53 protein-coding genes and 3 pseudogenes (1 of these 56 running past the window's edge) are annotated in these 57,671 nt (G+C 39.6%); 24 read left to right on the top strand and 32 right to left on the bottom strand.

Annotated elements, in window-relative coordinates; all coding sequences use genetic code 11:
* From wecB to B0184_RS02505, 6 genes are all read right to left on the bottom strand, one after another.
* Positions 1–312, bottom strand: partial view of a non-hydrolyzing UDP-N-acetylglucosamine 2-epimerase gene (gene wecB / locus B0184_RS02530; protein ID WP_005709483.1) — the 5' end (the start) only. Its footprint begins 789 nt before the window's first position; 312 of the gene's 1,101 nt are visible here — the first part of the coding sequence; it begins with the start codon at positions 310–312; its stop codon lies beyond the left edge, outside the window.
* Between the two features lie 16 nt (positions 313–328).
* Positions 329–1,444: a glycosyltransferase gene (locus tag B0184_RS02525; RefSeq protein ID WP_005709440.1), complete on the bottom strand. Its 1,116-nt coding sequence runs from the start codon at positions 1,442–1,444 to the stop codon at positions 329–331.
* A 7-nt stretch (positions 1,445–1,451) separates the two neighbouring features.
* Positions 1,452–2,624 carry a beta 1-4 rhamnosyltransferase Cps2T gene (gene cps2T, locus B0184_RS02520; RefSeq protein ID WP_039851544.1) on the bottom strand — a complete coding sequence of 391 codons (1,173 nt, stop codon included), beginning with the start codon at positions 2,622–2,624 and terminating at the stop codon, positions 1,452–1,454.
* 73 nt (positions 2,625–2,697) lie between these two features.
* Positions 2,698–3,636 (bottom strand): glycosyltransferase family 32 protein, encoded by a 939-nt coding sequence (locus B0184_RS02515; protein WP_005709418.1) that lies wholly within the window; start codon positions 3,634–3,636, stop codon positions 2,698–2,700.
* Entirely contained in the window at positions 3,630–4,922 is a 1,293-nt protein-coding gene (locus tag B0184_RS02510; protein ID WP_005709471.1) for an oligosaccharide flippase family protein, read from the bottom strand. Before B0184_RS02510 ends, B0184_RS02515 begins: the two co-directional genes overlap by 7 nt.
* A 3-nt stretch (positions 4,923–4,925) precedes the next feature.
* Positions 4,926–6,053 carry an LPS O-antigen chain length determinant protein WzzB gene (locus tag B0184_RS02505; protein ID WP_005709450.1) on the bottom strand — a complete coding sequence of 376 codons (1,128 nt, stop codon included), beginning with the start codon at positions 6,051–6,053 and terminating at the stop codon, positions 4,926–4,928.
* A 165-nt stretch (positions 6,054–6,218) separates the two neighbouring features.
* On the opposite strand from B0184_RS02505, the gene erpA reads away from it, so the two are divergent.
* Positions 6,219–6,560: an iron-sulfur cluster insertion protein ErpA gene (erpA, locus tag B0184_RS02500; RefSeq protein WP_039851542.1), complete on the top strand. Its 342-nt coding sequence runs from the start codon at positions 6,219–6,221 to the stop codon at positions 6,558–6,560.
* Positions 6,561–6,625: 65 nt separating this feature from the next.
* Here the strand turns inward: erpA and prfC are convergent, their stop codons facing one another.
* The 5 genes from prfC to tatA form a co-directional block, all read right to left on the bottom strand.
* Entirely contained in the window at positions 6,626–8,206 is a 1,581-nt protein-coding gene (prfC, locus tag B0184_RS02495; protein ID WP_005709409.1) for a peptide chain release factor 3, read from the bottom strand.
* A gap of 156 nt (positions 8,207–8,362) precedes the next feature.
* Entirely contained in the window at positions 8,363–9,382 is a 1,020-nt protein-coding gene (hemB, locus tag B0184_RS02490; protein ID WP_005709536.1) for a porphobilinogen synthase, read from the bottom strand.
* A 156-nt stretch (positions 9,383–9,538) separates the two neighbouring features.
* A complete protein-coding gene (gene tatC / locus B0184_RS02485) occupies positions 9,539–10,291 on the bottom strand; it encodes a twin-arginine translocase subunit TatC (protein WP_005709479.1) in 753 nt (250 codons plus the stop codon).
* On the bottom strand, positions 10,278–10,895 hold the full coding sequence (gene tatB, locus B0184_RS02480) for a Sec-independent protein translocase protein TatB (protein WP_005709377.1): 618 nt from the start codon (positions 10,893–10,895) through the stop codon (positions 10,278–10,280). Before tatB ends, tatC begins: the two co-directional genes overlap by 14 nt.
* A 3-nt stretch (positions 10,896–10,898) precedes the next feature.
* Positions 10,899–11,123 (bottom strand): Sec-independent protein translocase subunit TatA, encoded by a 225-nt coding sequence (tatA, locus tag B0184_RS02475; RefSeq protein ID WP_005709473.1) that lies wholly within the window; start codon positions 11,121–11,123, stop codon positions 10,899–10,901.
* Between the two features lie 351 nt (positions 11,124–11,474).
* Here tatA and corA point away from each other — a divergent pair, with 351 nt between their 5' ends.
* Positions 11,475–12,428 carry a magnesium/cobalt transporter CorA gene (gene corA, locus B0184_RS02470; RefSeq protein WP_005709429.1) on the top strand — a complete coding sequence of 318 codons (954 nt, stop codon included), beginning with the start codon at positions 11,475–11,477 and terminating at the stop codon, positions 12,426–12,428.
* Positions 12,429–12,499: 71 nt separating this feature from the next.
* On the opposite strand, the gene rlmB is transcribed toward corA, so the two are convergent.
* The 5 genes from rlmB to ribF all read right to left on the bottom strand — a co-directional run bounded on the left by rlmB (position 12,500) and on the right by ribF (position 19,560).
* The gene (gene rlmB, locus B0184_RS02465; RefSeq protein ID WP_005709541.1) at positions 12,500–13,240 is read right to left on the bottom strand and encodes a 23S rRNA (guanosine(2251)-2'-O)-methyltransferase RlmB; all 741 of its coding nucleotides are present in this window, start codon (positions 13,238–13,240) and stop codon (positions 12,500–12,502) included.
* 87 nt (positions 13,241–13,327) lie between these two features.
* A complete protein-coding gene (pssA, locus tag B0184_RS02460; protein WP_005709480.1) occupies positions 13,328–14,686 on the bottom strand; it encodes a CDP-diacylglycerol--serine O-phosphatidyltransferase in 1,359 nt (452 codons plus the stop codon).
* 104 nt (positions 14,687–14,790) lie between these two features.
* Positions 14,791–15,444 carry a YidX family protein gene (locus B0184_RS02455; protein WP_005709385.1) on the bottom strand — a complete coding sequence of 218 codons (654 nt, stop codon included), beginning with the start codon at positions 15,442–15,444 and terminating at the stop codon, positions 14,791–14,793.
* Positions 15,445–15,683: 239 nt separating this feature from the next.
* A complete protein-coding gene (ileS, locus tag B0184_RS02450) occupies positions 15,684–18,500 on the bottom strand; it encodes an isoleucine--tRNA ligase (protein ID WP_005709508.1) in 2,817 nt (938 codons plus the stop codon).
* 94 nt (positions 18,501–18,594) lie between these two features.
* A complete protein-coding gene (gene ribF, locus B0184_RS02445; protein WP_005709378.1) occupies positions 18,595–19,560 on the bottom strand; it encodes a bifunctional riboflavin kinase/FAD synthetase in 966 nt (321 codons plus the stop codon).
* Between the two features lie 245 nt (positions 19,561–19,805).
* Between ribF and nadR the strand changes: the two genes are divergently transcribed.
* From nadR to B0184_RS02425, 4 genes are all read left to right on the top strand, one after another.
* Entirely contained in the window at positions 19,806–21,092 is a 1,287-nt protein-coding gene (nadR, locus tag B0184_RS02440; protein ID WP_005709537.1) for a multifunctional transcriptional regulator/nicotinamide-nucleotide adenylyltransferase/ribosylnicotinamide kinase NadR, read from the top strand.
* The gene (locus tag B0184_RS02435) at positions 21,089–21,781 is read left to right on the top strand and encodes a metallophosphoesterase family protein (protein WP_005709503.1); all 693 of its coding nucleotides are present in this window, start codon (positions 21,089–21,091) and stop codon (positions 21,779–21,781) included. Before nadR ends, B0184_RS02435 begins: the two co-directional genes overlap by 4 nt.
* Before the next feature lie 127 nt (positions 21,782–21,908).
* Positions 21,909–22,646: a two-component system response regulator ArcA gene (arcA, locus tag B0184_RS02430; RefSeq protein WP_005709522.1), complete on the top strand. Its 738-nt coding sequence runs from the start codon at positions 21,909–21,911 to the stop codon at positions 22,644–22,646.
* 86 nt (positions 22,647–22,732) lie between these two features.
* A complete protein-coding gene (locus tag B0184_RS02425) occupies positions 22,733–23,251 on the top strand; it encodes a porin family protein (RefSeq protein ID WP_005709412.1) in 519 nt (172 codons plus the stop codon).
* A gap of 69 nt (positions 23,252–23,320) precedes the next feature.
* On the opposite strand, the gene B0184_RS02420 is transcribed toward B0184_RS02425, so the two are convergent.
* Positions 23,321–23,599: a hypothetical protein gene (locus B0184_RS02420; protein WP_005709517.1), complete on the bottom strand. Its 279-nt coding sequence runs from the start codon at positions 23,597–23,599 to the stop codon at positions 23,321–23,323.
* Between the two features lie 110 nt (positions 23,600–23,709).
* Between B0184_RS02420 and B0184_RS02415 the strand changes: the two genes are divergently transcribed.
* From B0184_RS02415 to B0184_RS02385, 8 genes and pseudogenes are all read left to right on the top strand, one after another.
* On the top strand, positions 23,710–24,255 hold the full coding sequence (locus tag B0184_RS02415; protein WP_005709446.1) for a sigma-70 family RNA polymerase sigma factor: 546 nt from the start codon (positions 23,710–23,712) through the stop codon (positions 24,253–24,255).
* 9 nt (positions 24,256–24,264) lie between these two features.
* Positions 24,265–24,453: an anti-sigma factor family protein gene (locus tag B0184_RS02410; RefSeq protein ID WP_005709532.1), complete on the top strand. Its 189-nt coding sequence runs from the start codon at positions 24,265–24,267 to the stop codon at positions 24,451–24,453.
* A 36-nt stretch (positions 24,454–24,489) separates the two neighbouring features.
* Positions 24,490–24,612 (top strand): annotated as a pseudogene (locus B0184_RS10835) (DUF2846 domain-containing protein); the annotation flags it as partial.
* Positions 24,613–24,805: 193 nt separating this feature from the next.
* The gene (gene msrAB, locus B0184_RS02405) at positions 24,806–25,864 is read left to right on the top strand and encodes a bifunctional peptide-methionine (S)-S-oxide reductase MsrA/peptide-methionine (R)-S-oxide reductase MsrB (RefSeq protein WP_005709443.1); all 1,059 of its coding nucleotides are present in this window, start codon (positions 24,806–24,808) and stop codon (positions 25,862–25,864) included.
* Positions 25,865–25,875: 11 nt separating this feature from the next.
* Positions 25,876–26,517, top strand: coding sequence for a cytochrome c biogenesis protein CcdA (locus B0184_RS02400; RefSeq protein ID WP_005628783.1), 642 nt, complete (start codon positions 25,876–25,878; stop codon positions 26,515–26,517).
* 41 nt (positions 26,518–26,558) lie between these two features.
* Positions 26,559–27,029: a redoxin family protein gene (locus B0184_RS02395; protein WP_005709430.1), complete on the top strand. Its 471-nt coding sequence runs from the start codon at positions 26,559–26,561 to the stop codon at positions 27,027–27,029.
* 223 nt (positions 27,030–27,252) lie between these two features.
* A complete protein-coding gene (locus B0184_RS02390) occupies positions 27,253–27,684 on the top strand; it encodes a PAS domain-containing protein (protein WP_005709513.1) in 432 nt (143 codons plus the stop codon).
* Between the two features lie 67 nt (positions 27,685–27,751).
* The gene (locus B0184_RS02385; protein ID WP_005709488.1) at positions 27,752–29,305 is read left to right on the top strand and encodes a diflavin oxidoreductase; all 1,554 of its coding nucleotides are present in this window, start codon (positions 27,752–27,754) and stop codon (positions 29,303–29,305) included.
* A gap of 67 nt (positions 29,306–29,372) precedes the next feature.
* Here B0184_RS02385 and B0184_RS02380 read toward each other — a convergent pair whose 3' ends face one another.
* The 4 genes from B0184_RS02380 to dnaA form a co-directional block, all read right to left on the bottom strand.
* Positions 29,373–29,810: a methyltransferase family protein gene (locus B0184_RS02380; RefSeq protein WP_005709396.1), complete on the bottom strand. Its 438-nt coding sequence runs from the start codon at positions 29,808–29,810 to the stop codon at positions 29,373–29,375.
* Entirely contained in the window at positions 29,807–30,889 is a 1,083-nt protein-coding gene (gene recF, locus B0184_RS02375) for a DNA replication/repair protein RecF (protein WP_005709554.1), read from the bottom strand. The genes B0184_RS02380 and recF overlap by 4 nt, the downstream gene beginning before the upstream one ends.
* Before the next feature lie 137 nt (positions 30,890–31,026).
* A complete protein-coding gene (gene dnaN, locus B0184_RS02370) occupies positions 31,027–32,130 on the bottom strand; it encodes a DNA polymerase III subunit beta (protein ID WP_005709460.1) in 1,104 nt (367 codons plus the stop codon).
* A 21-nt stretch (positions 32,131–32,151) separates the two neighbouring features.
* A complete protein-coding gene (gene dnaA, locus B0184_RS02365; protein ID WP_005709388.1) occupies positions 32,152–33,483 on the bottom strand; it encodes a chromosomal replication initiator protein DnaA in 1,332 nt (443 codons plus the stop codon).
* A gap of 166 nt (positions 33,484–33,649) precedes the next feature.
* On the opposite strand from dnaA, the gene prfA reads away from it, so the two are divergent.
* Positions 33,650–34,732 (top strand): peptide chain release factor 1, encoded by a 1,083-nt coding sequence (prfA, locus tag B0184_RS02360; RefSeq protein ID WP_005709468.1) that lies wholly within the window; start codon positions 33,650–33,652, stop codon positions 34,730–34,732.
* Between the two features lie 47 nt (positions 34,733–34,779).
* A complete protein-coding gene (locus B0184_RS02355) occupies positions 34,780–35,322 on the top strand; it encodes a hypothetical protein (RefSeq protein WP_005709435.1) in 543 nt (180 codons plus the stop codon).
* Positions 35,323–35,405: 83 nt separating this feature from the next.
* Here B0184_RS02355 and B0184_RS02350 read toward each other — a convergent pair whose 3' ends face one another.
* The 3 genes from B0184_RS02350 to asd all read right to left on the bottom strand — a co-directional run bounded on the left by B0184_RS02350 (position 35,406) and on the right by asd (position 39,223).
* Positions 35,406–37,040, bottom strand: coding sequence for an ABC transporter substrate-binding protein (locus B0184_RS02350; RefSeq protein WP_005709560.1), 1,635 nt, complete (start codon positions 37,038–37,040; stop codon positions 35,406–35,408).
* Between the two features lie 170 nt (positions 37,041–37,210).
* The gene (locus B0184_RS02345) at positions 37,211–38,020 is read right to left on the bottom strand and encodes a Cof-type HAD-IIB family hydrolase (RefSeq protein WP_005709419.1); all 810 of its coding nucleotides are present in this window, start codon (positions 38,018–38,020) and stop codon (positions 37,211–37,213) included.
* A gap of 87 nt (positions 38,021–38,107) precedes the next feature.
* A complete protein-coding gene (gene asd, locus B0184_RS02340) occupies positions 38,108–39,223 on the bottom strand; it encodes an aspartate-semialdehyde dehydrogenase (RefSeq protein WP_005709420.1) in 1,116 nt (371 codons plus the stop codon).
* Between the two features lie 184 nt (positions 39,224–39,407).
* Between asd and sodC the strand changes: the two genes are divergently transcribed.
* Positions 39,408–39,950 (top strand): superoxide dismutase family protein, encoded by a 543-nt coding sequence (sodC, locus tag B0184_RS02335; RefSeq protein WP_005709394.1) that lies wholly within the window; start codon positions 39,408–39,410, stop codon positions 39,948–39,950.
* Positions 39,951–40,001: 51 nt separating this feature from the next.
* On the opposite strand, the gene hslO is transcribed toward sodC, so the two are convergent.
* Together hslO and hslR are read right to left on the bottom strand one after the other, a co-directional pair.
* A complete protein-coding gene (gene hslO, locus B0184_RS02330) occupies positions 40,002–40,892 on the bottom strand; it encodes an Hsp33 family molecular chaperone HslO (RefSeq protein WP_039851567.1) in 891 nt (296 codons plus the stop codon).
* A 74-nt stretch (positions 40,893–40,966) separates the two neighbouring features.
* Positions 40,967–41,377 (bottom strand): ribosome-associated heat shock protein Hsp15, encoded by a 411-nt coding sequence (gene hslR, locus B0184_RS02325; RefSeq protein ID WP_005709416.1) that lies wholly within the window; start codon positions 41,375–41,377, stop codon positions 40,967–40,969.
* A 110-nt stretch (positions 41,378–41,487) separates the two neighbouring features.
* On the opposite strand from hslR, the gene B0184_RS02320 reads away from it, so the two are divergent.
* From B0184_RS02320 to B0184_RS02305, 4 genes and pseudogenes are all read left to right on the top strand, one after another.
* Complete coding sequence (locus B0184_RS02320; RefSeq protein WP_078177603.1) at positions 41,488–42,675, top strand: Slam-dependent surface lipoprotein; 1,188 nt, start codon at positions 41,488–41,490, stop codon at positions 42,673–42,675.
* Between the two features lie 27 nt (positions 42,676–42,702).
* Positions 42,703–43,066, top strand: a pseudogene (locus B0184_RS02315) (IS1595 family transposase); the annotation flags it as partial.
* A 289-nt stretch (positions 43,067–43,355) separates the two neighbouring features.
* A complete protein-coding gene (locus tag B0184_RS02310; RefSeq protein ID WP_005708044.1) occupies positions 43,356–45,431 on the top strand; it encodes a TonB-dependent receptor domain-containing protein in 2,076 nt (691 codons plus the stop codon).
* A gap of 51 nt (positions 45,432–45,482) precedes the next feature.
* Positions 45,483–46,343: an alpha/beta hydrolase gene (locus B0184_RS02305; protein ID WP_005708050.1), complete on the top strand. Its 861-nt coding sequence runs from the start codon at positions 45,483–45,485 to the stop codon at positions 46,341–46,343.
* Between the two features lie 73 nt (positions 46,344–46,416).
* Here the strand turns inward: B0184_RS02305 and B0184_RS02300 are convergent, their stop codons facing one another.
* Entirely contained in the window at positions 46,417–47,325 is a 909-nt protein-coding gene (locus tag B0184_RS02300) for a 1,4-dihydroxy-2-naphthoate polyprenyltransferase (protein WP_005708048.1), read from the bottom strand.
* A 60-nt stretch (positions 47,326–47,385) separates the two neighbouring features.
* On the opposite strand from B0184_RS02300, the gene tsaA reads away from it, so the two are divergent.
* Positions 47,386–48,123 carry a tRNA (N6-threonylcarbamoyladenosine(37)-N6)-methyltransferase TrmO gene (gene tsaA, locus B0184_RS02295; protein ID WP_005708040.1) on the top strand — a complete coding sequence of 246 codons (738 nt, stop codon included), beginning with the start codon at positions 47,386–47,388 and terminating at the stop codon, positions 48,121–48,123.
* 48 nt (positions 48,124–48,171) lie between these two features.
* On the top strand, positions 48,172–48,879 hold the full coding sequence (locus B0184_RS02290; protein WP_005708049.1) for an SIMPL domain-containing protein: 708 nt from the start codon (positions 48,172–48,174) through the stop codon (positions 48,877–48,879).
* A gap of 49 nt (positions 48,880–48,928) precedes the next feature.
* Here the strand turns inward: B0184_RS02290 and B0184_RS02285 are convergent, their stop codons facing one another.
* From B0184_RS02285 to B0184_RS02270, 4 genes are all read right to left on the bottom strand, one after another.
* Positions 48,929–49,786, bottom strand: a complete 858-nt coding sequence (locus B0184_RS02285; protein ID WP_005708035.1) for a phosphoribosylaminoimidazolesuccinocarboxamide synthase — start codon at positions 49,784–49,786, stop codon at positions 48,929–48,931.
* A gap of 144 nt (positions 49,787–49,930) precedes the next feature.
* The gene (locus tag B0184_RS02280; protein ID WP_005708042.1) at positions 49,931–50,194 is read right to left on the bottom strand and encodes a GrxA family glutaredoxin; all 264 of its coding nucleotides are present in this window, start codon (positions 50,192–50,194) and stop codon (positions 49,931–49,933) included.
* A 40-nt stretch (positions 50,195–50,234) separates the two neighbouring features.
* A complete protein-coding gene (locus B0184_RS02275; protein ID WP_005708047.1) occupies positions 50,235–51,905 on the bottom strand; it encodes an ABC transporter ATP-binding protein/permease in 1,671 nt (556 codons plus the stop codon).
* 245 nt (positions 51,906–52,150) lie between these two features.
* Entirely contained in the window at positions 52,151–54,889 is a 2,739-nt protein-coding gene (locus tag B0184_RS02270; protein ID WP_005708046.1) for a M16 family metallopeptidase, read from the bottom strand.
* 277 nt (positions 54,890–55,166) lie between these two features.
* Between B0184_RS02270 and B0184_RS02265 the strand changes: the two are divergent.
* Positions 55,167–55,397 (top strand): annotated as a pseudogene (locus B0184_RS02265) (IS3 family transposase); the annotation flags it as partial.
* A 62-nt stretch (positions 55,398–55,459) separates the two neighbouring features.
* Here the strand turns inward: B0184_RS02265 and B0184_RS02260 are convergent.
* The coding region (locus B0184_RS02260) for a YadA family autotransporter adhesin (RefSeq protein WP_208609336.1) at positions 55,460–57,671 on the bottom strand (2,212 nt) is incomplete at its 5' end.

Below are 57,671 nucleotides of genomic sequence, written 5' to 3'. Positions count from 1 at the left end.
AGATGCAGCAAAAGTTGTTGTAGTATCACCATGAACAAGAATAATATCAGGTTTTTCTTGCTCTAAAATAGGTCTTAATTTATCTAAAATGCCAGTAGTAATGCTAAACAAGGTTTGGTTATCTTTCATAATAGATAGATCGTAATCAGGAACAATACCGAAAACGTCTAACACTTGTTCTAACATTTCTCTATGCTGTCCTGTGACACATACTTTAGTTTGTATATTCGGGTGTTTCTTTAATTCAATAGCTAAAGGACACATCTTTATTGCTTCTGGTCTAGTTCCAAATACTAGCATTACTTTCTTCATTTTATTTTTCCTAGTTTTATAGAATTTGTTGATATGCTTCTAATGTTTTTTCTGCAGCTTTCTTCCAAGTATATTCAGCAAAAATTTTATTCTGTAACTTATTATTTTTTTCTTTATTAAAAGCATTATCAACGGCTTCTTTTATACTACTTAAATCATCAGGTAAACAATAAAAAGCTTCATCTTCAAAATATTCTGTTGTAGTACCAATACTGCTTACAGCCAAATTACACCCCATGACAGCAGCTTCAATACTTACTAGCCCTGGTGTATCTAACCAGCTAGGTAATGCACTAACACGACAAACTTTAAATAAATCATATAATCTTTCATTATCTAATTTTTCAATGTAAGTATAGCGGTCATTTTTGTCTAAATACTTACGAATCTCTTCAAAATAAGATTTAAAGTTGTCTGAAACTTGCCCAACAAGAACTACTTTATAATCTGTATCTTCAAGTGCTTTAATGAGAGCTAATTGATTCTTCCTTGTTTCAATTCTCCCAACACATATGACTGCATCTCTGAATTTTTCAAAATCAGGATTGTTGGGTAAAGATAAATATTTTCTAGCTACTTCATCATCAATCGCATTGGGTACAACAATAAAATTATCTTTGTTTAATCCAAAAGTGTCGTTTAACTTAGCCATTTCTAAATAGGCATTCGGTAGAAAAATATTTGTATTATCAATGACAAATCGCTGCATTTTTGTATAGCCCGTAGTTAACAAAGCTTTACTTGCAGAATTCCATTTTGTATTGCCTTTTAGTAATCTAAGTAGTACTTTTAGGCGTTCAATATTATCTATTGATAAAAGTTTAGAAATTATCTTTCTAAGACCTTTCTGACCTCTTTTCTCAAAATCAGTCATAGGCCAAAAAATAGTAGATAAAGCAATTTTTTTATTTTGTCTTATTGCATTTTTAGCTTGAATAAAAGTTTCATGAATTCGTGTTATATTTGTTAGATGAACCAAATCGTAATCAGTAAGATCTGGCTCAAGTTCTAAACTAATATCCACATGAATACCTAATTTCTCAAGATTTTCTTTGGTCTTAAGAATTTGAACTGTATCTCCACCTGGCATAGTAAAGAAATTATCTCGACTTTGAATTAAAACTTTAATCATTTAACAATCAACCTTTAGTAAATAAATTTTCATATTCAGATACAATAAATTCCCAAGAATAATTCCCTAACACTCTTTCTTTAGCATTTTTTTCTAATAAAGATAGCTGATTATCTTCGAGCTTTTCAGAACTGTTAATAAGTTGGTTTAAGTTATCCTTATCCCAATATAAAGCACCATCTTCAGCTACTTCTCGGTTAAAACCTACATTTAATAATAAATTTAACTTAGTTGAAGATAATGCTTCAAGTAAAGATGGGTTTGTACCACCAACCTCATGCCCATGAAAATAGGCAAATGCATTTTCTCGAATATATTTTAATAATTCTTGATCGTAAACAGTACCAACAAATTTCACTCTGGAGTCTTGCTCAAAAGAAGTCTCTTTTTTTAGTTGTTCATAAAACTTATTATGTTCAACGTTAGTAATAAGTACGAAATCCTTCTGAGTATCTGATTTCATGAATTCTCTAATCATTGATTCATAGTTATTCTCAGGAACAAATCTACCCACAACAAGGTAATAATTATTTTCAGAAATATCTTTATTTTTAAACCATTCTCTAACATTTTCAGATAAGCTTGTTAGTTTTGAGTGCTCTGGGTCTGTACCGTATGCTATAAATGTTGTTTTAGGGTTATATTTTGAATACTCTGATTTAATATAAGATTCAATATTTTTGCTATCACAAACCAATAAATCTGCATGTTTTACCATTAAAGATTCAGAATATTTCCAATATTTTCTCACGGGATAGCTCCACTTAGCTCTTAACCATTCATGTCCATCTGGATTTACTAATAACTTACCACCAAGTTTACTAATTTGTTTTTTAAAATAGTGAATAAAAGGTCCTATTCTACAAGCTAATACATAGAAAATAGGATTTTTATCTCTCTTTTTTTTAGATAAATTTATAGCATATTTTAATGCAACGATATCATAATAAATTGCTTTAGCAGGACCAAGGCTAGGTACATTAATATTAAAACAAGTTGCGCCATTATATTCAAAAGTGCTTTCATTAAAATTAGACTTTCCAGAGTTTTCTGATGTACAAGCTATATAATACTTAATATCTTGATTTACTTGGTTAGAAACTAATTTATCCACAAAGGTTTCAAACCCACCATAATTTGCAGGAATCCCTTTAGAACCTATAATATACACTGATTGCATAAAACCGCCTAAATTCATAATTTTATTATGAGATATACTATAATAATGTAAACTTTAGTTTACTTTGATAAGGTTATTTATTATTTTCTTTTTTAATAAAAAGTTCACCTAAGATAGATTTTTTATTATAAAACTTATATTTTAATAAGGCTTCTGTAGGGAATCTTACTAAACCAGTAAACTTAATTAACTTTGGAGTTGGAGTGTTTTTAAATCTATATAATAAAACACATAAAGAAATAAAATATCGATTCCAATCTAATTTATAATTAAAGTAATGTCCATTAGATCCTGAGTTAAGATACAGAATATCATATTTTTTTCTTGATAATACTACCATTGCTGATACATAACATATCAAATAGCTTACATTTGGAATGTTTTGTATGATATCTTTATTATTTATATAATCATTATAATATGTAGTAGGAGAATCACTAAAAATTGCTTTTTTAAATTCTTCTAACCAATCAATAATGAATGGATGTTCCGCTGGTGCTATAATAAACCAGCTATCAATAACAGGAAAATCATTTCTTATTGTGCATTCATCTGAATAGCATAGAAAAATATCAGCCCCCTCTTCATTCATTTTACTAAAAATCCAATCTAAATTTTGAGTAAAAAATACACTTGCATCAATCCAAATACCGCCATATTTTTTTAATAAAGAAAATCTAATAAAGTCAGAAATGCCTGCTGGTTTTAAATCTTTATGAAATACAGGTAAATCAATATACTCTTGAATATTATTTTTATTGAGAATATTCATCTGATATCCTTCAAAATGAGTTTTCATAGACTCAATACATAAATTAACTAAGTGATTTTCTTTATTTGAATCCCAATAGACCCAAATTATACGAGGAATATCATCTACTTTTTTTGTTGCCAATCCTTTATTTATATGCATCCATTTTTCATCAATGCAATTTTTTTTCGATACAAAATTTAACAATAATACAATTTGTTTTACAGTCCTAAAGCATCGTTTAATAATTATTTTTAACATTTGATATTTATTCTCCAGATGTTAATATTAAAGAAGTTTTTAATTATAAACATGTGTAGTCTTATTATCTCCCCTTTTCTAAAGAAATAATTTAATATCGTCGTAGTTAGACACTCAATCAATATAGTAGATAAAATACCACCTTTTAATCCTAAAATACTAATGAATGTATAACTAATAGGAATCGCGATAATTAATAATACTATCATTTTCTTAAATAAATAGTCATACCCTTTTAATCGTAGAATGTATTTTTCAGATAGCCCAGAATAAGTCGCAAATAAAATAGTTACAGCGTATAAAGGAAGATAGTCAGCTACAAGTTTATATTCAGAGCCATAAAGTAACTCAATAATTCTATCCTTAAAGAAATATAAAAATCCTAGAAATAAAAGAAATAAGATCGTTACGACAACAGCAGCTTTAGTTAAAATAATATTTACTTCATAATCATTTTTTTCAGAGAAAACTCTAACCGATAATGATGCTACAATGGCTGATACGACTACAGATAACCCATTTCCTATTGTAGTAATAACCGAGTAAATACCTAAAGCAGACATCCCCACTAAGGCTGATAAAAAAAGCTGAGATAATCTTGTAAAAATAGCAACTGACAATGTATAAGGCAGTAACTTTGCACCATTAAAAAACAAATATCTATTATAAATAGATGTAAATCTAGTAAAAGTTGATTTTTTCTCTATAAAATAAAACATATACCATCTAATTAAGAATGGTATTAACGTTAGCAAAATAATAGGAAGTGTTAGCCACAATATATTTAATTCAGCTATAGCAATCAAAAATCTAACAGATAATCCAACAACTAATCCAATTACATTAGTAATAGTATTAATATAAGACTGAAGTTTAGCATTAAAATAGATGCTATATAGATCGTGGACTGCGATATAAGTTGCTATCGCACTTGCAAGAGAAAAATAAAATGTTAGTAAATCCGAAAAAAAATATAAGTAGATAATAATTGGAATTGCAGAAATAAAAAACGCACCATCTCTAATGTATCTGGTTTTATCAATTAATGACCAGGCGGATAAAACTTTGCTGCTTGCTCGTTGAAAAATAATATCTCGACATCCAAAATAAGCAAATATCTGAACTATTGCGAATAAGCTGACACCTAAATTTAACTTTCCAAAATTCTCTGATCCAATATATTTGGCAACCATAGAATTAACGAAAATTAAACCAAATATAGAAACAGCTTTCTCTGCAACAATCCAAATGGAGTTAGATATAACTTTTTTATCAAATGCACTCATACTTTATTTATATCTAACGCTAATTGTCCACTTAAAGATGACAATTATAGATGAAAGCAATACGCCAACAACAAACCCAATCACTAAAATCAACGCTTTCTTAGGCTTATCTTTTGCAACTGGATAATCCGGCGAACTTAAATAATGATACGCTTTTACCTCTTGAACAGATTCTAACTGCGGTGCTAATTTTGTTAATTTAGCAAGCTGTCTTTCTGTGCTGTAATAGTTTGTTGGGTAAACAACCGGACTGTTTTTGGCAATATCTAATTGAGCTTGTAAATATTTTTCACCCAGCATAAAGAGATATGTGCCATCTGCCAGCTTAGAATCCGAGATATTTAAACGCCCTTCACCTAACATATATTCCGGCACTGAAATTGCGTTGTTACTACCTTTCGAGAAATCAGTGATCCCTGCTTTTTTCGCAATATTTAATGCATTAGTTAAGTTTTCTACTTGAACCGTTTTAGTTTCGGTTAAACTTTCTTCCATTTGCTCTTTAGCAAATTTTAAAGCATCTAAACGCAAGTTGAAGCCGAGTTTAAATTCTTGGTTAGTTTGGTTTAATAAATATTGGTTTATAAACTCAACGTATTGCCCTAATACAAGTTGTGCATCTTTTGGCGTTTCTGCGGAGAAAGTAACTTTTAAACCAATTTTATCTAACTCTGTTAAGTCTTTTTTCTTTGGATCAACTTCATGAACAATTAAATATTTAGCTACAGCATTCTCAATATAAGCATGTTTTTGCTCTTCTGTCATATTCTTTGTATAGTTTTTTAGCCATTCAGACTGTTCTAAAAACTTACGTTTTAAATCGTTAGAAAGAAGGAAGTGCTTAAATTGACCATATAATGAATCTGATAACGCTCCAGCAGAAAATTCACTGTCGCCAATAATGCGAGCATATTCTGCGCGTATAGGTAATAAATGATCTAAATCAGTTGAACGTGGAGCCACAATAATTGCAGTAGAAGTCCATTGTTCTTTTGCAGTGAATGCATAGATACTAGCAATAGCTGTGAATACAAATGCAGAAAGGACAATCCAAAGCTTTTTCGCCCACAATACACGGAAAAGTTCAATTAAATCAATCTCATCTTGTTTTTGAGAAGAAACATTAGTCATACATTAACCTTAATGAAGAAATAACCTAACAATAATTTTTTAAATTATACCAGATTCTGTTCTATTTCTGAAAAACTTTACTAAAACTTACACTCTAGTATGATCTTGCCCAAAATGCCAGATTGGTAGATAATAAACTACTATTTGTTTTGTTATAGGTTTGATATGAGCGATATCCAAATTCCTCTCATCTTTACAGACGCTGCGGCGAGAAAGGTGAAGAGTTTAATTGAAGGGGAAGATAATCCAAATCTCCGTTTACGTGTGTATATCACAGGTGGGGGCTGCAGCGGGTTCCAATATGGTTTTACCTTTGACGATCAAGTTAATGAAGGTGATTTGACCATTGAAAACCAAAATGTCGGCTTAGTGGTGGATCCAATGAGTTTGCAATATTTGATTGGTGGTACGGTGGATTACACCGAAGGGCTAGATGGCTCGCGTTTTGTGGTGCAAAATCCAAATGCGAGTTCAACCTGTGGTTGTGGTTCTTCTTTCAGCATTTAATTTGCATTTTATTCGTAAAAATTGACCGCTTGTATGAGCTAATCTCACAAGCGGTCTTTTTTGTATTAATGCTCTCGAGTCTTGAAGAACTCCACATCAGGATAACGCTCTTGCGCCAAGTTCAAATTCACCATCGTTGGTGCGATATACGTTAAGTTATCGCCTCCATCCAAGGCTAAGTTTTGCTCGTTTTTACGTTTGAACTCTTCAAATTTTTTCGCATCCGAACATTCCACCCAGCGGGCGGTTGCCACGTTCACGTTTTCGTAGATCGCTTCTACGTTGTATTCCGTTTTTAAACGCGAAACCACCACGTCAAACTGAAGTACACCCACCGCACCCACGATTAAATCATTGTTCATCAACGGACGGAACACTTGCACCGCACCTTCTTCCGAAAGTTGAACCAAGCCTTTTAACAATTGTTTTTGCTTGAGCGGATCTTTCAAACGAATGCGACGGAACAATTCAGGCGCGAAGTTTGGGATGCCCGTAAATTTCAAGGTTTCACCTTGAGTGAAGGTATCGCCGATTTGGATCGTACCGTGGTTATGCAAGCCGATAATATCGCCCGCATAGGCTTCCTCAGCGTGAGAGCGGTCGCCCGCCATAAAGGTTAAGGCATCAGAAATCACCACATCTTTACCGATACGAACGTGTTTGAGCTTCATGCCTTTCTCATATTTGCCTGAAACCACACGCATAAATGCCACACGGTCGCGGTGTTTCGGGTCCATATTCGCTTGGATTTTAAACACAAAGCCGCTGAATTTTTCTTCCGAACTTTCCACCGTGCGAGTGTCTGCTTGGCGCGGTTGTGGTTTTGGTGCCCATTCAGTTAAGCCATCAAGGAAATGATCCACACCGAAGTTACCCAATGCGGTTCCGAAGAATACAGGGGTCAATTCGCCATTGATAAAGGCTTCGTGGTCGAATTCGTTACTTGCACCTTGCACCAGTTCCAATTCATCGCGCAGTTGTTGAGCTAAATCATCGCCCACTGCAGCGTCTAATTCTGGGTTATTCAAACCTTTAACGATACGCACTTCTTGAATAGTTGATCCTTGCCCTGATTGGTACAAATAGGTTTCATCCTTCTCGATGTGATACACGCCCTTGAACAATTTTCCGCAGCCGATTGGCCAAGTAATTGGCGCGCAGCGGATTTTTAATACTCTTTCCACTTCGTCCAACAACTCCATTGGATCACGAATATCGCGGTCGAGTTTGTTCATAAAGGTGATGATTGGCGTGTTGCGCAAGCGGGTGACTTCCATCAATTTAATGGTACGTTCCTCAACCCCTTTTGCTGAGTCGATTACCATCAAGCAACTATCCACCGCGGTTAAAGTGCGGTAAGTATCTTCCGAGAAGTCTTCGTGCCCTGGTGTGTCAAGAAGATTGACTAAACAGTCGTTATAAGGGAATTGCATCACAGAGGTGGTGATCGAAATACCACGTTGTTTTTCCATTTCCATCCAGTCGGATTTAGCGTGAGCAGCTGAGCCTTTGCCCTTCACCGAACCTGCGGTTTGAATTGCGTTTCCGTATAAAAGCACTTTTTCGGTAATGGTGGTTTTACCCGCATCGGGGTGAGAAATAATCGCAAAGGTTCTGCGTTTATTTACTTCTTGAGGATAAGTCATAATCTTCTCTTATTCGTTCAAATTGTGTTAAAAAATGGGCATATTATCCTTGAAAATGGGGCGTTTTGCAAAAAATGCGGATATAGTAAATTTTCGGAAGAAAATGACCGCTTGCGATCTCTTCAAGCGGTCATTTTGCCAAGATTCTTACTAAGGCTATTTGCGGCTATCGTGATACAACCACTCCGCTACCTGTTTGGCGAAGTAGGTTAAAATGCCATCTGCGCCTGCACGTTTAAAGCAGAGTAAGCCTTCCATAATGCATTCGCGTTCTTTCAACCACCCGTTTTGAATTGCAGCCATATGCATCGCATATTCGCCTGAAACTTGGTAGGCAAAAGTTGGTACACCGAAAGTTTCTTTCACACGCCACACCATATCCAAATATGGCATTCCAGGTTTGACCATCACCATATCTGCCCCTTCTTGGATGTCCATTGCCACTTCATGTAAGCCTTCGTTGGCATTGGCAGGATCAACTTGATAGGTGTATTTATTACCGCCTTTAAGGTTGCCAGAAGAACCGACTGCATCGCGGAAAGGTCCGTAGTAGTTTGAGGCATATTTTGCGGAATACGCCATAATTTGGGTATTGATAAAGCCGTTCGCCTCTAATGCTTCACGAATTGCCCCAATGCGGCCGTCCATCATATCGCTTGGTGCAACAACATCCGCTCCTGCAGCTGCGTGAGAGAGAGCTTGCTTAACTAACACTTCGGTCGTAATGTCGTTAAGCACATAACCTGTTTCATCAATAATGCCATCTTGCCCATGCGTGGTGAATGGATCGAGAGCCACATCGGTCATCACGCCTAATTCTGGATACGCTGCTTTTAATGCACGCACCGCACGCTGTGCCAAGCCTTCAGAGTTATAGGCTTCTTCTGCCATTAGCGATTTTTTCGTTTCACCTACCACAGGGAAAAGGGCGATCATAGGCACACCATATTTCACGAGTAAGCCTGCTTCAATTAAAAGTTGGTCGATGGTTAAACGTTCTACACCTGGCATTGAGGGAACTGTTTCGCGATGATTTTCGCCTTCAATGACGAAAACAGGGTAAATTAAATCGTTCGCGGTAAGTTGGCTTTCTGCTACTAAACGGCGGCTGAAATCGTGTTTACGTAAGCGACGCATACGGCTTTGCGGGAATGAGGTGTTGAGGTATTGAGTCATTTTTTGTCCTTAAATATTATTGTTACGTAGGGTATGTGGATTTTCGAAATCCACGCATGTATAACAAGCGGTAAATTTTCATGCGTGAATTGTAAAACAATTCACACACTCTACGAATATACAACATAAAAATTAACCCGCTTTCGCGGGCTAAAATTAAGCGTTTTCTTCACTCGTGGTTTCTTCTTCTCTTGGTTTGTAGAACTTGGCACAAATCACGCCAACTTCAAACAACAAGCACATTGGCACAGCCAAGAGTGTTTGCGAGAAAATATCGGGTGGTGTAAGTAACATCCCGATGATGAAGGCTGCCACGATGATGTATGGGCGTTTTTCACGCAAGTCTTCTGGGGTGGTGATGCCTGCCCAGCAGAGCAAAATAATCGCCACAGGGACTTCAAAGCAGATACCAAATGCTAAGAAAATCGTGAGAACGAAGTCTAAGTAGCTACTGATGTCGGTTGCCATCTGCACCCCTTCAGGTGTGGTGCTGGTTAAGAAACCGAACACGATTGGGAACACCACATAGTAAGCAAATGCTACGCCACAGTAGAACAGCAAGGTGCTTGAGACTAACAGCGGATAGATTAAGCGTTTTTCGTGCTTATAAAGTGCAGGGGCAACGAATGCCCAAATCTGATACAAAATATAAGGCACAGAAAGAAAAATCGCGGTAACAATCGTAAGCTTAATCGGGGTAAAAAATGGCGTTGCAACGTTGGTTGCGATCATTGTTGCCCCAGCTGGCAAATTGCTCGTGAGCGGTGTTGCCAACAGGGTATAGATGTCATTTGCCCAATACACTAACGCACAGAAAACAACTAATACGAAAATAACGCTACGTAATAAACGGTTGCGAAGTTCAACAAGGTGAGCGATAAGCGGTTGAGATTGATCAGCTTGTTGCATTTCCCTTCTCCTTGTTCGCTACATGCTCAGTCGCTTGTGGTGCAACATCGTCATCATCTGGTGGATAATAAATCGAGAGCTTCTCAGCAAGTAGGGCTTCGTCTAACTCTGCCTGTTCTGCGTCTTCCGCCGTCGTCACCGTTTTTTCTTCGGTGGTAAGCGGTGAATTTTCTTCAGCGTTTTGCTCTTTTGCATTCTGTTGATCATTTTCGACCGCTTGTTCTGCCTCTTTAGGCTTGCTCTCGGCTTCAATTTTGGCTTGAATTTCCGCCACTTGTTCATCGGTTAATTTAGTGATTTCACCTTTGGTGGTATTCAAGTCTTGCTGCATTTGTTGAGCAGATTGTTTAAGTTCTTCAACGGTTTTGCTTAATTCTGGTGAAAGCGAACTTAAATTTAATTCCTCTGCTTTTTTAATGCTGTCTTTGAGTTCTTGTAGCTTAAGTTCTTGAGCCAGTTCGTTTTGTACGTTTGCTGCTAAGCCACGAATGGTACGAACCCACCCCATAACGGTGCGGATTGCAATGGGCAAACGTTGGGGGCCTAGCACCACTAAGCCCACAATTAAAACGAGTACTAACTCTGAAAAACCAATATCAAACACGGGTTATGCCTGCTCTTTATCTTTTGCTTTTTGTTCTGTGCTTTCTTGCGTTTTTGCTTCGACTTTATCGAACGCAGCATCTTGCGGTTTTTCCTCTGCCATTGCTTTTTTAAAGCCTTTAACAGATTCACCTAAATCTTGACCGAGTGTACGTAATTTTTTTGTACCGAAAAGTAATACGATAATTGCGACCACGATCAGTAATTGCCAAATGCTAATTCCACCCATATTAAAATCCTCTTTTGTAAATAAAGTGTTGAAATGGTGAGTGCTCATTATACGCTGAAATCACAAAAAAGAAATCTCCCCCAAAATGAATAAACGTGAAGTATGACGTTCCTCAAATTTTGCTGAATAAAACGCCACAAAACTTGACTCTTTCAGACAAGAACGGTAGTATTCGCACCGCTATTTTTACTTGAGGATTACATTTTGGACAGTCATAGTCGATACTTTTCAGATTTTTCTTGATTACCCACTTTGTCCAACCTCAGGTTGCCGACATGGTCGGTAACTTTTGTCTAGTATCTTTCCCCTTGTTCATTTTGTTCATCACCTCCTAACTCGGAGAAATGAAAAATGATTCGTGCTTTTGCATTAGACCATGCTCGCCTTGTGAGCATTGACGAAACCTCCCGCGATCAACTCAATGACGCCATTTGGATCGATTTAATCGACCCCAGCGATGATGAACGTAGCGTATTAAAACTCGGCTTAGACCAAACCCTTGCGGAAGAGCACGAGTTAGAAGACTTAGAAGCTTCCGCTCGCTTTTTTGAAGATGAAGATGGTTTACACCTTCACTCCTTCTTTTACTGCTTAGATGACGACGATTACGCTGATATTTCAACAGTCGCATTTACCATTCGCGATGGACGTTTGTTCACGCTTCGCGAACGCGATTTGCCTGCATTCCGCTTATATCGTATGCGTTCGCGCCGAATGAAATTGCTTGATAGTAACGCTTATGAATTGCTGCTTGACCTGTTCGAAACCAAAATCGAACAGCTGGCGGATGTTATCGAAACAGTTTACGCTGATTTAGAAAATATGAGCCACGTGATTTTGGATGGCAAACAAGAGGGCGATAGCCTCAATGAAGCCCTTTCAGATCTTACGGAGTTGGAAGATGTGAGCTCAAAAGTACGTTTATGTTTGATGGATACGCAACGTGCGTTGAGTTTCTTACTACGCAAAACACGTTTGCCAAACAACCAGCTCGAACAAGCACGCGATATTATGCGAGATATTGAATCTTTGCAGCCGCACAATGAATCGCTGTTCCAAAAAGTGAACTTCTTAATGCAGGCGGCAATGGGTTTCATCAACATCGAACAGAACCGCATTATGAAATTCTTCTCGGTAGTTTCTGTGATGTTCCTCCCAGCAACACTCGTGGCATCCACCTACGGAATGAACTTTGAGTTTATGCCAGAGTTGCATTTCCAATATGGCTACCCAATGGCGATTTGTTTGATGATTGTTGCCGCTGCTTCGCCGTATTTATATTTCAAACGGAAAGGGTGGTTGTAGGAATCAAAATGCTTAAAGCTTTTGTTTAAGGCTTTAAGCATTTTTTATATATTCTTAATCTTATCAGTCGATTACAAGGCCGATTTTTGTCGTACAATCTCAAACAAGCACACGCCTGTGGCAACAGAAACGTTTAGTGAGGAGACCGATCCTGCCATTGGAATGCTGATGAGTTGGTCGCAATGTTCACGGGTGAGGCGACGCATTCCATCGCCCTCTGCCCCCATTACAAGCGCAATTGCGCCTGTGAGTTTGGCTTCATAAATACCCGAAGTAGCTTCGCCTGCGGTGCCGACAATCCAGATGTTGTGGTTTTCTTGCAGTTCACGCATGGTGCGAGCAAGGTTGGTGACACGAATCAGCGGCACAGTTTCGGCAGCACCACAAGCCACTTTTCTAGCGGTTGAGGTCAGTTGGGCTGATTTGTCTTTTGGCACAATTACGGCATCAACGCCTGCCGCATCTGCCGTTCGTAAACAAGCTCCGAGGTTATGCGGGTCGGTCACACCATCTAAAATGAGTAAAAATGGTGCAGATTTGTTGGCTAAAATCGCATCTAAATCGTGTTCATTGAGCTCTTTTTGTGGCACCACACGTGCAATAATGCCTTGATGCACTTCCCCTTGCGCTTTGTTATCTAAAGTTTGGCGGTTGACTTGTTGAACTGCCACGCCTAAGCGTTTTAATTCGCCTAATAATGGATTAAGACGTTTGTCTTCACGCCCTTTTAGCATCAATACTTCAATTAAGCGTTCTGGTGCATTATCTAAAAAAGCTTTGACGGCGTGAATGCCGTAGATTTGTTCACTCATAGTGATTCCTTGATATGGATTTCAGGTATGTTAAGAAGGCGTAGGGCGTGTTATACACGCCCTGCTTTCTAGTATTTTTATTTGTTCTTACAACAACATTTTCACCACTTTATCGAGCTTCACGCGGCCGAATTTTTTTAGCAATTTGCGTACCGCTTCTGGGTAGTCTTTGAGTTGTTCTAAATCGCTATAGTGGGTTAACACTTTGGTATGTTGACGAATATGGGTTAGTTCAGTTTGTGCTTTTTCACTTAATTCCGCTTTAGGATCATGAATCAATACCGCATTTTCCGCATCTAGCGCCCAAGCTCGTGGGTTGAGATTGTTACCAGTGAGTAAGATATAGCAGTTATCGATCCAAACGCCTTTTAGATGGTAGCTATTTTCATTATCTTTCCAAAGGCGAATGGTCAGTTGTTTGTTTTGAATAAAATGGTCAAAACGTCTAGCAAAAGCACGTAAATTTTTCTCATAGAGATAAGGTAGCGCTGATGCCATTGTGAATTTTTCTTCTGGTTTAGTATAGAAGTCATTGGCAGTTTTGTCGCCTACGATAATTTCTACTGATTTGCCGCCTTCCAACAACCATTTAATACGCTGTTGGAGCGAGCGCGGGAAGTTAAAGTAAGGTGTGCAAATCGTCAGTTTTTCTTGCACTTGGTAAAAGAGTGCTTCAATCACTTTGTTCAATTGATTACGTTTCCGTAAACCGATAATCGGTGAAAGACTTAAATTTTCATCTTGTGCTTTGCCGACAAACTGATATTGCTGTTGGCTTAAATATTTGCGAAACGCTTTAATTTGCGGGCGAAGTCCAAAGGTTTTCGGGCGATTGACATCATCCAATCGGCAAACTGCAGGTTGGCTAATAATATGTTTTTCTAGCAATTCAACCATGCTGTCAGTTAATGTTGTATTTTCAATCATGTGGTAACGATCGTAGCGATAACGCTCAAACTGTTGCAAATAAACGTTATTGATACTTGCACCGCTATAAACTAGCGTGTTGTCAAAGATAAAACCTTTGAGATGTAACACGCCGAAAACTTCACGTTTGTTAATTGGTACCCCCCAAAATTCAATCGCCTTTTCAAGGTTATGTTCGGCTTTTTGTTGGGTATACCAATCTGCATTTGAGCTCGTGGCTTCTTCGCCGATACGTCCACGTTGAGCGCGGTGCCAATCGACCAAAATTTTGATTTCTAAATTTGGATTAGCTTGTTTAGCTTGATAGAGGGCAGCTAAGATTTCTTGCCCCGCTTCATCTTTTTCAAAATATAAAGCGGTCAAATAAATACGAGATTTTGCAGAATGGATAAGCTGTAAAATGCGAGTTTTGAACGCACGGCTATCCGCAAGAAATTCCACTTTTTCTGCCGCTTGCGGAATAAAAGTGAGTTTTTCAAGTTGTTTTCTGGCGTGATTAGGTTTATTTAAAATTAGCATTTTACGAATCCTATAAATGAGGATAGTGATGAATTTAAAGGGTACTTAGTTTATCAGAAAATAAGTGGTCGTTTTGCAAATTTAATCGCTTATATATTTAAGATTTATTTATCTGATGATATTTCTGCAACATATAAAAGCTGGAATGGCAAAAGCAGAACATCTCCGATTAAAGTTGCAGGGGTTTGCAATATTTTTCTGATAACATTAGCCCCTTTTACTACAGAAGTTCTAGTTTTACTTTCAGCTCTTATTTCTATTGGTAATTTTTGTTTTAATTGATCTTTTTGAGTTAATTTAACTTCATTATTTTTATAGATTTCACCATAAATGCTTCCAAATATTTTTTGGCAATAATTTGGTAAACATTGAAAACCAATGTTTTTTACCTTTTCTTTTTCAGCTTCATTGACTGGTGAATAGTATAAGGTAACGAAAGCATCAAATTCATTCTTCTTGTAATTTGATAATGTTATTTTTATAGTTTCATTAGTTTTTACTGGTGCGGAAAGTTTTGCTGAAATAATTGGTCTGATTTTTTCACTGCTTTTTTGTGTTAATACAAACCAATACTTTTCTCCTATAATGACTAATTGTCCTGTTTTTGAATTTTCTCCTAATGCAATGAGGCTATCTGTATCAATTGGAGAATATACTATTTCTGCTTTATCTTCTTTCCATAAATTTGTTGTTAAGCAAGCTGACAACAAAATGCTTATTAGAAAAATAAAACCATGTTTTAACCATCGGAATTTCATATGTCCTCCTGAGAGAAAATATTGGAAAGATAGCTATTTTCTTTGTTAATCAATAGTACTCCATTTTTCCCTCTTTTTCTTTGCTAAAGAGGAATTTACTTTTACAAAATGGGGTTCTTTATTCTTCATTAAAACCCCCCCCCTTTGAGCCTCGAGGGGTAGGGGAGATTTGACAAAAGAAAAAACGAAGAAATTAGTCTAATAAAATATGGGAAATGCATTCCCACATTTTATTTGTTTTACGCAAAGTGACGCACTTCACCTTCACCTGCCACGTTTTCAACACAACGTCCGCAAATACTCGCGTGTTCTGCGTGTGTGCCAATGTCGGTTGCGTAGTGCCAGCAACGTGGGCATTTTTTGCCTTCGGCACGTTCTACTTTCACAGCTAAGCCAGCAAGTTCGCCTTCAGCGACATCCGCTTCGCTTAATGGTTTGATGACTGCTTGTGAAGTGATGAGAACGAAGCGTAATTCGTTGCCAAGTTGTTCTAACAATGGACGAATTTCGTCGTTCGCATATACCGTCACTTTTGCTTCTAAGCCTGCGCCGATGGCTTTGTCTTTACGTGCTTGTTCTAATACACGGTTCACTTCAGCACGGACTGCAAGCAGTTTTTGCCAGTAGACATCGTCTAATTTTTCGTTCTCGCCTAAGCCGAATAAGCCTTCGTAGAATTCTTCGGTAAAGACGAATTCTGAACGACCTTCCACTTGTGGCAAGTAGCCCCAAATTTCATCTGCGGTGAATGAAAGAATTGGTGCAATCCAACGCACTAAAGCTTCCGCAATATGCCATAACGCTGTTTGGCAACTGCGGCGTGCAAGGCTGTCTGCTTTGGTGGTGTACTGACGGTCTTTAATGATGTCTAAGTAGAACGATCCCATTTCGATTGAGCAGAAACGCATTAAGCGTTGCACAACGGTGTGGAATTGGTAGTTATCGTAGGCATCTTTAATGTCGTTTTGTGCTTCTAATGCACAGCTTACCGCCCAGCGATCAAGTGCGATCATTTCAGATGGTTGCACCAAATCACGTTTTGGATCGAAGCCGTTTAAGTTCGCTAATAAGAAGCGAGCTGTGTTACGAATACGACGATACGCTTCGCCTGCGCTGTTTAAAATGTTATGTGAAACAGTAATTTCGCCAGTATAGTCGGTTGATGCTACCCATAAACGTAAAATATCTGCACCGTTTTTATTCCAAACTTCGCTTGGCACGATCACGTTACCGAGCGATTTTGACATTTTTCGACCTTTCTCATCTACGGTGAAACCATGCGTTAATACTTGTTTGTAAGGTGCTTTGCCGTTGGTTGCAGTAGAAAGCATCAATGAAGACATAAACCAACCGCGGTGTTGGTCTGAACCTTCAAGGTACATATCTGTGCTGTTGCCGTTGAACTCTGGGCGCGCTTCCACCACTGAGGCGTAGGTTGATCCTGAATCGAACCATACGTCTAACGTATCCGGCACTTTACGGTAGATTTTCGCATCTTCTTCGCCTAACACTTCAACAGGGTCTAAATCCCACCACGCTTGAATACCTTTTTCTTCCACACGTTTTGCCACTTCTTCTAAAATTTCTAAAGTGCGATGGTGTAGCTCTTCGGTTTCGTGATGTACGAACATCGTCATCGGTACGCCCCAAGTACGTTGGCGTGAGATACACCAATCCGGACGATTTGCCACCATAGTGTCGATGCGTGCTTCACCCCAACTTGGAATCCAACGAACAGATTTAATTTCGTCTAACGCTTGGCGGCGTAAACCTTGCGTTTCCATGCCGATAAACCATTGTGGAGTCGCACGGAAAATAATCGGGGTTTTGTGTCGCCAACAGTGTGGGTAGCTGTGTTTAATGCGTTCTAATTTGAACAATGCGCCTACTTCTTTTAGTTTGTCTAACACTAATTCATTCGATTCAAACACGCCTTTACCTGCAAAGAATGGCACGTCTGATTTGAATTTGCCATCATTGCCAATTAAGCCAGCCATTTCAATGCCGTTTTTGCGTGAAACCACATAGTCGTCTTGACCGTGGTCTGGTGCGGTGTGAACTAAACCAGTACCGCCGTCAGTGGTAACGTGGTCGCCTAAAATAAATGGCACGCTAAAATCATAGAATGGGTGTTGGAAGCGAAGTAAATTTAACTCGCTGCCTTTGGTTTCGCCTAATACTTCAACCTGTTCAATCTCTCCCGCTTTAGCAACAGCCTCAACTAATTCTTTGGCTAAAATCAAACGTTCTTCGCCCATTTGGACTAATTGATAATCAAAATTTTCGTTTAATGAAATCGCACGGTTAGATGGCAATGTCCAAGGTGTAGTTGTCCAAATTAATGCAGAAATTTGACCGCTTCCTTTGCCCTCTGCACCGAATTTTTGTTCGATTTCTTGTGCATTGGCCGCTGGGAAACGTACATAGATAGAAGGGGAAACTTTGTCTTCATATTCTACTTCCGCTTCTGCCAAAGAAGAACCGCAATCCAAACACCAATGAACAGGTTTTGAACCTTTGTATAAATGACCGTTCGCGATCACTTTACCCAAAGTACGGATAATGTTCGCTTCTGTGTCGAAATTCATTGTTAAATATGGATTATCCCAGTCGCCCAAAATCCCCATACGAATGAAGTCCGCTTTTTGTCCTTCCACCTGCTCTTTTGCATATTCACGGCATGCTTGACGGAATTCCGCGGCAGAGATTTTCTCGTTTGGTTTACCCACTAGACCTTCTACTTTTAGCTCAATCGGCAAACCGTGGCAGTCCCAACCTGGTACATAAGGTGTATCGAAACCTAATGCGGTTTTCGATTTCATAATTATATCTTTTAAAATTTTATTAACCGCATGACCTAAGTGAATATTACCGTTCGCATACGGAGGACCATCGTGCAAAATAAAGGATTTTTTTCCTTTAGAGGCTTCACGCACTTTTTGGTATAAGTTTTTGTTATACCAGTTTTCTAACATCGCAGGTTCACGTTTTGCTAAATCCCCACGCATCGGAAAGCCTGTTTCAGGCAGGTTTAAGGTGTTTTTGTAATCAGTCATTTTTTTGTTTCCAGTTAATAAAATTGTTTTTGAATTTGGTTTTCTAACTTCCAGCTCCAACGGGGCTGAATTATGTGTAACCTAGGGTGAAGCCCTAGGCATCTGCAAATTCCTCAAAAAATTCAACCGCTTGTGTTTTATCTCTTTGAATTTGTTGCTTTAAGGCTTCAAAATTGGCGAATTTAACTTCATTTCTGATTTTTTTGATGAAACTCACTTCAATCGCTTCGCCGTAGATTGAGCGGTTAAAGTCGAAAATATGCACTTCTAGTAGCGGCTTTGTGCCGTTAATCGTTGGGCGGTTGCCGATATTGGCGATTCCTTGGTACGTTCCCGTTTTTGTTTCAACCTTAACTGCATACACACCATGAATGGGTACAACTAGACGGTTCAGCATAATGTTTGCCGTGGGAAAGCCTATCGTTCTGCCGAGTTTGTTACCGTGGGCAACGCGACCTGCGACGGAATACGGTTTTCCAAGCAGTTTTTTCACCAGCGCTAATTCATCTTTTTGTAGTAGTTCACGAATAAGCGAGCTGCTAATACGATCTTGTTCAAAACTATGCGTGTGGCTCTCTTCTACCGTGAAATTGAAGGCCTTTCCTGCTTCTTGCAGTGTGTGGTAATTGCCAGCACGTTTTGCGCCGAAACGGAAATCATCCCCCACGCTTAAATAGCGAACCTTGAGCTGTTTTACTAATAAATCTTGGATAAACTCTTCTGCAGTAAGCTTGGCGAACCTTTCAGAAAATCGGACACAAAGTACGAAATCTACACCTGATTTTTCCAGATATTTTAATTTATCGCGTAATCGCATTAAGCGAGCAGGCACATTGCAAGCGGTTAAATCGCCCGTTTTTTTTGCAAAAAACTCACGGGGTTGCGGTTCAAACAGCATAATGACCGAAGGTAAACCCGATTCAGTCGATTTGTTAATCAAGCGAGCGAGAATTTGTTGATGTCCTAAATGTACGCCATCGAAATTACCGATAGAAAGGACACAACCGTTCGCTAAAACAGAATGATTGGCTAAATTGTAGAAACCTCGAATTAATTGCATTATTTTGGGACTTTTCACTAAATTTAAAATAGAAAATTCTTGTGATTATAGCTTTTTCTGGGCAAAGAAGAAATAAAAGCGGTCAGATTATCCAAATTTTTTACATCGAAAAGATTAAACGGATAAAATTTGGTATTTTTGCCTAGTAAATAGTGCATTTAATTAAATTTTTCGAAAGAAATATTATTCAAATGCTACATTTTGATTTATCATAGCATCATTGATTTCTCATCCCATTTCCAATCATGACGGACTTTAGTTACCTTCAATCAAAACGCAAACAGCTCAAACTCAAAGTGAATGATGTTTGTACGCAAGCGAATGTTACACGTGCTTATTTTAATCAGTTAGTTAGCGGTAAAATTAAAAATCCAAGTGCTGGTAAGCTGAAAGCATTGCATAGAGTATTGAATATTGTTGAAACTCAAGATCAACGCGTAGGCGTGATTTTTGGCAAGTTCTACCCGATTCATACGGGGCACATCAATATGGTATATGAGGCATTCAGTAAAGTGGATATTTTGCACGTGATTGTCTGCACCGATACCGAGCGCGATTTGCAACTCTTTAAAGAGAGTAAAATGAAGCAGATGCCAACGAATGAAGATCGCCTGCGTTGGGTACAGCAGATCTTTAAATATCAGCAAAAGCAGATTTTTATTCATCATTTAAATGAAGATGGCATTCCAAGCTACCCGAACGGTTGGGAAACTTGGGCAGCTCGTGTTAAAGAACTTTTCGCAGAGAAAAATATCAATCCTAGCATTGTATTCAGCAGCGAGATTCAAGATAAAGCTCCTTATGAAAAATACCTTAATTTAGAGGTTAATTTGGTCGATCCTGAACGCGAACGTTTTAATGTATCTGCGACCAAAATTCGCAACAACCCGTTCCAATATTGGCGTTTTATTCCAAAAGAAGTGCGTCCATTTTTCGTAAAAACGATAGCGATTTTAGGTGGAGAAAGTAGCGGTAAATCGGTGCTTGTGAGCAAATTAGCGAATGTATTTAACACTACTTCTGCGTGGGAATATGGGCGTGAATTTGTGTTTGAACAGCTTGGTGGCGATGAGCAAGCGATGCAATATTCCGACTATCCGCAAATGGCACTGGGGCATAAACGTTACGTTGATTATGCGATGAAACATGCTCACAAAGTGGCATTTATCGACACCGATTACATTACCACGCAAGCCTTTTGTATTCAATATGAAGGTAGAGCTCATCCGTTCTTGGATTCAATGATTAAAGAGTATCCATTTGATGTGACGATTTTGCTCAATAATAATACAAAATGGGTCGATGATGGCTTGCGTAGTTTAGGTTCACTCAAACAACGCCAGCGTTTCCAAGCACTACTTAAGAAATTGCTTGAAAAACACCATATTCCGTATATTGAAATTGAATCTCCAAGCTATTTAGATCGCTATAATCAAACCAAAGAAGTTGTCGAAGCGATTTTAAATGATGAGCCGATTCCTCTTCAGTTTAAGCAGTACAATGTTGAACACGAAACGGAAGGCGAGGTATGATTCTTTTTGCAGGCGATCCACACGGGAGCTATGAACATCTCTACCCTTTTGTGAAAGAACAGAAAAATGTGGCGTTGGTTATTTTAGGCGATTTGCAACTAACCAATCCGCACGAATTAGATGAACTTGCCAAGTATTGCGATATCTGGTTTATTCACGGTAACCATGATAGCAAAACAGTTGCCGCCTTTGATGCTATTTGGGGCAGTGAATGGAAAGATCGCAATATTCACGGTAAAGTGGTGGATATTCAAGGGGTAAGAATTGCGGGCTTAGGTGGAGTGTTCCGTGGACATATTTGGATGCCGCCTAATCGTCCGATGTTTTTTGACCCCATTCACTATTGCCAATATACGCCTCAAGAGAAAATTTGGCGTGGTGGTTTACCATTAAGACATCGTACCTCGATTTTCCCTTCTGATATGGAAGCATTAGAAAGCCAAAAAGCGGATATTTTAATTACGCACGAAGCACCACGTCCGCATCCACAAGGCTTTGCCGTGATTAACCAATTAGCAAGAAAAATGGGGGTGAGCAAAATTTTCCACGGGCATCACCACGATAATTTTGATTACACGCTAATCAATCGAAATAAATATTGTGATATTTTTAATATTGGTTTCCGAAGTCTTGCCGATATTGAGGGAAATTATTTGTTAAAAGGCGTTGATGATCGCGACAAAAAATAACCCTAAAGAATTTGATTCAGCATAAGGAAAGTGCTAACAATCCTTTTGAGGTAACAAGCGATCAGTTACAATCGCAACAAATTATAAACAAGCGGTTACATAATTTTAAAAATTAGGAAAACCTAGTATGCATCAAAATAATCCACAAATTTTAATTGTTGAAGATGAGGCGGTAACCCGCAATATGCTAAAAAACATCTTCGAAGCAGAAGGCTATCAAGTATTTGAAGCAACGGATGGCTCGCAAATGCACGAAGTGCTTGAACAGCAAACAATTAACCTTATTATTATGGACATCAATTTACCTGGTAAAAATGGGTTAATGCTTGCCAGAGAATTGCGTGAAACCACTGAAGTCGCATTGATGTTCTTAACAGGGCGAGATAACGAAATTGATAAAATTTTGGGCTTGGAAATCGGGGCGGATGACTATATCACCAAACCATTTAACCCGCGCGAACTGACTATCCGAGCAAGAAATTTACTTAACCGCACGATGGTGGAAGAGAAAGAGACAATCTCAACACCACAAAATATTGAGCAATATCGCTTTAATGGCTGGACGCTTGATATCAATAGCCGTAGCCTAATTACTCCAGAGGGCGAAGAGAATAAACTACCACGTAGCGAATTTAGAGCGTTGCTCCATTTCTGTGAAAATCCTGGTAAAATCCAAACCCGTGAAGATTTATTGCTCAAAATGACTGGGCGTAAACTTAAGCCACACGATAGAACCGTGGATGTAACGATTCGTCGTATTCGCAAACATTTTGAAGATCACCCAACCACACCTGAAATCATCGTAACCATTCACGGCGAAGGCTACCGTTTTTGTGGTGAACTTGTTTGTGGTGAACTTGAATAAATAAACTCAGTCTAAAAAATACCCTCTTCCCTTGTGGAAGAGAGTTAATACAATTTAAAAAATTCCACTCAAACAAAGGATTAAAAATGAAAAAATTACTCGTATTAGCTATCGCTGGTGCATTTTCTGCATCAGCATTCCCAGCACCTGTTGGCGAAACATTCACAGGCATAGGCGTAAGCACAGATTTAACCACTGCAAAATATAAAGCAAACGGTGTTACTGGTAAACAATCGACAGGTCCTGTACTGGTTGTTGATTACGGTATGGACTATGGCAACAACCTAGTAGGCGTTGCTCAAGCAAAAGCTAAAATTGGCAGCACAAAAGTCACCGGTGATGTGAAACAAAAAAACAAATACACTATCGGTTATCAACAAGGCTACCGCGTAGGTTCTGACTTGCTTCCATACGTAAAAGTTGATGCAAGCTCAAGCAAAATCGGCGATGAAACCTATCGTGGTTTTGGCTACGGAGCGGGGGCAAAATACGCTGTTTCAAGCAATATTGAAGTCGGTGCAGAATATACTCGCAACAACTTAAAACGCAGTGGCACAAAATTAAAAGGTAATGATTTTAGTGCTAATGTTGGGTACCGTTTCTAATACTTAGAAATACCTAAAAATAGACGGGGGATTCTGATCATTCATCCCCCTTATTTTCTAATAAAACGACTACATTTTCTCTTTCTTCATCATTTTCGCTTTTTTCATTTTTTTATCCGCCTTCATTTTTTTCTCTGATTTCATCATCATCTTATTTGATGGCATTTTCATCTGATCCATTTTCATTGCATCAGATTTCATCATTGGTTCTGACTTCATTGACCCTGCCATCATGGGTTCTGATTTCATTGGCATGGCGTCAGATTTCATTTCTTCTGCATAAACGGTTGTCGCACCAAATAACATAGTCATACCTAAGATTGCGCTTTTCAATGTAATATTTTTCATTTTAAATTTCCTTGTTTGAGTGGTAAAAATAGTATTGAAAGAAATTGTTTCTTTCATGTTATTAGACGAAACACTTTTTCATTTCTTACAAAAATTTTAAAGGAATTAAAATGAATGCTATTTCTGATACGGAACTCCAACAAATTCGTACGCAAATGCTGAAATTTGCAACGTTACAGTTGCACCATGCTGACCTTGCTGAGGATTTAGTACAAGAAGCATTTTTAAGTGCATTTAATAATCTCGCGAATTTTAAACATCAAGCTGCTTTTAAAACTTGGGTTTTTGCTATTCTGAAAAATAAAATTATTGATTATCTTCGCCAGAAAGGACGCTTTGTATTAGAAAGTGAAATTGAAGATGAACAGTCAACTAATACATTTTTTGATGATACAGGGCATTGGAAAATAGAATATTATCCGAGCGAATTACAGGGCGAAGAGGAAATGGTGTATTCTGATGAGTTTTGGTTGATTTTCGAAACTTGCCTGACTTGTTTACCCGCTAAACATGCCAAAATTTTTATGATGAGAGAGTTTTTAGAATTGTCATCGGATGAAATTTGTCAAGAAACTCAGCTTACTACCTCCAACTTGCATACCACACTTTATCGGGCCCGTTTGCAGTTGCAAAATTGTTTATCAAAAAAACTTTAGGAGAAAATTATGCGTTGTCGCCAAGCCACTCGAATGATTTCCGAATCGCACGAACGTTCATTAGATATACAAGAAAAAGTTGGGTTAAAAGTTCATTTAGTTACCTGTCCACATTGCCGCCGTTTTCAAAGAAATTGCGAAACCTTAAGCGAAATGATGAAGCAATTTAGGGATGCCGAAAACCATCTAGAGAATTAACTGATAGGTAGCAAAAAATAAGCGGTTGAATTTGCAAACTATTTTATTCGTCAATATATTAAATTTGGTGCATTTGTAGGCGGTGCAAATTTAGAACAAGTTTCTGAAGAAGAAGGTAAGAAGGCTATTTCTAAACTAAATATGGCAGTAAGTCATTAGAATTCTGCTCTAACAACATCATTTTATTTAAACAAGGCTAAGTCTATATTTAATTTAGACTTAGTCTTTTCTATTTAAGATTCCTCCCTTATTCCTACCACAATTCAAACTTAAGTAAAAAAACCTGTAAGAAATCAGATTGTCCGCCGTCTAACCTTATGTAACGTTAATTTTCACATCATAAGGAAAAACAATGAAACTATCAAAAACATTTCTATTTATTACCGCACTTTGTTGTGCTACACCAACTTTAGCAATACAAAATTCAACATCATCTGGAGAACAAAAAATGGCAATGGAAAATACGCAAAATATTCGTGAAATTTATCTTGCTGGTGGCTGTTTCTGGGGTATGGAAGCATATATGGAGCACATTCACGGTGTGAAAGATGCGATTTCTGGCTATGCTAATGGTAATACGGAGAAAACTAGTTATCAGATGATTGGGGTAACCGATCATGCAGAAACGGTAAAAGTCACTTACGATGCAAACCAAATTTCGTTAGATAAATTGCTTAAATATTATTTTAAAGTAATTGATCCAACGAGTGTAAACAAACAAGGTAATGATCGTGGCAGACAATATCGCACAGGAATTTATTATCAAGATGAGGCAGATAAAGCGGTGATCGAACAAGCACTCGCCCAGCTTCAAACCAAATATAAAAAACCAGTGCAAATTGAGGTGCAACCACTTAAAAATTACATCGTAGCAGAAGAATATCATCAAGATTATTTGAAGAAAAACCCAAATGGTTATTGCCATATTGATATTACCAAAGCTGATGAACCCGTGATTGACGAGAAAGATTATCCGAAACCGAGTGATGCAGAACTCAAAGCGAAATTGACACCGTTGCAATATTCCGTCACTCAGAATAAACATACTGAACGCTCTTTTAGTAATGAATATTGGGATAATTTCCAACCAGGTATTTATGTTGATGTCACCACAGGCGAGCCTGTTTTTTCTTCAAATGATAAATTTGAATCGGGTTGTGGCTGGCCGAGTTTTACGAAACCAATAGCGAAAGAGGTTGTACATTATCAAACGGATAATAGTTTTAATATGCAACGTACCGAAGTGTTAAGCCGTGCGGGCAATGCCCATTTGGGTCACGTATTTGATGACGGTCCGAAAGATAAAGGCGGTTTACGTTATTGCATTAACAGTGCATCAATTAAATTTATTCCGTTCGCTGAAATGGAAAAGGCAGGATACGGATATTTGATTCAATCGATTAAAAAATAAGGAGAGGCAGGATGTTAGATCAACAACTCCTTATTGGAACTGTATTTTTAGCCGGACTTGCTTCTTTTCTTTCGCCTTGTATTTTCCCGATTATCCCAATTTATTTTGGTATTTTGAGTAAAGGTGGCAAAAAAGTCCTAAATACTTTTTTATTTATTTTAGGGCTTTCCCTTACATTTGTCAGTTTAGGCTTTAGTTTTGGCTTTTTAGGGAATATTTTATTTAGTAACACCACCCGCATTATTGCTGGCGTTATCGTGATTATTTTGGGCATTCACCAACTTGGCATTTTCAAAATTGGTTTGTTGGAACGCACAAAATTGGTTGAAATCAAAACATCAGGAAAATCGACCGCACTTGAGGCATTTGTGCTTGGTTTAACCTTTAGTCTTGGTTGGACACCTTGTATTGGCCCGATTCTGGCTTCTGTGTTAGCGTTATCAGGCGATGAAGGCTCTGCACTTTACGGTGCATCAATGATGTTCGTTTATGTTTTAGGCTTGGCAACGCCGTTTGTACTGTTTTCGTTCTTCTCTGATAGCTTGCTCAAACGTGCTAAAGGGTTAAATAAACACTTAGACAAATTTAAAATCGGTGGCGGAATTTTAATTATCGTGATGGGTATTTTATTGATTACGAATAATTTTTCGTAAGGCATAACTTCAACAAAAGAAATCTATAAAAGGAAAAAGCAATGAAAAAACTACTATCAATATTTCTAATGGCATTCAGCCTAAATACTTTTGCACAAACCAATTTGGCGGATGTGCAACTCAAAGATTTAAACAATCAGCCAGTTACTTTAAGCCAATATAAAGGCAAACCTGTGTATGTAAAAATGTGGGCATCTTGGTGTCCGATTTGCTTGGCTGGATTAGCTGAAATTGATGATTTAAGTGCGGAAAAAGATCGCAATTTTGAAGTGATTACCATTGTTTCGCCGGATCACAAAGGCGAAAAAGGCACTGCTGATTTTATTGAGTGGTACAAAGGATTGGAATATAAAAATATCACAGTGCTTTTAGATGAAAAAGGCGAAATCATTGATAAAGCAAGAGTGCGAGGCTATCCGTTCAATCTCTTTTTAGATAGTGATTTAAACCTGAAAAAAACCGTACCAGGGCATTTCGGAGCTGAACAAATCCGAGCGTTTGCTGAAAAATAACAATGATAAGCGGCTTATTTCTAAGCCGCTTTTACAATGGGAGAACATTTGTGTATTTCGAGCGTAGTTGAAGAGTGAGATTTGGTAAAAAGCAAATAATAGTTTAACTTCTTGCTCGGTTATTTACTTTACTAAAATAATCAGGTATTTTATTGTAGCCTTCTCACAGAGAAGGTATGATTTTAATTCCATTCAATGATAATCAGACCAACGGAGTTTAACTATGGCTGAACAAATCGTCCCTTCTAATGATGTTATTCTTAAAGCAGTGCAAGACACTTTAGTGATTTCAACTACTGATTTACAAGGTGTGATCACTTACGCAAACGATCTTTTCTGCAAATTAACAGGCTATTCTCGTGAAGAATTAATCGGTCAACCACACAATCTTGTGCGTCACCCTTCTGTGCCAAAAGAAGTGTACAAAGATATGTGGGATACTATCCAAGCAGGTAAAATTTGGACAGGTATCGTGCCAAACGTAGGTAAAGGTGGTGTGGTTTATGTGGTAGATACCACCGTTCAGCCAATTTTTGACGAAGCGGGCAACATCACCAGCTATATCAGCGTGCGTCGTGTAATCAACGATTTAATGCAAAACTTCGATGCCGTAGAATTATCAAAAGAAGTATTCGACGACTACTACGATAAATAATCAACGATTCTCTTTTCGGGCGTGCTTTGGCACGCCTTTTCTTTCTTGATATATGAAAGGAACTGCTATGTCTCAACCCATTTCTCATATTCATATCGCCTACGGTTCTGAATCGGGCAATACCGAAGCACTTGCCAAGCAACTCCATCAGCTTGATTGGCTACAAGCTCACCAACCTAGCCTTTGCACCCTGAATGAACTAGATTTTTCTTGCCTACAAGCGGACGATTTATTGCTGATTTTAAGCAGCTCGTTCGGTGATGGCGAACCACCAGCCAATGCCGATGAATTTGCCAATTCTTTGGAAAATTTGACCGCTTTCCCGTGCCGTTATGCCCTATTCGGTTTGGGCGATACCAGCTATGATAAATTCTGCGGTTTCAGCCAACAAATCGAAGCCTTGCTAAATCAAAAACAAGCGAAAGCCCTGATTGCTCGTGTAGATGCGGATCTCAACTATCAAGCTATCTTCAAACAATGGCTGCCGCTCTTGCAACAAGTTCTACAAACACCGGCAAACGAAACGTTATCCCACGATCTTTCCGTTAAAGTTTATAACGAAAAAACCGTGTATGAAGCAGAAGTGTTGGAAATCAAACACTTGGCACAATCTGAACCTGCCGTTTACCACTTACGCCTCTCACTACAAAACAGCGGGATTTTCTACCAAGCGGGCGATTTAGTTTATGTGCAAGTCAGCCAACCTGATGAGGCATTAGCTCTTTATGAAAACTGGTTTGAGCAATCAGCAGAAGGCTTACGCAACAAGGAATTACGCCTATTAAGTAAAAATGTATTGCGTGATTTAAATAAAATTTTAGATAACGCTGAGCTGAAAAACCTGCTCAAAATTTCCAATAAAAAAGCGTTGGAAGCCTATTTATATGGGCGTGATTTACTCGATGTATTGCGTGATTTCGATGCAGAAAAACGCATTTCGCTACAAGATCTTGCAGAATGCTTACCAAATTTAACCGCTCGTGCCTATTCCATAAGCTCTTGTGGTAAAACGCACCCTGAATATGTCGATCTCTGCGTGCGTCATGTTCATTACCAGCTCAATGAACGTAGTTACCAAGGCACAACAAGCGATCAGCTTGCACACCTTAAAGAAGGGCAAAGATTACCGATTTTCATCAAATCGAACGCAACATTCCACTTACCTGAAAATCTCAACGCACCAGTAGTAATGATTGGAGCGGGTGCAGGCATTGCACCGCATATTGGTTTCTTGGATTATTTAGCACAACAACCAAATAAAGTAGAGAGCTACCTCTTCTTTGGTGAACGCCATCAAGCCAAAGATTTTCTTTATGAAGAACAGCTCAACGCCTATCAAACACAAGGCGTACTCACCACACTTTTCACAGCCTTCTCACGCGATCAAGCGGTCAAATTTTATGTGCAAGATGCAATGTGTGAGCAAGGCGAATTGCTTTGGAAATTGATTCAGCAAGGGGCATATTTCTACATCTGCGGCAGCAAATCAATGAGTAAAGCAGTAGATGAGGTACTATTGGAGATCGCAGATAAAATTGGTGGGCAGCCTTTCGTGGACGACTTCAATAACATCATTGCCACGCTCATTGCTGAAGGACGATTGATGAGAGATGTGTATTAATTTCAAAAATTGAACAAAGAAATGGCTGAAAAAATCTTCAGCCATTTTTCTATGTAAAATTCGATTACTACACCCAACGTCTTACCGCTTTTTTATACGCTAAATATTCCTCGCCAAATTTTTGTTCTAACATCTGTTCTTCTGGATGAATTTGTAAATAATTGATGCTCCAGATAAATAACGGAATTACCAATAAAGCGGTGGCATTTTCAAGATAAATTGCAAATGCGACAAGAAAAATGGCGATGCTGAGATACATCGGATTACGGCTAAAGCGATAGATGCCCGTTTGAACAATATGGCTAGTTTGATTTGGATGAAGTGGGCTGATAGTCGTTTTAGCAAGGTGGAATGAGATAACGCTTGCTATGCCAATGATGGCACTTAATCCAACCAACATCAAAACCAACCACGTTGCCTTTGGAAAGGAAAGGATGGTCGGCAAGCAATACATTATTGTCATGCAAATTAGGCAGATAACAGGCGGTGGAATTTTGGTTTTCATTTGCAAATCTCTCCTTGTTGAATTTCAAATAGTTGGTCTTGCGAATTTTTCTGCCATTGCATCTGGTTTAATTGCTCTTGGGTAATAGCGGTAACGAATACTTGCGACTGGCTTTCACGCAAGCGTTGTGAAAGCAGCTCACGCTTGATTGGATCGAGCTCTGAAGCAAAATCGTCAATCAAGAAAATGCAAGGTTTCTCTTTTTGGTCGGTTAAATATTCGCCTTGGGCTAATCGTAAGGCGCACATTAAGAGTTTTAACTGCCCACGAGAAAGCACATCTTCCACAGGTAAGCCGTTGGCTCGGAAGCGGAAATCCGCTTTTTGTGCACCTAACATTGTGTAGCCTAATGAGCAGTCTCGCTCAAAGCCTTGTTGTAAGATCTCCGCATAATCTGTCCCTTTTTCCCAACCTTGATAAAAGCTGACCGAAATCTCTAATTCAGGCAAGAAAAAGGCACAATGGCGAGCAATTTCAGGCGTGATGGCGGCAGCATATTCGGCTCGCATAGCGGTCACATTTTGGGTGGTTTTTACTAATTCAATATCCCAATGTTTCAACTCGTTATAGCTTCGAACTTGATGCAATGCGGCGTTGCGCTGTTTAAGTAGGCGTTTGAGATTTATCCATTGTGGATAAAAATCACTCTGTTGGTGGAATAAGCCCCAATCCAAAAAGGCACGACGGTAACTTGGTCCGCCATTGAGCAACGTTAAGCCTTCAGGAGTAATGACTTGCATCGGTAGCAGATGAGCAAGATCGGCAATTTTATTGCCATCTTCGCCGTTAATTTTAAGCGTAGTATTGCCCGAACGCTGTTTTTGCAATCCGACCGTCCAGCTATGTTTTTCCTCATCAATTTTACCGTGTAAAACAAAATCCTCTGCCTCGTAATTGATTACACGGTTGCTGATATGACTTTTAAACGAACGACCGTGCCCGAGGTAAAAAATCGCTTCAAGCAAGCTAGTTTTGCCGCTTCCATTGTGTCCGACGATAAAATTAAAATTCGGGCTGAGATCAAGCTCAGCTGAGGAAATGTTGCGGAAATTTTGAATGATAAGGCGAGATAGGGACATAGAAAGTTCTGATGATTAAAAGGATGATTAACATCACTTTCGTAGGTGAGGGGGTTATCTCCTCTCAATTAAAGAATATCGGGCGGGGATAAACCCCGCCCTTACGCAAAGAGCAATGTTGCTACTAGGATAAACAACTACAACCTCATCGGCATAATCACATATTCTGCCGTGTTATTATCGCAATCTTCGATTAAACAACTTGAGCTTGCATCCACTAGGCTAAAACGCACGCGTTCGCATTTGAGTGTATTTAATACATCTAAGACATAGCTTACGTTGAAGCCAACTTCCATTGCAGGGCTTTGATAGTTCACATCAATGATCTCTTCCGCTTCTTCTTGCTCTGGGTTGTTTGCATTGATTTTGAGTACATCATTATCGAGCGATAAACGCACACCACGGAATTTTTCGTTCGATAAAATCGCGGCACGCATTAACGCACGGCGAAGCACTTCGGTATCCGCTTCTAAAATACGATCAGCATTGCGCGGCAATACACGGCGATAGTCTGGGAAACGTCCATCAATCAATTTTGAGGTAAAGACCACGCCATTCATTGTCATGCGGATATTGCTTGAGCCAATCTCTAAACGCACGATTTCGTTACTTACGCTTAACAAGCGGGAGAGTTCTAACACCGCTTTACGAGGAACGATCACAGAGTGCGAAACCAGTTCTTGCGTGAGTGGCATTGTGCAGACTGCAAGACGATGACCATCTGTTGCTACTGCGCGCAATAAATTGCCTTCAGTTTCGAATTTCATCCCGTTTAAGAAGTAACGAGCATCTTGGTTCGCCATTGAGAATTGGGTTGCATCAATTAAGCGAGCAAAAGTCGCTTGTTCAATGCTGAAATCCACTTCTGGCGTCCAATCCATTAAGTTTGGGTAGTCGTTTGCGGGTAAAGTCGCTAAGCTAAATTTACTGCGACCTGCTTTAACTATAGCTTTATCTTCTTCGAACTGTACCGAAATGAGACTATCTTCAGGTAAACTTTTTGAAATATCTAAGAATTTTTTTGCTGGAATAGTAAATTTTCCTGAAAAATCGACCGCTTGAGCCAGTTGAGCTTCGGTGCTTAATTCCACCTCTAAGTCGGTTCCCGTAAGAGAAAGACGATCGCCTTCTACTTTAAGTAAAATGTTGTTAATAATAGGCAACGTTGGACGGCTTGCAAGTACACCGCACACTTGTTGCAAGGGTTTAAGTAACTGTTCTCTGGTAATCGAAAATAACATAACCGTTCCTAATCGTCGTTTTTATGATGATAATTTGCGTGTTAAAAGTGTGTAATCTTCTTGGATGCTGGTATCAGTATCACGTAATTCTGCAATGGTTTTGCAAGCGTGCATCACGGTAGTGTGATCGCGCCCTCCGAACTCTCGTCCAATTTCAGGCAAGCTATGATTGGTCAGCTCTTTTGCCAATGCCATCGCGATTTGGCGTGGACGTGCAATGGTTCGTGTGCGACTTTTCGATTTAATATCCGCCAATTTAATGTTGTAATGATCTGCGACAATACGTTGAATATTTTCGATAGTAATCAGCTGTTCATAAGCCGCAAAACGGTCGCGTAATACTTCACGAGCCATATCAATCGTAATCGGGCGATGAGTCACCGTCTGCCACGCAATGACAGAGTTTAGTGCCCCCTCAAGTTCACGTACGTGAGTGCGCAATTTCTGTCCGATTAAATAGGCAACATCTTCTAATAATTCCACGCCACGTTCTTCTGCTTTTTTACGCAAAATTGCCACGCGAGTTTCTAATTCTGGCGGTTCGATCGTGGAGCTAATACCACAGCTTAAACGCGATTTAATCAGCGGATCAATGCCTTCAATATTTTTCGGGTAAACGTTAGAAGTCAAGATCACTTGCTTACCTTGATCAAATAAGGCGTTTAACAAGTGTAAAAATTCCTCTTGTACCTTCGGCTTATCCGCTAAAAACTGGATATCGTCGATCATCAACACATCCAATGAGCGGTAGAATTTTTTGAGTTTATCTGCCTCTTGGCTGTTGGTGTTGATCGCTTTCAAAATATCGCGATAAAAACGTTCCGAATGAATATAAAGAATGCGTAAATTTGGCATTTTTTTCAGCAATGCATTGCCGATCGCGTGTAATAAGTGAGTTTTGCCTAAACCCGTATTGGCATAAAGCGAAAGCGGGTTGCAGTGGCTTTGCCCCAGCTCGTTTACCACCTGCTGTGCTACCGCTTTAGCGAGCTGGTTTGAACGACCTTGCACAAAGTTATCAAAGTGCTGACCAGGGTTAATTCCCGTTTTAAAGGTGCTAGTTGTCGAATCTTGCTGAGCATTTTGCGTTGCTTCTGCACGTTTTTCATTTGGGCGGATCCCAACGCGAGTAGTAACGATCAAAGTTTCATTTTTGGACAAAAAACGGGCAAGATCAATGATCTCGCTTAAGAAGTTGTCTTTTACCCATTTCTCAACAAACTGATTTTGAGCATAAAGTGTTAATTCTCCATCGCTAAAACTTGCCTGTAACGGGCGTAGCCAAGTACTATAGTCCGTAGACGATACTTTTGATTGTAAATGATTAAGGCAATCAGCCCAAAGAGAAGACACGATTTACTCCAAAAACTTGTGAAAAAGATTATCTATAATACCTTAAAATCTTGTGGAAATCTTGCAAATTTTTCAGAAAAAATCACCGCTTGTTTTTCTTCAAGCAATTTGTGGAAATTTCCGCTATAATTCGCTCCATTTACATCCATTACATTAAAAGAGAACAATGAAAGAATCGATCATTAGCAAGTTAGAAAGTTTAAGTGAACGCCACGAAGAGTTGCAGGCATTGTTAGGTGATGCCTCTGTGATCTCAGATCAAGACAAATTCCGTGCTTATTCTAAAGAATATTCTCAATTAGAAGAGGTGGTTAGCACCTTCAATCGCTGGAAAAAGCTTAACAACGATATGGAAGATGCACAAATCCTATTAGACGATCCTGATATGAAAGAAATTGCCGAAGAAGAGATCGCAGAAAACAAAGCCGAAATTGAGCAGCTTGAGCAACACTTGCAAATTCTCTTACTGCCGAAAGATCCGAACGATGAATACAACGCCTTCTTAGAAATCCGTGCAGGAACGGGCGGTGATGAGGCGGGTATTTTCGCAGGTGATTTATATCGTATGTATAGCCGTTATTGCGAAAGTAAACGCTGGCGTATTGAGGAGCTTTCTGCTAATGAAAGTGAACAAGGCGGATACAAAGAGATCATCGTGAAAATTTCAGGCGAAGGCGTTTATGGTCAGCTTAAATTTGAATCTGGCGGTCACCGCGTGCAACGTGTACCAAAAACCGAATCACAAGGGCGTATTCACACCTCAGCTTGTACTGTAGCAGTAATGCCAGAGTTGCCAGAATCGGAAATGCCAGAAATCAATCCAGCAGATTTGCGTATTGATACTTACCGCTCATCAGGTGCGGGTGGTCAGCACGTTAATACCACCGATTCTGCAGTGCGTATTACCCACATTCCAACAGGGATTGTAGTGGAATGCCAAGATGAACGCTCACAACACAAAAATAAAGCAAAAGCATTGGCGGTATTGGCTTCACGCATTGTACAAGTAGAACAAGAACGCCAAGCGGCAGAGCAAGCGGACACCCGCCGTAACTTACTTGGTTCGGGCGACCGTTCAGATAAAATCCGTACTTATAACTACCCGCAAGGTCGTGTAACGGATCATCGGATCAACCTCACCGTTTACCGCTTAGATGAAGTAATGAACGGCAAAATTGATGAGTTGATTCAACCGATTATCACCGAATATCAAGCTGACCAATTGGCGGCTTTATCTGAAAATGCATAATGAAATTTGCCCTCATTACGAGGGCATAAAATTTTAAGGAAATCAAAATGCTAAAACGTTTATCGGTAATTTTTTCACTTTTTTTAACCGCTTGTACTAACAATATTTTTACCGCAGGAGGTAAATCGGCACCATCAGAAAACTCTTCTGTTTCACGCCAGTATTTTGTCGGGAAATGGGCGTGTGAAATGAATGGTGGCAATATTGGTTCGTCAAATACGGTAAAACTAGCGAAAGATGGTTATGCAGACTATGTTGGAACATTAGCTATTCCAAAAGAAGATCCTCTGTTTCAGTATCAATTAGAACGTATTGGCACTTGGGCTTTTGCAAATGATATTCTGACTTATCAATTCAGCAAAAGTAATTTCACACGAGCGCATACTTTTGAGATGTTGAAGAAAATTAAAACAGATAAGAATCTGAATGCAGAAGAGAATGCAACTTTTGATGGACTTTCTGCTCAAATGAATAAATCAAATGCAAAATCTGTTTCACTTGCAGTGAGTGATTTTACTGATCAAAGTTTTGTAATTACGCAAAAATTACCTGAAGTGACAAGAACTGGAATTTGTAAAAAGATACTTTAATAGAAATGAATATATAACAACGGCATATTAAATTTTGGGATGCAGAGCAAATTTTATAATATGCCGTTTTTTATTAAAGCTAATTAATCCACCAACTTCGTTCCATATAAGTAAGTGTAACCAAATGGGCTTTGTTTGTAACCTTGCACGCGTTTGCTGGTTGGGGCAAAGTTAATCGAGTGAGCCACGTTAATCCACGGGGCTTGCTTATTTAAAAGTACCTGAGCTTGTTCGTAAAGTTTGGTACGTTCGCCTTTGTCCGATAAACCAATCGCTTTATCTAATAAAGCATCTAACTCTGGGCTATTAAAGCGTGCGTAGTTGCTGTTGCCGATATTTGATGAACCAAATAACGGCGATAAGAAGTTATCAGGATCGCCATTATCGCCAGACCAGCCGTAAGTTCCCGCAGTTACTTCGCCTGCTTTGGTGCGTTTGATGTAGTCACCCCATTCATAAGTCACTAATTTCGCTTTTACGCCAATTTTTTCCCAGTCCGCTTGAATAATTTCTGACATACGGCGTGGATTTGGGTTAGACGCACGCACCACAGGTTGTACCCAAAGTTCGGTTTCAAAACCATTCGGATAACCCGCTTCAGCTAAAAGCTGTTTCGCTTTTTCGATATTTTGCTTAGATTCTGGCAAACTTGCGTTATAACCCCAAATTGTTGGCGGTAGTGGACTTTTCGCAGCCACGCCCGCACCTTGATAAACGACATCAATGATCGCTTTTTTATCTACGGCTAAATTCAACGCTTGGCGAACTTTTACATTATCAAACGGAGCTTTTTCTGTGTTAAATGCCACGTAAGCAATGTTCAAACCAGGGTTAGAAAGCAGATTCACTTTCGGATCGGTTTTCATTTTTTCGATGTCGGTTGCATTCGGGAAATCCATTAAATCACATTGCCCAGCCTGTAATTTCGCATAACGCGTGGTCGCATCTGGCACGATTTCAAAGATCAAGCGGTCGAAATCTGCCTTGCCATTCCAATAATCTTTAAATGCGACATAGCGGCTCGCTTGATCTAATACATAACCTGTAAAAGCAAATGGACCTGTGCCGATTGGCGTGGTATCTACGGTTTCAGGTTTGCCCGCTTTCAACATCGCATCGGCATATTCGGCTGAATAGATGGAGGTAAAATCCATTCCTAAGCTTGAAAGGAAGGTTGCATCTGGCTTGTTTAGCGTAAATTTCACCGTGTTGTCGTCTATTTTTTCAACTGCTTTTAAAAGCATTGGGAATTTCATCGCTTTGAAGTATGGATAAGTCGCTTTCGACACATTGTGGTATGGATGATTCGGATCTAACTGACGGTTAAATGAGAAAACCACATCATCAGCAGTAAAATCACGACTTGGCGTAAATTCTTTGTTTGAGTGGAATTTCACGCCTTTACGTAAATGGAAAACGTAGGTTAAACCATCTTCTGAAATCTCCCAACTTTCTGCCAAGGCAGGTTCAATCTCGGTTGAACCGCGTTTAAATTCAACTAAACGGTTGTAAACTTGTTGTGAGCTGGCATTGTAAGAGATGCCATCCATCGCTAATGCTGGACTGAAATATTGTGGCGAACGGCTCACGCAGTTCACAAATGTTTTTTCTGCAGCAGGCTTCGCGGTGGTTTTATTTTCGTTTTTATCATCACAAGCCGCAAGTGCAAAGGCGGCAACTAAAGCGGTAGAAATGGCGGTTAATTTGGTAAATTTCATAAAGACCTTAAATTCAATGAGTGAAAAATTGAGGAGAGAGTACCTGTAATTTTAAGGTGAGTAAAGAATGATTTGATTGTCTTTATAACGAAATAATATGAAAAACAAAGATGTTTTGTAATCAGCTTTACATTTTCATTTATATTTGGCGGATATCATCCGCCAATTTTTTAAATCACCTCTAGGGTTTCTAACGCATATAAAATCCCATCTTCACGAATATCTTTAGTCACAAAATCCGCAAGAGGTTTGAGCTCTGGTTCGGCATTGCCCATTGCCACGCCAAAACCAACCGTTTCCAACATTTCCACATCATTTAAGCCGTCGCCAAATGCCATTGCATTTTCAATGCCAAAGCCAAAATGGTTGAGCACATCTTGAATACCGCGTGCTTTAGAGTTGTCTTTCAGCAAAATATCGACCGCATTTTCGTGCCAACGCACCGCTTTTAAATCATCGCCTAACACGCCTGCTTCAAGCACTTCTTGCCCTCGTTTCTCAGGGTAATAGGCAAGTATTTGCACGGTAGTGTCTTTGAGGTAGAAATTCGGATCAACTTTATAATCAGGCGTAATCGGCGAAGTGGCATTCCAAACGATCTCATCATTTTCAGAAACGGCTACATCATCACGGCTGACAAAGGCGTATTTAATCCCTAATTTTTCAAGTTTCTTAATCACTTGCTGAATACGAGGAATGCTTAGGCGATAAGCAGAAATTTGCTCGCCTTGATAAAGATTATCTTGCCCATTGATAGTTACAAAAAGCTCAAAGCCATCTTTGTTCATTAGTGGTTTTAATGCTTTCGGGAAACCTTCGTAATTTCGCCCTGTGGCAATGGCGGGAATGATGCCCTTCGCTTTTAGGCGTGGAAGCACTTGTTCCGTAATGGAGACTGGAATGTGAGCTTCGTCTTTGATGTAAAGGGTGTAGTCGATGTCGAAAAATACAATTTTGATGGGGGCTATTGGTTTTTTCATAAGATTAGTTGAATGATAAAAGCGGTAGAATTTTGTTGAGCATTTGCAAATTGCTCATCAAAATCTACCGCTTGTTGCGAAGAGAAATTATTTGGTTAATTGAACCAAAATACGACGTACTGGCTCTGCGGCACCCCATAATAATTGGTCGCCCACGGTGAAGGCTGCCAAGTATTCAGGACCCATCGCCAATTTGCGAAGTCGTCCCACTGGCACACTTAATGTACCTGTTACTTTCGCAGGAGTTAATTCGCGTAATGTGGTTTCTTTGTCGTTTGGAATTACTTTTACCCATTCGTTGTGTGAAGCGATAATTTGCTCAATTTCCGCTAATGGTAAATCTTTTTTGAGTTTGATGGTGAATGCTTGGCTGTGGCAACGTAATGCACCGATACGCACGCATAAACCATCCACAGGAATTGGGTTATCGCTTAAACCTAAAATTTTGTTGGTTTCTGCATAACCTTTCCACTCTTCTTTGGTTTGTCCGCTTTCTGGTAATAATTTGTCGATCCAAGGAATTAAGCTGCCGCCTAATGCTGCACCAAAGTTTTCAGTCGGGAAGCTGTCTGAACGCATTGCAGCCGTCACTTTACGCTCAATGTCTAAAATTGAAGAAGCTGGATTTGCTAATTCATCTTTCACGGCATCACGCAATAAGCCCATTTGTGAAAGCAATTCACGCATATTTTTCGCACCCGCACCAGAAGCCGCTTGATAAGTTGCTACAGAAATCCACTCCACTAAATCTTTCTCGAATAAACCGCCGATTGCCATTAACATTAAGCTCACAGTACAATTACCGCCTACGAACGTTTTCACGCCGTTTTTCAAGCCTTCAGAAATCACGTGTTGGTTTACTGGGTCTAATACGATGATCGCATCTTTTTCCATACGCAGTGCAGAAGCTGCATCAATCCAATAACCGTTCCAGCCTGCCGCACGTAATTTTGGATAGACTTCATTGGTGTAGTCTCCACCTTGACAGGTAACGATGATGTCTAATTTGGCTAAGTCTTCAATATCGAAAGCGTTTTTTAACTCGCCTGCGTCTTTACCTGCAAAAACAGGGGCTTTTTGACCCGCTTGTGAAGTAGTGAAGAAAACAGGGTTGATATTTGCGAAGTCATTTTCCTGAACCATACGATCCATTAATACAGACCCTACCATTCCACGCCAACCGATAAAACCGACATTTTGCATTGTGTTGCTCCTGAATAATTAAATAATGTTGTTTTGAGTGATAGCTTGCATAAATACAAGATTTTTGATGAAAATGCAATGCAAAAATGCAATGTTTTTGCCGATTACTTTATTCTAGAAAAAACAAAATGAAAGTGGTTAGAATATAACCACCTATAACGGTGCTTTTTAAGAGGAAATTAGGATGAAAATCAAAACAGCATTAGCGGTCATTTTAGGCGGATTATTTGCAACTTCTGTGGCAAACGCAAATGAGCCTGCGAAATTAGTGGTGAAAGTGCAACAATTGGATGTACAACACGGTAACAAAGATGTAGGTACGGTTGAAATTACTGAGTCTGCTTACGGCTTAGTGTTTACTCCAAATCTAACTGGTTTAGCAGAAGGTTTACACGGCTTCCATATTCACGAAAACCCAAGCTGTGAGTCAAAAGAGAAAGACGGCAAACTTACCGCTGGTTTAGCGGCGGGCGGTCACTGGAACCCAACCAACGCGAAAGGTCACGGCTTCCCGTGGTCTGACGATGCTCACTTAGGCGACCTTCCAGCCTTAACCGTGTTACACGATGGCACAGCAACACAACCTGTGCTTGCCCCACGCTTGAAAAAATTAGATGAAGTGAAAAATCACGCGATTATGATTCACGCAGGCGGCGATAACCATTCCGATCACCCTGCAGCTCTTGGCGGTGGCGGTGCGCGTATGGCGTGTGGTGTGATTAGATAATCTTACTGATAAGCATAAAAATGGGCGGAAATGATCCGCCCTATTTTTGTTTTATAGCCCTAATTGGTTTAATTTATCCGCTTCCGCTTTAAACTCTTCAATCGCTTTTTTATCGAAGAAATATTGCGTGCCACAACATTCGCATTGCATATCAATCACGCCATTCTTTTCGGCTAACATTTCTTCAATTTCTTCCGTTGGCAATAATAAAATCGCATTGCCAGAACGTTCGCGTGAGCAGCCACATTTGAACTCGGTATTCTGCGGTTCATAAACTTGCACGTGCTCTTCGTGGTATAGTCGATAAAGCAACTCTTCTGCGGTTAAGCCGAATAGCTCTTCATCTTTCACGGTTTCAGTTAAAGTGGCTAAATGCTCAAAATCTTCAGGCGTTCCTGTGCCGTCTGGCATAATTTGGAGCAACATTCCGCCAGCCACCGCTTTGCCTTCATATTCGCCAGTGCGAATCACTAAATGCGTTTGCAACTGCTCGGAACGCACGAAATAATCTTCTAAACATTCGCGAATTGTCGGTTTATCTAAGCCGATCACGCCTTGATAGCGTTCGCCATCGGTTGGAATGATAGAAATCACTAACACACCATTGCCGATCATTTCGTGTAAAGTGGCGGTTTCTGCCACTTCACCTTCTACGCGCGCTAATGCACGTAATTGCTGTTGTTCATTGCCATTTACTACTGCTAATTTTAATGGACCATCGCCTTGAATTTGCACGGTAATGGTACCTTCAAATTTCATTGTTGCAGTTAAAAGGCTGGTTGCGACCAACATTTCGCCCAATAAATTTTGTACTGCGATTGGGTAGTGATGGGTATTTAATGTTTCGGTAAAAGTATCATTTAAGCGTACCCATTCGCCACGCACTGCACGGTTTTGGAATAAGTAGCGATAGAGTTTGTCGTTGTCTTGTTTATACATAATGTTCCTTAAAATAAAAAAGCCCCTTAAATAAGGGGGAATGAATGTTGCACACAATATGGAGATACTTTTACAAATTACAAGATGTGCTCTTTAAATTTGACTAACTCTCGACGCTCTTTCTTATTCGGGCGACGCTCAGGATGCGGCATTGAGAGGGCATTTGCCTTGCGAGCAAACGTAATCGCTTCACGCTGTTTCACGCTTTTTTCAGTTTCTTGATAAAGCAGTTGTGCTTCTGGTGCACCTCGGCGTTGAGTGCTTAAGGCGATAACAATAATCTCTTTTTCTTCATTACCTTGACGTAGTTTGATTGTCGCACCGATTTCAACCGCTTTGCTGACTTTGGCTCGTTGACCGTTGTAGTGCACCTTTCCGCCCTCAATCATTGCTTTGGCAATCGAACGCGTTTTGTAAAAACGTGCCGCCCAAAGCCATTTATCAAGGCGCACTTCGTTATCAGATTGATTTTCGGTATTTTTCTTCATTGTTTGATTTCGCTTAATTTTTCTAAAGTTTTCAGTATATCGGCCTCTATCTTTTATGGGCAATTTTTGTTATGTTTTTATCGGTATAAACCATTAAAAAGGAGAAAAATATGGCATTGACTACACAATCTCTCGCCAAGTTTGGCTTAACTGCATTATCGGCATTTATTTTAACCGCTTGTGGAAGTAGTGGTGGCGGAAATAATAGTTCAGCACCTGCTGAAAATCTAGCACCACAAGTACAACAGCCTTCTAAACCGCAACAATCAAATCAACCTGCTCAAACAGTAAAACCTCAGCAAAGTAGTGGTGGCGGAAATAATAGTTTAGCACCTGCTGAAAATCCAGCACCACAAGTACAACAGCCAGCTAAACAGCAACAATCAAATCAACCAGCTCAAACAGTAAAACCTCAGCAAAGTAGTGGTGGCGGAAATAATAGTTCAGCATCTGCTGAAAATCTAGCACCACAAGTACAACAGCCAGCTAAACAGCAACAATCAAATCAACCTGCTCAAACAGTAAAATCTCAGCAATCTACAGAAACTCAAAAACCAGTTCAGCCTAAAATTGAACAAAAACCAGAGCAACCCAAAGTAAATACAAGTGGCACAGGAGCTTATAGTTTCATTAAAGAAATAGAAGGCAATGTTTCAGGTTTTGAAAAAGACATTCCTATCTATTCTTTAACCAGTTTCAATATGAATACGATTGATATTGATGGCATAAAAATTGAAATTCCGTCTGATGAATACCTAAACAATACTTGGGCAAGTTTTTCTAAAAAAGGGGAAACAAAAGATAAAGATAGAGAAGTAAACGTCTGTTGTGAAAAAAACTCAGATGTCCGTTTTGGTATTATTAGTTCTGTTGATTCGGAGGATATCCCAACCTATATGTTCTATAACGGTAATCCAACTCAAGTAATGCCAACAAGAAAAGCAATATATTCGGGGGATGTGATCTTTATGGGCGATTTTGATGGTAAGGATGATAATAAAATTGGATACCCAGTAGGAAAATCAGAATTTACTGTCAATTTCGGAGAGAAAAAACTCTCAGGCTCGTTAACAACACCGAACCAAAAAGTGATTAATATCAATGCTGATATTATCAACAATGCATTCGTTGGATCAGCAACATCAAACCACTTTAAAGCTGATGCAAAAGTTGAAGTGCAAGGTAAATTCTTTGGTGAAAACGCTAAAGAGTTAGGCGGTATTGCTGAATCTCACGATAACCATTTTGGCGCAGCATTTGGTGCTAAAAAACAAGGATCTGTACTAGATAACGACTAAAAATCCCATTTAGGTTAGAATAAACCAATGAGAAAAAGTCGCTTAAGTCAGCATAAACAAAATAAACTCATTGAACTGTTTGTCGTAGGTGTCACAGCAAGAACAGCCAGTGAATTGGTTAATGTAAACAAAAATACAGCCGCTTATTACTTTTATCGATTACGCTTACTCATCTATCAAACAAGCCCACGTTTTGGAAAATTTTGCTGAAAATCATAACCACATAAACGGAATTGAGAATTTTTGGAATCAAGCAAAACGTCATTTACGTAAGCTTAATGGCATTCCTAAGGAGCATTTTGAGCTGTATTTAAAGGAATATGAATGACGTTTTAACAACAGTGAAATAAAATCTCAAATTTCAATTTTAAAACAATTAGTTAAGGGGGCTGGTTATCTAGTACAGCCCCCAAAATTTTTTTACCAACTCTTTACATTAAGTATAAGAGTTATTATCATTTATATCATTTCCTATACCTCCTACTTTCTTATTCGGATATTTTAGTTTTTTATAATCTAACATTTCCTCACGCGAAAACAATCACACTCATGGAACACATAGCATCTAAACTCGCCCTCGTACGGTGATCATAAAATTCAACTGAGCGTTTTAATTAGCATCATAGCTTGCAAGCGGTCAGCTTTTCTCAAATTTTGACCAAATTGGTTAAGGATAATGTATGAAATCTATAAAAATGAAACTTTCACCTTTACGCCTTGCTATGCTTGCAGCATTAGTAAGCAATGCAATGGCAGAAGAGCAATCACTCGAACTTTCTCCGATTGTAGTAACCGCTTCAGGGGCTGTACAAGAATTGCGTGATGCACCCGCAAGCATTAGTGTAATCAGCCAAGCACAGCTAAAAAAACACCCTGCCAATCGTTTAGAAAATGCACTCCAAGATATTCCAGGGGTAAATGTAAGTGGCAGTAATGCGAATAAATCAGATATTTCTATTCGTGGTCTACCTGCCGATTACACTTTAATTATGGTAGATGGACACCGCCAAAATACGCGTGAATCTCGTCCAAATGGTAATGGTGGATTTGAAGGAGCATTCATTCCGCCTGTGAGTGCAATTGAACGTATTGAGGTAGTGCGTGGACCAATGTCTTCGCTTTATGGTTCTGATGCAATGGGTGGTGTCGTTAATATCATTACTAAAAATGCGACAAAAGAATGGACTGGCTCATTTTCTAGCGGTTTTACCGTTCACGATAAATCTGAATTTGGTGATGGCTATCACGGCGATTTCTTTGTTTCAGGTCCGCTAATTAGCAATGTATTAGGGTTGCAAGTTTATGGTGGCGGTAACTATCGTCAAGAAGATCGCCTGATTGGAGCATCAAACAAAAACAAAGATGGCAACCTTAACGCCAAATTAACCTTTACCCCCGTGGATAAACAAACCTTTATCTTTGAAGCGGGCCGTCATCGCCTATCTAAAGATGAAACCCCAGGAAAAACTATCGATTTAACCACAACACGTGGGGCTTCAGTAACAAAAAACAGCCCAAGCACTACCCGTGCAACCCGCAACCATTGGTCTTTCACTCACCAAGCAGATTGGGATTTTATGACTTCAGAACTTAGCTTCTCGCAAGAAGTGGCTAAACGTGAGGTGATGGTGAATGATGTGATGAACAGCCGTAAGCCAGAAATCAAAAACAATGTATTTGATGCGAAATTTATGTTGCCACTTTCTAACCATTTCTTCGTCTTTGGTGGACAAGCACAACAAGCAAAATTACAAGATGATTCTGTGACAAAAGTGCAAACTAGAACATTACCAAATGGCAAAAAGGCATCAAAAGCGATGTTTGAAAACAGCAAAAATAGCATCAATCAATCGGCATTCTTCTTAGAAGATCGCATTGATATTGGTGAACATCTGTTGCTTACTCTCGGCTCTCGCTTTGAAAACCACGAAAAATATGGCACACATTGGACGCCTAGAGCTTATGCGATCTACCACTTCAATGATAGCTTTACCTTTAAAGCTGGGGTAGCTAAAGCCTTTAAAGCACCAAGCATTCGTGAAATCAGTGAAAGCTATGTAACCTCTACCGAAGCCGGTGCAGGTGTCATTTATGGGAATAAAAATCTCAAACCTGAAACGAGTGTAAACCAAGAGGTTGCTTTCGCTTACAGCAATAATAACGGCTATAGTTCAAGTATTACCTTGTTTAATACTGATTTCAGAAATAAATTAACTAGCCACTACACTGGTAAGCCTGATCCTGTAACAGGGGCTAAATTGTATGAATATGCCAATGTAGGACGTGCGAATGTGAAAGGGGCGGAAATTGCTGCTCATATTCCTTTCAACGAACATTGGAATGCGGATTTAAGCTATACTTACCAACACTCTAAACGCCAATCTGATGAAGATGTCTCTGCCTCTAAAGTTAGTTTGCGCGGTTTACCGTTGGATAACACACCAAAACATTCTGCTAGTGCGAAGCTAAATTGGGACATGAGCGATGCGTTCACAGCCTATACTCGTGTGGCATATAAAGGCAAACAAATTTGGGCAAATCCACGTAATGGCGATAACAAAAATCCATTCCGTACCCGCAAGGCCTACACTACTGTTGATTTAGGTGCAACTTACCAATTTAACCCGAATGTTGCTCTTACTATGGCAGTGTTAAATATCGGTAATCACATTGGAGAGCGTGTGAACACCAATGGGGGCAGCTGGACAGTAGAAGATGGACGCCGTTTATGGACTAACCTTAACGTTACCTTTTAATCAGTTGGGAATTAGCAACATTTAGGCTTTCTAAATGTTGCTAAGCATTTTATGTTGCGATATTTTCTTTACTTTTGGTTGGGCTTGTTATTAATAGCAAAAAGCTATGCCGAGCCTGATTTCACCATTGCAAAACTTAGCTCTAAAATGACCGCTTATTATCATATCCACCAACAAGATATGCACTTTGAAAATAAGGCTTATCGCTTATTTATTGCCGAGCCGAAGCAGCAATCTAAGCCTTTACCAGTGCTTTACCTGCTTGATGGCAATGCACATTTTTCATTGGCGGTAAATGCGGTAAATCCTGATTTACCGCTTCCGCTGATTGTGGGCATCGGCTATGTTTCCGATAATGCTTATTCGATTAATGAACGTCGTCGAGATTACACTTTCGCCGTTCAAGACGAAACCTTCAAAAATGGTGGCGGTGCTGCCGATTTTCTACGTTTTATTCAAACCGAAGTAAAGCCTTATATTGAACAACATTATCGTATTCATAACAAAAAACAGCACTTCTTTGGGCACTCTTTTGGTGGACTTTTTGGGCTTTATATTCTATTCCATCAACCTAATTTATTTCAGTATTACACTCTTGCCAGCCCATCGCTTTGGTGGGGAAAGGGTGAGTTTTTACCTAAAAAGAGTGATTGGATTGCACATAAACCTGAGTATATTTTAATTACTCTTGGTGAGTATGAAGAGTTTCCAGAAAAAGATCCGCAAATAACATCTGAACAGAAACAACGCATTCAGCAACGCCAACAAATACGCCCATTTAATGCAGAGCAGTTGAGCGAAAAATTAAAATCACAGGGCAATAATGCTCACTTTCTTTGGATTTTAAACAAAAATCATGGGAACTCGATACCTGAAGCAATAAAATATAGTGTAGAGCTCATCCAGAAATAAAAAAGGCTAGAACCTTATATGTTGAGGTTTTAGCCTATATTCAGAGGAATCTTGCTTATTGTATGGCGAATTTCTATCCTAAGAAAATCCCCAAACTAAATAGCAAATTGGTGATTAACGCTAAGCCTGCCATCTGCCCTAAAATCGGGCGAAGTTCGATAGGGTCTTGATGGCGATATACAAATAAACCGTGTTTCACCAAAAGTGGCACAGCAAGTAAAAACAGATAATTGTACCAATGCTCAAAATTGCATATTGCAAAAATCAGGTAAGAAACGACCGCTAGTGCTAATAGAATCGCGTGGTAAATACGTCCGTTTTTCGAGCCAATGCGTACGATAAGGGTGTTTTTCCCTGCTTTACGGTCTTGGTTAATATCACGGAGATTATTGATATTAAGTACGGCAACCGAAAGCAAACCACAACCAAAGGCAGGGATAAAAATCATCGCAGGCAAGCTGTGAGCTTGCAGATAGAACACACCGATAACCGCAACAAAACCGAAGAAAATCAGCACGAATAAATCACCCAAGCCCAAGTAGCCATAGGCTTTTTTGCCGACCGTGTAGGTAATTGCGGCAACAATCGAAATCACGCCTAATCCTAAGAAGACCAACAGATCTTCAATTCCTTCATAAGCGTAGAAACTTAGTGCTGCCCCCGAAATAAAAGAAAGCACGCTTAATATAATCACTGCCATTTTGAGCTGTTCGCCCGTAATCGCACCGTGCTGAATCGCACGCAGTGGACCAATTCGCTCAGCAGTGTCGGATCCTTTTACGTGGTCGCCGTAGTCGTTCGCAAAGTTAGATAACACTTGCAATAAAATGGTCGTGATAAAGGCAAGTAGGGTGGTGATTAAATCAAATTTGCCTGCCCAATAGGCAAGCGCTGAGCCGATAATAATAGAAGCCAACGCAAGTGGTAACGTTTTCGGGCGAGCCGTGCTAAACCAGATGGCAAAGGTGGAATTTTTGTTCATTTTGGTGGTTTCGTTTAGAATAGATAAAAGAAAAACGTAGTTTAGCAAAAAAGAGAAATGATGTGTAATCCAATCAGTTTAAGCCCTGTGGCGGTGGTTGAAAGCCCGTATGATGAGAAATTTTCCGTGCCTCGCCAGCCTAATTTAGTGCAAGAAGGTAAGGGCATTTTACGCCTACTTCCGCCCTATAATACGCCCGATGCCGTACGTGGTATTGAGCAATTTAGCCATTTATGGCTGATTTTCCAGTTCCACCAAATCCCTGAACGGGAATGGCATGCCACCGTTCGCCCACCGCGTTTAGGCGGTAATGAACGTGTGGGGGTGTTTGCCTCACGAGCTACTCACCGCCCTAATCCTCTTGGGTTGTCTAAAGTAAAATTAGAACGGGTTGAATGCAAAGATGGCGAAGTGTTGTTACATCTGGGTAGCGTTGATTTGGTGAATGGCACGCCTATCTTCGACATCAAACCCTATATTCACTACGCCGACAGTGAACCTGAAGCCATTTCTGGCTTTGCCCAAGAAAAACCGCAAGCAAAATTAAGCGTTACATTTCTGCTTGAAGCGGAACAAGCGGTCAAAAAAGCTAAAAATTTTGCAAAGTTTGGCATAAATCAACCGCTTGCGTTTATTCACGAGGTAATTGCGCAAGACCCTCGCCCTGCTTATCAACAAGGGAAAAAATCAGATCGGATTTATGGGATGAATTTGGCGGGCTATAACGTGCGATGGAAAATTGATGAGCAAGATTTCACGAAAGCTGTAGTAATTGGCGTGGATGAAAGGAACTTTTGAGAACGATGATTTTCTAACTTGGGCTTTAAATATAAACAGGATTTAAAAATGAATTTGAAAAAATTCTTTATTATTTTACCGCTTGTAGGTGCAAGCTTTAGCGCTTCAGCAGAAGGATTAAGTGAAACCAAGCAAACAACGACTTTCCAATTCACAGCGGAAGTGAGCCGCACGGTGGAAAAAGATTTAATGGAAGTCAGCCTTTACAGTCGTAAGCTAGGTAAATCGCTGAATAGCCTTAAAAATGAAGTATCAGCGAATTTAAACAAAGTATTAGACGTTGCAAAACAATATCCTGACATTGAGGTGCAAGCAGATGGTATTTTAAACCGAGTGAACTACAACGATAAAGGTAAAGTGGAAGGCTGGGTGGCGGAAGGTTACATCAACCTTAAAAGCAAAAATTTTACTTCTATCGAAAAAGTGTTGGAAAACTTAGGAAACGATGTGGCGATTAACAATATCGGCTTTAGCGTTTCACCAGAAACGATGAAAGCGTTAGAAGATGAGATGACACTAGCGGTCATTAAACAATTTCAACACAAAGCGGAAGTGGTACAAAAAGGTTTGAATGCCAAAAGCTATCAGCTTGTAGATGTGCAACTGAATACGCCAAATGGGGTGGATAACCGCTATGATATTCGCCCAATGATGGCAATGGCAAAATCAGCAAGTTATGCGACAGAAGAGATACCATTGGAAGCAGGCAAAGAGACCATTTCAGCAACGGCTTCTGGACGTGTGGAATTTAAGTAAGGTAAAATAAGGACGTGAATTTAAGTTCACGTCCTTCGTTTTATTTTTATTATTTAGTTAATAAATCCAACACTTCTCGATATTTTGCAACCGTTTTCTCAATCACTTCTTGTGGAATTTTCGGTGCTGGTGCTTGTTTGTTCCAACCGCTGTTTTCTAGCCAGTCACGCACAAATTGCTTATCGAAAGATGGTGGGTTTGTGCCCTCTTTGTAGTTTTCTACTGCCCAGAAACGGCTAGAATCTGGCGTGAGTACTTCATCCATCAAAGTTAATACACCATTCTCATCTAAACCAAATTCAAATTTGGTGTCGCAGATAATAATGCCTTTTGTTAACGCATATTCAGCCGCTTTAGTGTAAAGTGCAAGTGCCGCTTCTTTTACTTGTTTAGCTAATGCTTTCCCGATTTGACGTTCGCACTCTTCATAGCTGATATTGATGTCGTGATCGCCCACTTCCGCTTTGCTTGATGGTGTGAAAATCGGTTCTGGTAATTTGCTTGCTTCCACCAAGCCTTCGGGCAAGGCTAAACCGCAAATCGTGCCCGTTTTTTTATAATCTTTTAAGCCAGAACCGGTTAAATAACCACGCACGATAGACTCAATTTTCACAGGAGTTAAGCGTTTACACACTACCGCACGATATTGGATTGCTTCAGCTTCTTCTTTTGGTAACACATCAAATACAGAATCGCCCGTGAAGTGATTTGGCATGATATCGGCTAATTTGTTAAACCAGAAATTTGAAATTTGGGTCAAGATTTCGCCTTTGTGCGGAATCGGCTCATCTAAGATAACATCAAAGGCAGACAGGCGATCCGTTGCCACCATAAGCATACGTTTGTCGTCAATCTCGTATAAATCACGCACTTTGCCAGAGTAGATTTTTTTTAAGCTGATTTGCATTTTGAGGTCCTATTTGAAGTGAATGTAAAAAATTGGTCAAATTATACCGCTTTACGCAAACGATTGCGAAGAATTTTAATAATATTAAAAGTTGATGCATAATAAAAAAGTCTAGCAAACGCTAGACTTTTTCTTTTGGTGTAACTAAACCTCAATTCCAAACTTCTCTTTCACTAACGCTTGGAAATCGGTGCAACCGCCAACGTGAACGTTATCTAAGAAAATTTGTGGCACGGTTTCAACTGGCTTGCCAACACGTGGCACTAAATCTTCTTTGGTAATCCCTTCTTCAGGCATATTCACAAATTTAAAATCGAAATCAGCTAATTCTGATTTCATTTTTTCTGCTAATGCTTTTGCACGAATGCAATATGGGCAAGTTAAACGCCCATAAATTTCAACAAACATCGTTACCTCTCTGTTTTTCCTTGTTGTAAGTAACAGCATCTTACTCTTTGTAAGCGGTTAAATCTATCTCTTGATCTGCAAATTTTTCTAATTCGGCTTGGTGACTAATATAAACCACCGACGATTGCGGTAAATGTTGCTTAATCAAGCCAAACATCGCTTGAGCAGATTCGCTGTCAAGGCTAGAAGTCGCTTCGTCTAGATAAATCACTTCAGGCTTATTGAGTAAAATACGAGCAAAAGCAATACGTTGTTGCTCGCCGCCTGAGAAAACGTGATGCCAAGCCTGCTGCTCTTGCAAACGATTTTGCCACTGCTTCAATCCTACATCTGCTAACACCTGATTCATCTCGTCATCAGAATGACTTTGATGCTCTGGATAACTCAACACATCTGCAAGCGTGCCTTCATTTAAGTAACTACGTTGTGGCACAAGTAAACTCTTACCTTTCGGCACCTTATATCCGCCATCAAAATAGTCCCAAATACCACTGAGTAAACGTAGGAAAGTTGATTTACCCAAACCGCTTTTTCCTTTCAAGCGAACCCATTTTTGTCCATCAATGGCAAGCGATAAATGGCTAAACAAGCGGTCATTTTCTGGGGTATAAATTGCAAGTTCTTGCATATCCAGCAATTTATCTGAGCTTTCTACTTCTGATTTAATCAGCTGTTCAAGCTCATTCATTTCACGTTGCAATTGGCTCAAACGGCTAATCGAAGCCGACCATTTTGGCAAGCTAGAATAGGCAAAAATAAACCAGCTAAAAGCGTCAATCACCACGCTAAATGCGGTGCGAATTTGCATAATGCCCCCAAAGGTAATCGCCTTAGTGGCTAAAAGCGGGATTGAAAAAATCACGGGCAACAAAAGTGAAAAGCGGTCGTAGCCTACGGTAAAGAAACCTAGCTGTTTTTCTTTATCCATCAACGCACGCCAGTTGGTTACAATTGCTTTAAATTCTGCAAAAAGAGAGGCTTTTTCGACCGCTTCCCCTTTATACAACGCAATCTGCTCGGCATTTTCCTGCTTACGTACAAGGCTAGCACGGAAGTTCGCCTCGAATTGTTGTTGATGGTAATTCAACTTGTGTAATTTTCGCCCGATTAAATGGGTAATAATCGTGCCTAATACAGCATAAATCATTGCTACCCAAACTAAGTAACCCTCTACAACAAAACTCTTGCCAAACAGGGTAAATTCAGGCGATTTTGCTAAATTCCACAACACCATAAAGAACGCCCAAAGCTGGATAATATTGAAAATCAACGAAAGTGTCAGTTCAATGGTGTACTCAATAAAAATGCTAATGTCTTCCGCAATACGTTGGTCGGGGTTGTCCATTTTCTTGCGATGCGCCAAGCGGTAATAGATCTGCTTAGAAAACCATTTTTCCAAGAACTGCTTGGTCATAAATTCGCGCCAGCGAATAATCAACAACTTCCGTAACCAAGTGCGGTAAACGTTAATCACGATAAAAATTGAGATGTAAATAAAATACTCGTTCAAAAGCGTGTAGGATTTCTCGATTTCAAAGTTAGAAAGGGCATCATAAAAGCCTTTCGACCAGTTGGAAATTTGTACGTTGAGGTAAGTAATCACTGAGCCTATGCCGATCACGACACCTGCGATCAGCCATGCCAACCAGTTGGATTTTCTGCCCCAATAGGGTTTGCTAAGGGAATAAAAGTTTTTGAGGAATTGTTTCATATTAAAATTTTAGGGTTTGTATTCCTAATTCCTCCGTTTTTTATTCTGTCAAATCTCCCTTCCCCCTCTTTGCTAAAGAGGAGAGCGCTAAAAATCAAATTTTAATTATCTAACTTCACATTGAGATCAAAATATCCAATGTTCGTGTTTACAGAAAGAAAATCGCCCTCTTTAGCAAAGAGGGGTAGGGGAGATTTGACACTAGTAATTAACGAAGAAATTAGTTTTTTCTACACTAATCTGAGTTATCTCTTCGGCGTTGTAATAAACACCTTCTCATTATTGGTGTTATATATCTCTTTTGCCATCTCTTTCACATTATCAAGTGTGATGCCATCAGCAAGGCTTTGCATATCTGTGAGATATTGCGGATTGCCTGTGTGGTTTTCGCTTAAAATCAAACGTGCCAACCATGTTCTTGGCTCTTGCAAGCGATCTTTTTCTGCCGTGACAAACTGTGTTTTCGCAATTTTTACATCTTCTTCAGTGATCTGCTCTGGCAAAGCATCAAATACCGCACGGGCTTGCCCAATGAGCTTATCCGCATTATCAGGATTCGCGACAAAAGAGAGCTCACTTTCGATACGATCAGTTTCAGAATTGAGCGAGCTTTCAAAGCGCAAGCTGTAAATACCCAACTCCTTATCTCTTAACGCCATTTTGAGCTTATTCGTCGCAATATTGCGTAAGATTGAGACTAAAACTGCGTCTTTTCCTTGCCATTGATGCGAGCTAAACGCCCACATTTTTACGTCTGATTTCGGCTCAGGATTCATCGCAAAACTAGCAATTGCCTTGCCTTCCGTTGGTAAAATTTGGGCAGAATCGAACCGCTTGCTGCGTGGGAAATCGCTTAAAAATTGCGTTACCAAGCCTTTCATTTCGTCTTCATTCATATCATTCATGAAATAATAAATGGTTGGAGCTTGAAGCATTTTTGCCCACTCTTCATTAAGAGATTTGTCGGTTAATTGTTCCAGAGAATCTTTGTTTGGCAGAATATCATCCACTTCCTCTTGGTTGTAACGCAATATTGAAATTGCTTTTAAGCGTTCATTTTCGCTGTTTTTACCATTTTGTGTTGCTATCATTTTTCCAAGCGTTTCTTTGGTTTCATCCAAACCGTCTTTTACTTTGGTTTCCGCTTGATAAGCGTAGAACAGACGCAAGAAATCCGCCAATTTCACATTTTCGACCGACCCATCAAAGATCAATTTAGTCGCTGTCTGCTTGAGAGAAATACTGACTTTGTTCAGTTCTTTCCAATGTTTCAACTGTTCAGGTTCCCAATCAAGCGGTGCATTTTGTGCAATTAATTGCAATGCCACTTGGCTCTGCCATTCGCCCAGCCCCTTCGCTTTAAAGCCCGCTGAACTTTGAGCTTGGAAGTAAGTTTTATCTTTCGCAAGCGGAGATTTTAACCAAACCACTTTATCACCGTTTGAAAGCGTCCAATGTTGCACATTTTGTGCATCAAATTTTTCTACATTCGTGATTGAGCCTTTGGCTTGCACGTGTTCAAGTGACATCGGCACAATCTCTTTCTCTTTTTGTGGTGCAGAAATTTCCGCTTTTTGTGCCTCTGCTTGCAACTGAGCCACTTGAGTTTCGCTGATTTCTAGCTTGGTATCACGCGGTGGCTGATATTGAACAATGCGATCTTTTGCCTCAATCCATTGCTGAATACGAGCGTTTACTTCCGCCGCGGTGATTTTTTTCAGCATCGGTTCAGATAAATTAGCAATTTCAGGCTGAGTCAGAAAAGGTTTATCGAGCAATGTAGTGTCTACCATCGCTTGTACCCAGCGGGAAAACTCGCGGTCGCCATCGTATTTTTTGGCATTCTCAATTTGAGCTTGAATCGGTGCTTTCTGTTTTGCTAATTCCTCTTCTGTAATAGGGAAGCGTTTTAGGCGTTCGATCTCTTCGAAAATCTGTTTTAATCCTTGCGGATGCCCAGTCGGTTCAACAGTTGCAAATAAACCGAGAGCTGTAGTTTGCGTACCGATGTCAGATTTTCTTGGCATTACCGCTGAAACGCCTTTCGGTAATACTTCCGATTGGTTGCGGAAACGTTGCACAATGCTAGCAAGTGCCAAACGATCTAACAAGCGTTGATAACGTCCATCATCCGTTTGAGCACGGCTCGCACCATCGTTAAAACGCAAAATATAAGCCACTTGGCTTACACTACTACGTGGGTCTTGCAGTTTGTTGATCTGTAAATGATCCGTCAAGGTTGGGTTTAAATAATCCCGCACAGGCGTGTTTTTCTTCTCTACTTTGCCAAAATAGCGGTCGATTTCTTCCTTCGCTTTGCTAGGATCCACATCACCCACCACCAACAAATTCATATTGTTTGGTGCGTACCACGTTTGGTAGAACTGCTGTAACTGGGTGGCAGGCATTGAATTGATGCTCTGCTCTGTACCAATCACGCGATGGCGGGCATAACGCGAATTCGCACGTACGGAGGCGGTACGTTGTTCGTTCATTGTTGCCCCAACGCTTAAACCTTGACGCCACTCTTCTAAGATAATTTTGCGTTCATCATCTAAATCTGCTTGGGTTAATTTTGCCCCAAACAGCATTTGAGACAAAGCATCAAAACTTTTCGACAACCCCGCCGTGTTCGGTGGGGTCATCATATAAGTGGTGCTATCGGATGTAGTCACCGCATTATAGTTTTTACCACGTACCCATTTTTGTTCGTGTAAATAGGGCATCAAGCCGTTCGGGTGAGCGTTTGTACCACGGAAAACAAGGCGTTCAACCATATGTGCCACACCCGCTTGATCGTCATTTTCATCGACTGATCCTGCATTCACCCGCATTCTGATTTCGATATGCTCTTTTTCATCGTGCAGGGGCAGAATGGTGTATTTCAAACCGTTGTCTAATTGACCTTGAATGGGGGCAGATTTTTCCGCCACCGCAAAATTGGATGCCACTAACAGGGCAAGTGTTGTCAGAGCAAAACGCATGATTTTTCCTTATGTTTTTGCCTAAAAAGAAAAGCTTCTCGCTTCATTTTGCCACTTGCAAATAAAACGAGAGGGAATGTAAGCGGTGGAATTTTAGCAGAAATTTGCAAATGCTTTGAGAAATTTCACCGCTTGTTGAGGATTACCAGTTATAGGTTGCCCCTAACCAGAAGTTGCAACCCATTTTACGTGTATATCTTTAAGTTCTCACCAATTCCTTCACGTAATTTGTTTGCTAGAATACTTTCTGCACATACTCAGGGAGAATGGCATTTAACAAAGTATGTCAAGGAAGGGGAATGGTTTAGATAATAGTACGATGGAAAGCTTCTTTAGATGATTAAAAACGGAATGTTATTACGGCAAACGATTTGAAACGTTCGAACAACTGGAAAAAACGATCCACGAGTACATTCATTATTACAACCATGAGCGAATTCATGAGCGAATTCAAGAGAAACTAAAAGGACTGAGCCCTGTGAATGACAGAACTCAGTCCTTGAACTAAATGAGTCTAACTTTTTAGGGTCAGATCACTTTTGCTGGGTTTTTATTTTACTTACAAGTTAATTACCATTGGTAGCCAACACTTGCACTTGCACCAGAGTGGCCTTGTGAATTGCTGTTTACTGTGAATTTAACCCCAACTTTACCATTATCTGATAAGCGAGAGTAACCCACCGCCAACGCATTTTGTCCACGATATGTACCTGCACCGACAGACACCATAGATTTACCAGCTGTCGTAACATGATATAACCCACCTGATGCTAAAGCACCCGCAATACCTGCACGTAAGCCTTTATCAACATTATTGATTTGATTGCTGATATTACCTGCAACATATTTCAATTGGTTTACATTCACAGCATCGGTGCCATCTTTACCTGGTGCAACATTGGTAATACGTTTACCGCCAGCGTTGATACCGTTTTCGTTGATATTAACGTCACCCACTTTCACTTCTTTTGCAGTGACAGAGTTTACTTTAATATCATCTTTCATCGATACTTTCACACCGTTTTCATCTGCAGTCGTGGTAATGTTTTTACCATCACCATTGACAGCCACATTGCTACCTAGTTTTTTCACACCGGTCGAACCTTTATCTGCATTAAAGGTTAAACCTTTCGTGGTAACTTCTGTATGAGCATCTACACCTTTCTTGATATCTTCTTTCGTTTTATCTGAAAGATCAACGGTATAGTCAGTCACAGTTGTTGAACCATCTTTATGCGTATTAGCAGCTTTTGTCACTTTAACGTGATCAGAACCAGCTTCAACTGCTGCAGAAGTATCATTAGCACTCACTTTATAGATAGTTTGACCATTAGCACCTGTACTTGATCTCACATCAATATTATCCCCTGCGGTAACTTCAGTTTTCGCAGCGTTTAATTGTTTGACGTTTACTGCATCAGTATCTTTTTCACCAGCTTTTACATTGGTAATACGTGTTGCATTATTGTTGCCATCAGATATTTTTAAACCTTCATCTGTTTGAGTTAATTTAACTTTTACCTTACCGGTTGTATCAATGATGTTGATGCCTTCAACTTCAGGTGTTTTCTTAATGGAAACAGTAACAGTATTGCCATTTACTTTGGTCATTACATTTTTACCATTGTCAAATTGGTCAGCATCAGTATTACCTTCACCACCTTTAATATTAACAGTTGTGTTTAACTTCGCTTTATGAGCTGTACCACTATTACCTGCGAAAGTTAATCCGCCCTCAGCAACCTCAGATTTGAAGTCTTTCAACTGTTTCACATTTACAGCATCAGTGTCATTTTCCCCTTCTGCAACATTGGTTATTTTGTTACCACCGTTGTTTAAGCCTTGGTTGGTTAAGGAAACAGTTTTATTTGTCACACCATTCGGGTCTGCAGATGAATTAATTGTAATACCATTATTATTCACCACAGTATCACCAATGGTCACCGAGCCTTTATTGCCTAAGTTCACTTTTTCAGCTAATTGAACGTGTAATTTGCCATCTTTTGCATTCACGCCAATATTGTCTTCAGTTAAGTTGCCTTTTGCACCGCCTACAATATCCAAACGCTCATTTGCTTTTTTAGCAATCACGTTACTTTCCGCTTGATTGTCTTTTGCTGCCACATAATTATCGCCAGCATATTTTTGACCATCATCAAGCGTTGCCAATTCATGAGTTTTATCAGAGCTTCCCGGTTTAGTTGGGTCAGCTTTCTCAACGTAAACTAGACGTGTTTCACCATCTTTGCCATCCACGCCCACTTTGCCATCTTGACCTTTAATGGTTAAGCCGTTTTTACCATCTTTACCATTTAAGCCGATAGAGCCGTCTTTACCGTTGATTGCAACAGCAGAACCGTCTTTACCGTTTACGCCAATAGATCCATCAACGCCGTCTTTACCCGGTTTGCCATCAGCCCCAGGAGTGCCTTTTTCTCCCACAACAACTTGGTTTTTCAAGCCGTAAGTGTAAGTCACGTTACCGTCTTTCACTTCTTGTTTTAAAGTCAAGTTATCGCTTGCAGCAAAGTTGACAGATTTGCCTGATGCAACTGTGGTTTCTGTTCCTGTTTCCACTAGGTTTGAACCTGTTGCATTTGTTTTAAAGCTATAATCTTTGATTTTGCTTGCTAAGCCGCTCAAATCAATTTTAGCTTCAGTGTTTGCTACAACTTTTCCATTGCCATCGGTATAAGTCAGTGTAACTGATTTATCTGTGTCATTATAAGTGTATGTGGTTGGTGTAATATGGCGTTCTGTTGATTTCAACTGAGCCACGTTT

This window comes from Haemophilus paraphrohaemolyticus, from assembly GCF_002015045.1.
Classification (GTDB): Bacteria; Pseudomonadota; Gammaproteobacteria; order Enterobacterales; family Pasteurellaceae; genus Haemophilus_A; species Haemophilus_A paraphrohaemolyticus.
The sequence above is the reverse complement of the archived record's forward strand: the minus strand, read 5'-3'. Positions and strand labels throughout refer to the sequence as shown.

Coding starts and splice junctions, on each gene's coding strand:
- erpA (WP_039851542.1), top strand. CDS start 6,219: ATGAGCGATATCCAAATTCCTCTCATCTTTACAGACGCTGCGGCGAGA.
- prfC (WP_005709409.1), bottom strand. CDS start 8,206: ATGACTTATCCTCAAGAAGTAAATAAACGCAGAACCTTTGCGATTATT.
- B0184_RS02415 (WP_005709446.1), top strand. CDS start 23,710: ATGAATGCTATTTCTGATACGGAACTCCAACAAATTCGTACGCAAATG.
- ribF (WP_005709378.1), bottom strand. CDS start 19,560: ATGCAATTAATTCGAGGTTTCTACAATTTAGCCAATCATTCTGTTTTA.
- tatA (WP_005709473.1), bottom strand. CDS start 11,123: ATGGGTGGAATTAGCATTTGGCAATTACTGATCGTGGTCGCAATTATC.
- asd (WP_005709420.1), bottom strand. CDS start 39,223: ATGCAAAATGTCGGTTTTATCGGTTGGCGTGGAATGGTAGGGTCTGTA.
- B0184_RS02400 (WP_005628783.1), top strand. CDS start 25,876: ATGTTAGATCAACAACTCCTTATTGGAACTGTATTTTTAGCCGGACTT.
- B0184_RS02435 (WP_005709503.1), top strand. CDS start 21,089: ATGATTCTTTTTGCAGGCGATCCACACGGGAGCTATGAACATCTCTAC.
- B0184_RS02320 (WP_078177603.1), top strand. CDS start 41,488: ATGGCATTGACTACACAATCTCTCGCCAAGTTTGGCTTAACTGCATTA.
- B0184_RS02395 (WP_005709430.1), top strand. CDS start 26,559: ATGAAAAAACTACTATCAATATTTCTAATGGCATTCAGCCTAAATACT.
- B0184_RS02410 (WP_005709532.1), top strand. CDS start 24,265: ATGCGTTGTCGCCAAGCCACTCGAATGATTTCCGAATCGCACGAACGT.
- B0184_RS02510 (WP_005709471.1), bottom strand. CDS start 4,922: ATGAGTGCATTTGATAAAAAAGTTATATCTAACTCCATTTGGATTGTT.
- B0184_RS02290 (WP_005708049.1), top strand. CDS start 48,172: ATGAATTTGAAAAAATTCTTTATTATTTTACCGCTTGTAGGTGCAAGC.
- hemB (WP_005709536.1), bottom strand. CDS start 9,382: ATGACTCAATACCTCAACACCTCATTCCCGCAAAGCCGTATGCGTCGC.
- B0184_RS02275 (WP_005708047.1), bottom strand. CDS start 51,905: ATGAAACAATTCCTCAAAAACTTTTATTCCCTTAGCAAACCCTATTGG.
- msrAB (WP_005709443.1), top strand. CDS start 24,806: ATGAAACTATCAAAAACATTTCTATTTATTACCGCACTTTGTTGTGCT.
- B0184_RS02300 (WP_005708048.1), bottom strand. CDS start 47,325: ATGAACAAAAATTCCACCTTTGCCATCTGGTTTAGCACGGCTCGCCCG.
- hslR (WP_005709416.1), bottom strand. CDS start 41,377: ATGAAGAAAAATACCGAAAATCAATCTGATAACGAAGTGCGCCTTGAT.
- B0184_RS02505 (WP_005709450.1), bottom strand. CDS start 6,053: ATGACTAATGTTTCTTCTCAAAAACAAGATGAGATTGATTTAATTGAA.
- B0184_RS02385 (WP_005709488.1), top strand. CDS start 27,752: ATGTCTCAACCCATTTCTCATATTCATATCGCCTACGGTTCTGAATCG.
- B0184_RS02380 (WP_005709396.1), bottom strand. CDS start 29,810: ATGAAAACCAAAATTCCACCGCCTGTTATCTGCCTAATTTGCATGACA.
- B0184_RS02350 (WP_005709560.1), bottom strand. CDS start 37,040: ATGAAATTTACCAAATTAACCGCCATTTCTACCGCTTTAGTTGCCGCC.
- nadR (WP_005709537.1), top strand. CDS start 19,806: ATGACGGACTTTAGTTACCTTCAATCAAAACGCAAACAGCTCAAACTC.
- B0184_RS02390 (WP_005709513.1), top strand. CDS start 27,253: ATGGCTGAACAAATCGTCCCTTCTAATGATGTTATTCTTAAAGCAGTG.
- ileS (WP_005709508.1), bottom strand. CDS start 18,500: ATGACTGATTACAAAAACACCTTAAACCTGCCTGAAACAGGCTTTCCG.
- B0184_RS02420 (WP_005709517.1), bottom strand. CDS start 23,599: ATGAAAAATATTACATTGAAAAGCGCAATCTTAGGTATGACTATGTTA.
- tsaA (WP_005708040.1), top strand. CDS start 47,386: ATGTGTAATCCAATCAGTTTAAGCCCTGTGGCGGTGGTTGAAAGCCCG.
- pssA (WP_005709480.1), bottom strand. CDS start 14,686: ATGCTAATTTTAAATAAACCTAATCACGCCAGAAAACAACTTGAAAAA.
- tatC (WP_005709479.1), bottom strand. CDS start 10,291: ATGCAACAAGCTGATCAATCTCAACCGCTTATCGCTCACCTTGTTGAA.
- B0184_RS02355 (WP_005709435.1), top strand. CDS start 34,780: ATGCTAAAACGTTTATCGGTAATTTTTTCACTTTTTTTAACCGCTTGT.
- B0184_RS02425 (WP_005709412.1), top strand. CDS start 22,733: ATGAAAAAATTACTCGTATTAGCTATCGCTGGTGCATTTTCTGCATCA.
- B0184_RS02515 (WP_005709418.1), bottom strand. CDS start 3,636: ATGTTAAAAATAATTATTAAACGATGCTTTAGGACTGTAAAACAAATT.
- B0184_RS02310 (WP_005708044.1), top strand. CDS start 43,356: ATGAAATCTATAAAAATGAAACTTTCACCTTTACGCCTTGCTATGCTT.
- prfA (WP_005709468.1), top strand. CDS start 33,650: ATGAAAGAATCGATCATTAGCAAGTTAGAAAGTTTAAGTGAACGCCAC.
- cps2T (WP_039851544.1), bottom strand. CDS start 2,624: ATGCAATCAGTGTATATTATAGGTTCTAAAGGGATTCCTGCAAATTAT.
- B0184_RS02270 (WP_005708046.1), bottom strand. CDS start 54,889: ATGCGTTTTGCTCTGACAACACTTGCCCTGTTAGTGGCATCCAATTTT.
- B0184_RS02455 (WP_005709385.1), bottom strand. CDS start 15,444: ATGAAATTCCGATGGTTAAAACATGGTTTTATTTTTCTAATAAGCATT.
- sodC (WP_005709394.1), top strand. CDS start 39,408: ATGAAAATCAAAACAGCATTAGCGGTCATTTTAGGCGGATTATTTGCA.
- B0184_RS02285 (WP_005708035.1), bottom strand. CDS start 49,786: ATGCAAATCAGCTTAAAAAAAATCTACTCTGGCAAAGTGCGTGATTTA.
- rlmB (WP_005709541.1), bottom strand. CDS start 13,240: ATGAGTGAACAAATCTACGGCATTCACGCCGTCAAAGCTTTTTTAGAT.
- dnaN (WP_005709460.1), bottom strand. CDS start 32,130: ATGTTATTTTCGATTACCAGAGAACAGTTACTTAAACCCTTGCAACAA.
- corA (WP_005709429.1), top strand. CDS start 11,475: ATGATTCGTGCTTTTGCATTAGACCATGCTCGCCTTGTGAGCATTGAC.
- B0184_RS02280 (WP_005708042.1), bottom strand. CDS start 50,194: ATGTTTGTTGAAATTTATGGGCGTTTAACTTGCCCATATTGCATTCGT.
- arcA (WP_005709522.1), top strand. CDS start 21,909: ATGCATCAAAATAATCCACAAATTTTAATTGTTGAAGATGAGGCGGTA.
- B0184_RS02305 (WP_005708050.1), top strand. CDS start 45,483: ATGTTGCGATATTTTCTTTACTTTTGGTTGGGCTTGTTATTAATAGCA.
- B0184_RS02345 (WP_005709419.1), bottom strand. CDS start 38,020: ATGAAAAAACCAATAGCCCCCATCAAAATTGTATTTTTCGACATCGAC.
- B0184_RS02525 (WP_005709440.1), bottom strand. CDS start 1,444: ATGATTAAAGTTTTAATTCAAAGTCGAGATAATTTCTTTACTATGCCA.
- recF (WP_005709554.1), bottom strand. CDS start 30,889: ATGTCCCTATCTCGCCTTATCATTCAAAATTTCCGCAACATTTCCTCA.